This window comes from Branchiibius hedensis, assembly GCF_900108585.1.
Lineage (GTDB): Bacteria > Actinomycetota > Actinomycetes > Actinomycetales > Dermatophilaceae > Branchiibius > Branchiibius hedensis.
This window is the reverse complement of the sequence record NZ_UESZ01000001.1, coordinates 627567-684151: the sequence shown is the minus strand read 5'-3', so window position 1 is coordinate 684151 and position 56585 is coordinate 627567. Positions and strand designations below refer to the sequence as shown.

At 67.1% G+C, this 56585-nt stretch carries 53 protein-coding genes and 4 tRNA genes (2 of these 57 cut by a window edge); 25 read left to right on the top strand and 32 right to left on the bottom strand.

Going from position 1 to position 56585, the window contains the following annotated elements; genetic code table 11:
- On the bottom strand, positions 1-446 hold the 5' portion of the coding sequence (locus DR843_RS03445; RefSeq protein WP_109684116.1) for a ribose-5-phosphate isomerase. 22 nt of this gene lie to the left of the window's left edge; the window shows 446 of its 468 coding nt (coding positions 1-446); the start codon lies at positions 444-446; its stop codon lies off the left edge, out of view.
- Positions 447-469: 23 nt separating this feature from the next.
- The gene (locus DR843_RS03440; protein ID WP_109688381.1) at positions 470-1075 is read right to left on the bottom strand and encodes a mycothiol-dependent nitroreductase Rv2466c family protein; all 606 of its coding nucleotides are present in this window, start codon (positions 1073-1075) and stop codon (positions 470-472) included.
- A gap of 107 nt (positions 1076-1182) precedes the next feature.
- On the opposite strand from DR843_RS03440, the gene pepN reads away from it, so the two are divergent.
- Complete coding sequence (gene pepN, locus DR843_RS03435; protein WP_109688379.1) at positions 1183-3765, top strand: aminopeptidase N; 2583 nt, start codon at positions 1183-1185, stop codon at positions 3763-3765.
- Between the two features lie 27 nt (positions 3766-3792).
- Here pepN and malQ read toward each other — a convergent pair whose 3' ends face one another.
- Positions 3793-5955, bottom strand: a complete 2163-nt coding sequence (gene malQ / locus DR843_RS03430) for a 4-alpha-glucanotransferase (RefSeq protein ID WP_109684115.1) — start codon at positions 5953-5955, stop codon at positions 3793-3795.
- A gap of 40 nt (positions 5956-5995) precedes the next feature.
- On the opposite strand from malQ, the gene DR843_RS03425 reads away from it, so the two are divergent.
- The 3 genes from DR843_RS03425 to DR843_RS03415 are packed head-to-tail and all read left to right on the top strand — an operon-like array spanning position 5996 to position 9044.
- Positions 5996-6934 (top strand): mechanosensitive ion channel family protein, encoded by a 939-nt coding sequence (locus tag DR843_RS03425; RefSeq protein WP_109688377.1) that lies wholly within the window; start codon positions 5996-5998, stop codon positions 6932-6934.
- A gap of 5 nt (positions 6935-6939) precedes the next feature.
- Positions 6940-7359, top strand: coding sequence for a globin (locus tag DR843_RS03420; protein ID WP_109684114.1), 420 nt, complete (start codon positions 6940-6942; stop codon positions 7357-7359).
- Complete coding sequence (locus tag DR843_RS03415; RefSeq protein ID WP_109684113.1) at positions 7356-9044, top strand: glycoside hydrolase family 13 protein; 1689 nt, start codon at positions 7356-7358, stop codon at positions 9042-9044. Before DR843_RS03420 ends, DR843_RS03415 begins: the two co-directional genes overlap by 4 nt.
- Position 9045: 1 nt before the next feature.
- Here DR843_RS03415 and DR843_RS03410 read toward each other — a convergent pair whose 3' ends face one another.
- From DR843_RS03410 to DR843_RS03400, 3 genes are read right to left on the bottom strand one after another with little or no spacing between them, the layout of a single operon-like run.
- Positions 9046-10167 (bottom strand): benzoate/H(+) symporter BenE family transporter, encoded by a 1122-nt coding sequence (locus DR843_RS03410; RefSeq protein WP_245933967.1) that lies wholly within the window; start codon positions 10165-10167, stop codon positions 9046-9048.
- Positions 10168-10223: 56 nt separating this feature from the next.
- On the bottom strand, positions 10224-10859 hold the full coding sequence (locus DR843_RS03405; protein WP_109684111.1) for a DUF8185 domain-containing protein: 636 nt from the start codon (positions 10857-10859) through the stop codon (positions 10224-10226).
- Positions 10856-11299 carry an acyl-CoA thioesterase gene (locus tag DR843_RS03400; RefSeq protein WP_109684110.1) on the bottom strand — a complete coding sequence of 148 codons (444 nt, stop codon included), beginning with the start codon at positions 11297-11299 and terminating at the stop codon, positions 10856-10858. The genes DR843_RS03405 and DR843_RS03400 overlap by 4 nt, the downstream gene beginning before the upstream one ends.
- A gap of 50 nt (positions 11300-11349) precedes the next feature.
- Here DR843_RS03400 and DR843_RS03395 point away from each other — a divergent pair, with 50 nt between their 5' ends.
- A complete protein-coding gene (locus DR843_RS03395; protein WP_109684109.1) occupies positions 11350-12342 on the top strand; it encodes an acyl-CoA thioesterase in 993 nt (330 codons plus the stop codon).
- A 54-nt stretch (positions 12343-12396) separates the two neighbouring features.
- Here DR843_RS03395 and ettA read toward each other — a convergent pair whose 3' ends face one another.
- From ettA to DR843_RS03375, 4 genes are all read right to left on the bottom strand, one after another.
- The gene (gene ettA, locus DR843_RS03390) at positions 12397-14079 is read right to left on the bottom strand and encodes an energy-dependent translational throttle protein EttA (RefSeq protein WP_109684108.1); all 1683 of its coding nucleotides are present in this window, start codon (positions 14077-14079) and stop codon (positions 12397-12399) included.
- 112 nt (positions 14080-14191) lie between these two features.
- Positions 14192-14725, bottom strand: coding sequence for a single-stranded DNA-binding protein (locus tag DR843_RS03385; protein WP_109684107.1), 534 nt, complete (start codon positions 14723-14725; stop codon positions 14192-14194).
- Between the two features lie 132 nt (positions 14726-14857).
- Entirely contained in the window at positions 14858-16510 is a 1653-nt protein-coding gene (locus DR843_RS03380; protein WP_109684106.1) for a GTPase, read from the bottom strand.
- On the bottom strand, positions 16507-18210 hold the full coding sequence (locus tag DR843_RS03375; protein WP_109684105.1) for a dynamin family protein: 1704 nt from the start codon (positions 18208-18210) through the stop codon (positions 16507-16509). Before DR843_RS03375 ends, DR843_RS03380 begins: the two co-directional genes overlap by 4 nt.
- Positions 18211-18350: 140 nt before the next feature.
- On the opposite strand from DR843_RS03375, the gene efeU reads away from it, so the two are divergent.
- From efeU to DR843_RS03355, 4 genes are all read left to right on the top strand, one after another.
- The gene (gene efeU, locus DR843_RS03370) at positions 18351-19889 is read left to right on the top strand and encodes an iron uptake transporter permease EfeU (protein ID WP_109684104.1); all 1539 of its coding nucleotides are present in this window, start codon (positions 18351-18353) and stop codon (positions 19887-19889) included.
- A gap of 45 nt (positions 19890-19934) precedes the next feature.
- On the top strand, positions 19935-21188 hold the full coding sequence (gene efeO / locus DR843_RS03365; RefSeq protein WP_109684103.1) for an iron uptake system protein EfeO: 1254 nt from the start codon (positions 19935-19937) through the stop codon (positions 21186-21188).
- A 41-nt stretch (positions 21189-21229) separates the two neighbouring features.
- The gene (locus DR843_RS03360) at positions 21230-22534 is read left to right on the top strand and encodes a Dyp-type peroxidase (RefSeq protein WP_109684102.1); all 1305 of its coding nucleotides are present in this window, start codon (positions 21230-21232) and stop codon (positions 22532-22534) included.
- A gap of 27 nt (positions 22535-22561) precedes the next feature.
- Positions 22562-22634 (top strand) — tRNA-Arg (locus tag DR843_RS03355).
- A 38-nt stretch (positions 22635-22672) separates the two neighbouring features.
- Here DR843_RS03355 and DR843_RS03350 read toward each other — a convergent pair.
- Genes DR843_RS03350 through DR843_RS03340 form a run of 3 tightly spaced genes read right to left on the bottom strand, consistent with a single transcriptional unit; the run spans position 22673 to position 25261 of the window.
- On the bottom strand, positions 22673-23500 hold the full coding sequence (locus DR843_RS03350) for a PhzF family phenazine biosynthesis protein (RefSeq protein WP_109684101.1): 828 nt from the start codon (positions 23498-23500) through the stop codon (positions 22673-22675).
- A gap of 14 nt (positions 23501-23514) precedes the next feature.
- Positions 23515-24318, bottom strand: a complete 804-nt coding sequence (locus tag DR843_RS03345; protein WP_109684100.1) for an SDR family oxidoreductase — start codon at positions 24316-24318, stop codon at positions 23515-23517.
- Between the two features lies 1 nt (position 24319).
- Positions 24320-25261 carry a TetR-type transcription factor C-terminal domain-containing protein gene (locus tag DR843_RS03340; protein ID WP_109684099.1) on the bottom strand — a complete coding sequence of 314 codons (942 nt, stop codon included), beginning with the start codon at positions 25259-25261 and terminating at the stop codon, positions 24320-24322.
- Between the two features lie 172 nt (positions 25262-25433).
- On the opposite strand from DR843_RS03340, the gene DR843_RS03335 reads away from it, so the two are divergent.
- The 4 genes from DR843_RS03335 to DR843_RS03320 are packed head-to-tail and all read left to right on the top strand — an operon-like array spanning position 25434 to position 30333.
- The gene (locus DR843_RS03335; RefSeq protein ID WP_109684098.1) at positions 25434-26399 is read left to right on the top strand and encodes a cyclase family protein; all 966 of its coding nucleotides are present in this window, start codon (positions 25434-25436) and stop codon (positions 26397-26399) included.
- An 11-nt stretch (positions 26400-26410) separates the two neighbouring features.
- Entirely contained in the window at positions 26411-28075 is a 1665-nt protein-coding gene (locus DR843_RS03330; RefSeq protein WP_109684097.1) for an AMP-binding protein, read from the top strand.
- Positions 28068-29093 (top strand): phosphotransferase family protein, encoded by a 1026-nt coding sequence (locus tag DR843_RS03325; RefSeq protein WP_109684096.1) that lies wholly within the window; start codon positions 28068-28070, stop codon positions 29091-29093. Before DR843_RS03330 ends, DR843_RS03325 begins: the two co-directional genes overlap by 8 nt.
- A 16-nt stretch (positions 29094-29109) precedes the next feature.
- The gene (locus tag DR843_RS03320; RefSeq protein ID WP_109684095.1) at positions 29110-30333 is read left to right on the top strand and encodes an acyl-CoA dehydrogenase family protein; all 1224 of its coding nucleotides are present in this window, start codon (positions 29110-29112) and stop codon (positions 30331-30333) included.
- A 4-nt stretch (positions 30334-30337) separates the two neighbouring features.
- On the opposite strand, the gene DR843_RS03315 is transcribed toward DR843_RS03320, so the two are convergent.
- Positions 30338-31495, bottom strand: coding sequence for a PrsW family intramembrane metalloprotease (locus tag DR843_RS03315; RefSeq protein ID WP_170119730.1), 1158 nt, complete (start codon positions 31493-31495; stop codon positions 30338-30340).
- A gap of 32 nt (positions 31496-31527) precedes the next feature.
- Here DR843_RS03315 and orn point away from each other — a divergent pair, with 32 nt between their 5' ends.
- Both orn and DR843_RS03305 read left to right on the top strand, forming a co-directional pair.
- A complete protein-coding gene (gene orn / locus DR843_RS03310) occupies positions 31528-32193 on the top strand; it encodes an oligoribonuclease (protein ID WP_281268780.1) in 666 nt (221 codons plus the stop codon).
- 32 nt (positions 32194-32225) lie between these two features.
- Positions 32226-32301, top strand: a tRNA-His gene (locus DR843_RS03305).
- Positions 32302-32334: 33 nt separating this feature from the next.
- On the opposite strand, the gene DR843_RS03300 is transcribed toward DR843_RS03305, so the two are convergent.
- The 4 genes from DR843_RS03300 to DR843_RS03285 form a co-directional block, all read right to left on the bottom strand.
- On the bottom strand, positions 32335-34401 hold the full coding sequence (locus tag DR843_RS03300) for a heavy metal translocating P-type ATPase (RefSeq protein ID WP_109684093.1): 2067 nt from the start codon (positions 34399-34401) through the stop codon (positions 32335-32337).
- A 33-nt stretch (positions 34402-34434) separates the two neighbouring features.
- Positions 34435-35484 carry a YhjD/YihY/BrkB family envelope integrity protein gene (locus tag DR843_RS03295; protein WP_109684092.1) on the bottom strand — a complete coding sequence of 350 codons (1050 nt, stop codon included), beginning with the start codon at positions 35482-35484 and terminating at the stop codon, positions 34435-34437.
- A 94-nt stretch (positions 35485-35578) separates the two neighbouring features.
- Positions 35579-35651, bottom strand: a tRNA-Lys gene (locus DR843_RS03290).
- Between the two features lie 58 nt (positions 35652-35709).
- Positions 35710-37122 (bottom strand): DUF2252 domain-containing protein, encoded by a 1413-nt coding sequence (locus DR843_RS03285; RefSeq protein ID WP_109688373.1) that lies wholly within the window; start codon positions 37120-37122, stop codon positions 35710-35712.
- A gap of 50 nt (positions 37123-37172) precedes the next feature.
- Here DR843_RS03285 and tdh point away from each other — a divergent pair, with 50 nt between their 5' ends.
- A complete protein-coding gene (gene tdh, locus DR843_RS03280) occupies positions 37173-38210 on the top strand; it encodes an L-threonine 3-dehydrogenase (RefSeq protein ID WP_109684091.1) in 1038 nt (345 codons plus the stop codon).
- Between the two features lie 10 nt (positions 38211-38220).
- On the top strand, positions 38221-39423 hold the full coding sequence (locus tag DR843_RS03275) for a glycine C-acetyltransferase (RefSeq protein ID WP_109684090.1): 1203 nt from the start codon (positions 38221-38223) through the stop codon (positions 39421-39423).
- Here the strand turns inward: DR843_RS03275 and DR843_RS03270 are convergent.
- Complete coding sequence (locus DR843_RS03270; RefSeq protein WP_109688371.1) at positions 39414-39710, bottom strand: GroES family chaperonin; 297 nt, start codon at positions 39708-39710, stop codon at positions 39414-39416. The two genes, DR843_RS03275 and DR843_RS03270, sit on opposite strands and share 10 nt — an antisense overlap.
- 50 nt (positions 39711-39760) lie before the next feature.
- Positions 39761-40045 carry a DUF3618 domain-containing protein gene (locus DR843_RS03265; RefSeq protein WP_109684089.1) on the bottom strand — a complete coding sequence of 95 codons (285 nt, stop codon included), beginning with the start codon at positions 40043-40045 and terminating at the stop codon, positions 39761-39763.
- A 103-nt stretch (positions 40046-40148) separates the two neighbouring features.
- Between DR843_RS03265 and bcp the strand changes: the two genes are divergently transcribed.
- Together bcp and DR843_RS03255 are read left to right on the top strand one after the other, a co-directional pair.
- Positions 40149-40613, top strand: a complete 465-nt coding sequence (gene bcp / locus DR843_RS03260; protein WP_109684088.1) for a thioredoxin-dependent thiol peroxidase — start codon at positions 40149-40151, stop codon at positions 40611-40613.
- Positions 40614-40647: 34 nt separating this feature from the next.
- Positions 40648-40730 (top strand) — tRNA-Leu (locus DR843_RS03255).
- 476 nt (positions 40731-41206) lie between these two features.
- On the opposite strand, the gene DR843_RS03245 is transcribed toward DR843_RS03255, so the two are convergent.
- Entirely contained in the window at positions 41207-41722 is a 516-nt protein-coding gene (locus DR843_RS03245) for a HicB family protein (protein ID WP_109684087.1), read from the bottom strand.
- Positions 41719-41946 carry a type II toxin-antitoxin system HicA family toxin gene (locus DR843_RS03240; protein WP_109684086.1) on the bottom strand — a complete coding sequence of 76 codons (228 nt, stop codon included), beginning with the start codon at positions 41944-41946 and terminating at the stop codon, positions 41719-41721. The genes DR843_RS03245 and DR843_RS03240 overlap by 4 nt, the downstream gene beginning before the upstream one ends.
- An 85-nt stretch (positions 41947-42031) precedes the next feature.
- Between DR843_RS03240 and DR843_RS03235 the strand changes: the two genes are divergently transcribed.
- The 5 genes from DR843_RS03235 to DR843_RS03215 all read left to right on the top strand — a co-directional run bounded on the left by DR843_RS03235 (position 42032) and on the right by DR843_RS03215 (position 45854).
- A complete protein-coding gene (locus tag DR843_RS03235; RefSeq protein WP_109684085.1) occupies positions 42032-42607 on the top strand; it encodes a hypothetical protein in 576 nt (191 codons plus the stop codon).
- The gene (locus tag DR843_RS03230) at positions 42604-42801 is read left to right on the top strand and encodes a hypothetical protein (protein ID WP_109684084.1); all 198 of its coding nucleotides are present in this window, start codon (positions 42604-42606) and stop codon (positions 42799-42801) included. The genes DR843_RS03235 and DR843_RS03230 overlap by 4 nt, the downstream gene beginning before the upstream one ends.
- A 328-nt stretch (positions 42802-43129) precedes the next feature.
- Positions 43130-44689, top strand: coding sequence for a glycosyltransferase family 2 protein (locus DR843_RS03225; RefSeq protein WP_109684083.1), 1560 nt, complete (start codon positions 43130-43132; stop codon positions 44687-44689).
- 59 nt (positions 44690-44748) lie between these two features.
- Complete coding sequence (locus DR843_RS03220; protein WP_109684082.1) at positions 44749-45114, top strand: helix-turn-helix domain-containing protein; 366 nt, start codon at positions 44749-44751, stop codon at positions 45112-45114.
- Positions 45115-45137: 23 nt separating this feature from the next.
- The gene (locus tag DR843_RS03215; protein ID WP_109684081.1) at positions 45138-45854 is read left to right on the top strand and encodes a hypothetical protein; all 717 of its coding nucleotides are present in this window, start codon (positions 45138-45140) and stop codon (positions 45852-45854) included.
- A 48-nt stretch (positions 45855-45902) separates the two neighbouring features.
- On the opposite strand, the gene DR843_RS03210 is transcribed toward DR843_RS03215, so the two are convergent.
- The 7 genes from DR843_RS03210 to DR843_RS03180 form a co-directional block, all read right to left on the bottom strand.
- On the bottom strand, positions 45903-47474 hold the full coding sequence (locus DR843_RS03210; RefSeq protein ID WP_109684080.1) for a molybdopterin-dependent oxidoreductase: 1572 nt from the start codon (positions 47472-47474) through the stop codon (positions 45903-45905).
- Positions 47471-48079 carry an RdgB/HAM1 family non-canonical purine NTP pyrophosphatase gene (gene rdgB, locus DR843_RS03205; protein ID WP_109684079.1) on the bottom strand — a complete coding sequence of 203 codons (609 nt, stop codon included), beginning with the start codon at positions 48077-48079 and terminating at the stop codon, positions 47471-47473. Before rdgB ends, DR843_RS03210 begins: the two co-directional genes overlap by 4 nt.
- Positions 48076-48831, bottom strand: coding sequence for a ribonuclease PH (gene rph / locus DR843_RS03200; protein ID WP_109684078.1), 756 nt, complete (start codon positions 48829-48831; stop codon positions 48076-48078). Before rph ends, rdgB begins: the two co-directional genes overlap by 4 nt.
- A gap of 28 nt (positions 48832-48859) precedes the next feature.
- Positions 48860-49648 carry an MBL fold metallo-hydrolase gene (locus DR843_RS03195; protein WP_109684077.1) on the bottom strand — a complete coding sequence of 263 codons (789 nt, stop codon included), beginning with the start codon at positions 49646-49648 and terminating at the stop codon, positions 48860-48862.
- Positions 49648-50469, bottom strand: coding sequence for a glutamate racemase (gene murI, locus DR843_RS03190; protein WP_109688369.1), 822 nt, complete (start codon positions 50467-50469; stop codon positions 49648-49650). Before murI ends, DR843_RS03195 begins: the two co-directional genes overlap by 1 nt.
- Before the next feature lie 22 nt (positions 50470-50491).
- Complete coding sequence (locus DR843_RS03185) at positions 50492-51265, bottom strand: fumarylacetoacetate hydrolase family protein (protein ID WP_109684076.1); 774 nt, start codon at positions 51263-51265, stop codon at positions 50492-50494.
- A gap of 70 nt (positions 51266-51335) precedes the next feature.
- Positions 51336-52166, bottom strand: a complete 831-nt coding sequence (locus DR843_RS03180; RefSeq protein WP_146202471.1) for an SGNH/GDSL hydrolase family protein — start codon at positions 52164-52166, stop codon at positions 51336-51338.
- 121 nt (positions 52167-52287) lie between these two features.
- On the opposite strand from DR843_RS03180, the gene DR843_RS03175 reads away from it, so the two are divergent.
- Positions 52288-53163: a 3-methyladenine DNA glycosylase gene (locus DR843_RS03175; RefSeq protein ID WP_109684074.1), complete on the top strand. Its 876-nt coding sequence runs from the start codon at positions 52288-52290 to the stop codon at positions 53161-53163.
- On the opposite strand, the gene cimA is transcribed toward DR843_RS03175, so the two are convergent.
- The 3 genes from cimA to DR843_RS03160 form a co-directional block, all read right to left on the bottom strand.
- Positions 53123-54706: a citramalate synthase gene (gene cimA, locus DR843_RS03170; protein ID WP_109684073.1), complete on the bottom strand. Its 1584-nt coding sequence runs from the start codon at positions 54704-54706 to the stop codon at positions 53123-53125. The two genes, DR843_RS03175 and cimA, sit on opposite strands and share 41 nt — an antisense overlap.
- 335 nt (positions 54707-55041) lie before the next feature.
- Positions 55042-56136 (bottom strand): branched-chain amino acid aminotransferase, encoded by a 1095-nt coding sequence (locus DR843_RS03165; protein ID WP_109684072.1) that lies wholly within the window; start codon positions 56134-56136, stop codon positions 55042-55044.
- A gap of 9 nt (positions 56137-56145) precedes the next feature.
- Positions 56146-56585, bottom strand: partial view of a 3-isopropylmalate dehydrogenase gene (locus DR843_RS03160; RefSeq protein ID WP_109684071.1) — the end only. 619 nt of this gene lie beyond the right edge of the window; the window shows 440 of its 1059 coding nt (coding positions 620-1059); the start codon falls outside the window, past its right edge — the gene reads right to left on this strand; the stop codon is at positions 56146-56148.

The window sequence follows — 56585 nt, the reverse complement described above, 5'->3', positions numbered from 1 at the left end:
CCCGTCTCTTCGTAGGTCGCGACCTCGGCGAGCCGTCGTGCATGTCGCTCGACCCCGGAGAACGGGGTGTCGAGAAAGATCTTCGCCATGGCCTTGGCCTGGTCCAGCGTGGTGAACCGACCGCCGAAGGAGATGATCTGCGCGTCGTTGTGCTCGCGGGCGAGTTGCGCCAGTTCGGTCGTGTAGCACAGCGCCGCTCGGATGCCCTTGACCTTGTTCGCCGCCATCTGCTCACCGTTGCCGGAACCACCGAGCACGATGCCGAGCGACCCAGGGTCGGCGGCCACCGCCTCTGCCGCGCGGAGTACGCACACGGGATAGTCATCCTCCGCGTCGTACTCCACCGGGCCGTGATCAATCACCTCGTAGCCCTCCCCCGGCAGCCAGGCCACCAGCGCCCGTTGCAGTTCGTACGCCGCGTGGTCGCCACCCAGATGAACTCGCATGTCCGCTCCTCGTCAGATCTGTCTCAGGAAAAGTCCGGGCCCTGGGTCCGGGTGCGCTTGAGCTCGTAGAAGCCGGGGGTGCTGGCCACCAGGACGCAACCGTCCCAGAGCTTGCCAGCCGCTTCACCCTTGGGCGCCGGGGTGACCACGGGGCCGAAGAACGACGTACCCGCGACGGTGATGACAGGGGTGCCGACGTCCTCGCCGACCAGCGAGATCGCGCGGTCGTGGGAGGCGCGCAGGGCGGTGTCCACCGCATCGCCGGGAACGTTGTCGTAGGCGTCGATGAGGTCCGCCGGCAGACCGGCTCCGGCCAGTGATTCGACGACGACGGCGTGCAGATCCTGAGCGTCCTTGCCCCGGCCGCCCGGGTGCAGACGGGTGCCGACGGCGTCGTACAACGGCTTCTTGACCTCATCGCCGTTGGCGAGCGCGGCCGCCGTGACCACCCGCACCGGACCCCATCCGCGATCCAGCATCTCCCGGTAGTCCGGCGGCAGGTCCCGGCCCTCGTTGAGTACCGACAGACTCATCACCGACCAGGTGACCTCGATATCGCGGACCTTCTCCACTTCCATCAGCCAGCGCGAAGTCATCCACGCCCATGGGCACAACGGGTCGAACCACATTTCCACGGTCTCGGTAGTCACCGCCCCATCGTGCCCCACCACCTCGGTTGACCGCACCACCGGAGCGGAAGGTCCAGGCAGCCGCACTGCGTGTAAAGATGATCAGCATGCCGGGGACCAACCTGACCCATGCCGAGGCCAACGCTCGATCACTGCTCCTGGACGTCGTGAACTACGACATCCACGTTGACGTCACCCAGAGCGCCGAGGTCTTCTCGACGCAGTCGACGATCGCGTTCCGCTGCTCGCAGCCCGGGGCGACAACCTTCCTGGACTTCATCGGGCAGTCGGTCGAATCCGTGCTACTCAACGGTGAATCCCTATCCCCTGCAGCGGTTTACGACGGATCGCGGATCGAGCTTCCGCAGCTGGGTGTCGACAACGTGGTGGAGGTCCGCGCCACTGGTCGCTTCATGAACACCGGCGAGGGACTGCATCGGTTCGTGGATCCCGCCGACCAGGAGGTTTACCTCTACACCCAGTTCGAGGTCGCCGACGCTCGCCGGATGTTCGCCGTCTTCGAGCAACCGGATCTGAAGGCGACGTTCGCCTTCACCGTCACTGCGCCCGCCCGCTGGGAGGTGCTGTCCAATCAGCCGACCCCGAAGCCCGAGCCCGCCGAGGGCAGCTATCTGAACCCGGCCGGGGAGACCGAACCCGTCGCGGTCTGGCGGTTCGAGCCGACACCGCGCCTGTCGTCGTACGTCACCGCTCTGGTGGCCGGCCCTTACCACCTGGTGCGCTCGACGGCGCAGACCCGCAACGGCGAGCTGCCGTTGGCCGTTGGCTGTCGCAAGTCCCTGGCCCAGTACCTCGACGCCGACAACATCTTCGATGTCACTCGCCGCGGATTCGCTTACTACGAGGACATGTTCGACTATCCCTACCCGTTCGCGAAGTACGACCAGATCCTGGTTCCGGAGTTCAACGCGGGGGCGATGGAGAACGCCGGTTGCGTCACTTTTGCAGAGGCCTACGTCTTCCGCGGAGCAGTCACCGAGGCCATCGTCGAGGCCAGGGCGCAGACGATCCTGCACGAGATGGCACACATGTGGTTCGGCGACCTGGTGACCATGCGCTGGTGGGACGACCTGTGGTTGAACGAGTCTTTCGCCGAGTGGTCTGCGACGACCTGCGCCGCGGAGGCCACCCAGTGGTCGGCGGTCTGGACTTCGTTCGCGGTCGCCGACAAGGCGTGGGCCTACAACCAGGATCAGTTGGCCTCGACCCATCCGATCGTGGCGGAGATCCCCGATCTGGAAGCGGTGGAGAGCAACTTCGACGGCATCACCTACGCCAAGGGCGCCTCGGTGCTCAAACAACTGGTGGCCTACGTCGGGCGGGACAATTTCGTTGCGGGACTGCGCAATTACTTCCGCAAGCATGCCTTCGGCAACACGCGACTGGACGATCTGCTCACCGAGCTCGAGGCCACCTCGGGCCGTGATCTGCGGGCCTGGAGTGCACTGTGGCTGCAGACCGCCGGCGTCAATACGCTCACCCCGATCGTCACGCTCGACGCGGAGGGCCGCTACCAGGAGGTCGTCCTGGAGCAGACCGCGCCGCCGGAGCACCCGACCTTGCGCCCGCAGGCGATCGCGGTGGGCCTCTTCGATCTGATCGACGGCACCCTGCACCAGCGATTCCAGGTGCGCCTTGATGTGGACGGCCCGCGGAGCGTCGTCACCGACCTGGTCGGCCAACCGCAAGCCGACCTGTTGCTGGTCAACGACGAGGACCTGGGTTACACCAAGACACGGCTGGATGAGCGGTCGCTGAAGACTGTGGTCGCAAATCCGTTGTCGCTGAAGGACTCTCTGGCCCAAGCGGTCGTGCTGGGCGCCTGCTGGGACATGACCCGGGATGCCGCCATGTCCGGTCGCGATTTCGTCACCATGGTGCTGGCGAGCATCACCGATCCAATGAGTTCGATGATGCTGCGCACCGTGTTGCGGCAGATGACCCACACCGCCCGGTTCTTCGTCGCGCCCGATCATCGCGCGCAGGTCGACGCCCAGATCGCCCGCGACCTGCGCGCCGCTGCCCAGCAGGCACCCCCCGGTAGCGATGCGCAACTGCAACTGGTCAGCGCGTTTGCGGCCGCGGCAACCGACCCGGATGACGTTTCCTGGCTCCGCGCGCTGCTGGACGGGACCGCGCAGCTGCCGGGCCTGGCGGTCGACACCGAGATGCGGTGGACCCTGCTCACCGGTTTGTGCTCGACCGGAGCCGCCGGCGAGGAGCAGATCGTCGCCGAGCTCGACCGGGACCCGTCCTCGACCGGGCACGAGCGAGCGGCCCGGGCCCGGGCGTCCATCCCCACCTCCGAGGCAAAGCGCGCCGCCTGGGACACGCTGATCAACGACTCCAGTGTTCCCAACCAGACCATCAACGCCATCGCCCTCGGGTTCAGCACGCCGCACGACCCGCAGCTTCTGCGACCGTTTGTCGAGCCGTACTTCGACGAGCTCGAAAACATTTGGAAGGCAAGGACGTTCGCGATCGCTCAAGCGATCACCTCGTTGTCCTTCCCAGCCTCGCTGGCCGATCAGGAGTTGTTGGACGCGACGAACGCTTGGCTCAGTGCGCATCCTCAGGCGTCTGCCGGAGCTCGCCGGGCGGTCGCCGACCACCGTGACGGTCTGGAGCGCGCGCTGACCGCGCAGCGGTACGACGCGTCAGCGCACTGACCGCCCACACGGACCTCGTGAGCCCGCTCAGTCCGGTTCGCCGGCGCGCACGGCGCCGTTGACCTTCTGCAGCAGTTTCTTACCGCGTCGTGATCGCATGATGTCGCCGAGCAGCAACGGCGTGCGATCCGGACCGCTGATCGGCAGCCGCCAGTTCGGGTACTCATCGTTGGTGCCGGGTTGGTTGATCGTGCGCACGTCGCCGACCAGGTCGTTGACCGATACGCCCAGCAACCGGCTCGGGGCCGCGGCCAGGAAGACGTAGAGCGCCTCGACGATGTCCTTGATCGAGGCGTCCTGGCCGAGCAGCCCTGCTTCACGCAGCGCCGTGACCATGGCGTCCCGCTGCGCACTGTCCTCGGCGACCTCCTGCGACCAGTCGCGGGTCAACAGACCCAGCCGGCGGCGCACCTGCAGGTGCTCACCTTGCAGGTAGCCGGCCGTCGGTGGCAGATCGTGCACGGTCACCGTGGCGAGCGCCAGCCGTCGGTACGAAGACGGCGGCCGCGGGGTGCGGCCGTCTTGTTGCCGCTCGAACCAAAGCACCGACGTACCCAACAAGCCTCTGTCGGTGAGGTAGTCGCGCACGTTGGGTGCGACGGTGCCCAGATCCTCCCCCACCACAACGGCCCCCGCCCGGTGCGCTTCGAGGACCAGGACGCTGATCATCGCCTCGTGGTCGTAGCGCACGTAGGTGCCCTCGGTCGGCTTCATCCCCCGCGGAATCCACCACAGTCGGAACAGACCGAGGATGTGGTCGATACGCAAGCCACCGGCCATGGCGAGGGTGGTGCGCAACATGTCACGCAGCGGCCGGTAGGCCTCCTGCTCGAGACGATCTGGGCGCCACGGCGGTTGACTCCAGTCCTGGCCGAGTTGGTTGTAGTCGTCCGGTGGGGCGCCCACGGATACACCGGCGGCGAAGAGCTCCGGACCGGCCCACACCTCCGCGCCGTTGGGATGCACGCCCACCGCGATGTCGTGGACGACCCCGACCCGCATCCCCGCCGCCTTGGCCTCACGGTGCGCACTGGCCAGCTGGTCCTGCACCACCCACTGCAACCAGCAGTGGAAGTCGACCTCTTCGGCCAACTGCGTGCGAGCGTCAGCGACAGCGTCGCTGCGGGGGTCCTGCATCTGCGTGGGCCACTGGTCGGCCGGTAGACCGTACTTCTCGGCGAGCGCGCACCACGTCGCGAAGTCGGTCAGCGGTTGGCCCTCGCGCGCGCAGAACGCCGCGAAGTCCCGGGAGTGCCGCCCGCTGCGCTGGCCGCGATGCAGTGCGCGCAGGGCAGCACGTTTGGCTCCCCAGGCTGCGTCACGGTCCAGGAAGTCGAACTCGTTGAGCCGGCGCGCGTCATCCGCATGCCATTCGATCAGCTGGCGCTCAGCGGCACCGAGGTAGCCGATGTCGGCCACTTCCTCGACCCGGATGTAGATCGGGTTGACGAACCGGCGTGACGTCGGCAGATAGGGCGACGGCTCCATCGGGGCAATCGGTTCCGCAGCGTGCACAGGATTCACCAGCACGAAATCAGCACCGTTACCGGCCGCCCACGTGCCCAACTCCGCCAGGTCCGCTGCGTCGCCGAGACCCCACGAACGCTCCGAACGCACCGAATACACCTGAGCGGCCAGACCCCAGGCTCGTTGCTGGGCCAGGGAATCGGGCAGCTCGAGGGTGTTCGGCGCCACGATCACTTCGGCGGTCTGGGGGCGCCCCCCAGCGATGCTCACCTCCAGCAGGTGATAGCCGATGGGCAGATCGCCGGGCAGAGCCACCGCGGCCTCCCCGGTGAGAACTCCATCGATCGGGCGCGGCTGCACGAGGTGCTCCACCGCGGGTGCCGAGACCGTGGTGCCGTCCTCGAGTCGCACCGCAGCGGTGAACTCCTGCCCGTGCGGCAGATGGATCAGGACAGTCGGCGTCCACCCCTCGCGGGCGACGACCACTGGCGGCAACGTACGACGCCACGCGGCGGTCGCGTGATCCTCCAGTGCCGCTCGGGCGGAGTCATCGTCGTCCACGACGACGCCGAGTGCCGTCAGCACGGCCCGGATGGTGTCGGCGCTGACCTGCACATGGTTGCCGGTCCAATCGTGATACTCGGTCGCAACCCCGAAAACACCGGCCAGTTCCAGCAGCGTCGCAGAAGGTCGCGGGTCAGTGGCGGTGGAATCGGCCGGCATGATGCAAGTTTGTCAGAGCCCAGGGCCCAAGATGGATGCCATGCACGTCTTGGACTGGCTCTGGCACCTCGACGGCGATGAGAACGGTACGCAGTCGGTTCGCGAGTGGCTGCTTGGCACCCCACTGCTCATTGCCATCGTCATCGTCTTCGGGCTCGCCGTCCGCTGGCTGATCTTCCGGGCGATCAATCGCGGGGTGCGGGTGATGCAGCGCAACCAGGAGCGCCGCGGCAGCCCCACCGGCCAGCGGATCATCCGTCCTGCCGATGAGTTGGAGACCGAACGACGCAAACAGCGAGCGCTGACCGTCGGCGCCTTGCTCAAGTCGATCACCACCGTCGTCACGGCCGTGGTGATCGCGCTGACCATCATGGCGATGCTCGGGGTGCCGTTGGCGCCCCTGGTCACGACCGCCGGCGTCGGCGGCGTAGCCCTCGGTTTCGGCGCCCAGAGCCTGGTCAAGGACTACCTGTCCGGCATCAGCATGATCATCGAGGACCAGTACGGCGTGGGTGACGTCATCGACACCGGGCAGGCGATCGGCACCGTCGAGGAGGTCACGCTGCGGATCACCCGGATCCGTGACGCCCAGGGGGTCGTGTGGTACGTCCGCAACGGGGAGATCCTGCGGTTGGGGAACAAGTCCCAGGGCTGGGCCAGCACCCGGGTCGATGTCCCGATCCGATACGACCAGGACGTCGAGAAAGCCCTGGGTGTCCTGCGAACGGTTGCGACGGACTTCGCCGCTGACGACAAATGGAACGCAGTCCTGGTCGACGAACCGGACGTCGTCGGCGTCGACTCGGTCGCCGGTGGGGCGGTCACGCTCACCACGATCCTGTCCTGCCTGCCGGGCCAGCAACTGCCTGCGGCCCGCGAGTTCCGCGCCCGGGTCAAGGTCGCCATGGACAACGCCGGGATCGTGATGGCGGCCACGCCGCCAGCGACCGGTGCAGTCCCACCCCCGGCCGGGACGTGACCCGGATGCCCAAGGAGACTGGAGCTGTGACGGACACGTTCTATGACCAGGTCGGCGGCGCTGAGACCTTCCGGAAGTTGGTCGCCGCCTTCTACCAGGGTGTGCGCTCCGACGAACCGCTGCGTGCGTTGTATCCCGAGGAGGATCTCGAACCGGCGGAGCGTCGGCTGCGAATGTTCCTTGAGCAGTACTGGGGCGGTCCGACGACCTACTCCCAGGAACGCGGGCATCCCCGTCTGCGCATGCGGCACATGCCGTTCGCCGTCACACCGGACATGCGCGATCGGTGGCTGGTGCACATGATGAGCGCGGTCGACAGTCTCGAACTGGACCCCACGCACGACCTGATCCTGCGCGACTATCTCACCCGCGCGGCGTACTCCTTGGTGAACACCCTCGACGACAAGCAGGAGACCCAGCCTTGACCAACCCGACGCCGTGGTGGCGCGACGCAGTCATCTACCAGATCTATCCCCGCTCCTGGGCGGACGGCAACGGTGACGGAGTCGGCGACCTGCCGGGTATCACGGCCCGCCTGCCCTACCTTGCGGAGTTGGGCGTCGACGCGGTGTGGCTCTCGCCGTTCTATGTCTCACCACAGGCGGATGCCGGGTACGACGTCGCCGACTACCGCGATATCGATCCGGTCTTCGGTTCGCTGTCCGACGCCGATGCGCTCATCGCACGGGCCCACCAGTTGGGTCTGCGGGTGATCGTCGACCTGGTGCCCAACCACACCTCCGATGAGCACGCGTGGTTCCAGGCGGCTCTCGCAGCCGGGCCGGGGTCACTCGAGCGTGACCGGTACATCTTCCGCGATGGTGACGGCGCCGACGGGGCCCTGCCGCCGAACGATTGGAGCAGCGTCTTCGGCGGCGGCGCCTGGACCCGGATCCGCGAAGCCGATGGCCGCCCCGGTCAGTGGTACCTGCACCTGTTCGACGTCAAACAACCGGACCTGAACTGGGAAAATCCCCAGGTACGAAGCGAATTCGAAGACATCCTGCGGTTCTGGCTGGACCGCGGAGTGGACGGTTTCCGCGTCGACGTTGCGCACGGGCTCGTCAAGGCGAAGGGACTGCCGGACTGGTCGGGCCCGATGAACATGCTCGACCTGCCCGACCCCACCCAGCGACCACCGATGTGGGACCAGGACGGCGTGCACGAGATCTACCGGTCGTGGCGGGCGGTCCTGGACGGGTACAACCCGCGGGATGCCGAAGGCTACGACTCGGCACGGGACCGGGTGATGTGCGCCGAGGCGTGGGTCGATCCGCCGGAGCGGCTGGCGCGTTATGTTCGCCCCGATGAGTTCCATCAGGCGTTCAACTTCGACTATCTGAACGCGCCGTGGCAGGCCGACTCACTGCGCGCGACCATCGCCGCGTCCCTGGCGGCTGACGACGCCGTGGGCGCGCCCACGACGTGGGTGCTGTCGAACCACGACGTCGTCCGGCACGCCAGCAGACTGGGTCTGCCGGTCGGCACCGCCCGTCCGAACGGGATCGGCGCGGACGACACCCAACCCGATCAAGAGCTCGGGGCACGGCGGGCGCGTGCCGCCTCGACGATCATGCTCGCGTTGCCCGGCGGCGCCTACATCTACCAGGGCGAGGAACTCGGGCTGCCCGAGCACACTGCCCTGCCGGACGAGGTCCGGCAGGATCCCACCTTCGCTCGTACGGCGGGTGCGGAGTTGGGCCGAGATGGCTGCCGGATCCCGATGACCTGGGAAAAGGACTCTCCTGCCTACGGATTCAACGACACCGGCCGCACCTGGCTCCCGCAGCCGACCGAGTTCGCCGACCTTGCCGTCGATCAGCAGGTCGGCGTCGCGGCCTCCTCGCTCGAGCTCTACCGCAGGCTGCTGACCGAGCGTCGCGATCGCGGGATCGGTGGCGGCTCGTTGACCTGGGCGGACGTCGACCCGGACGTGCTGAGCTTCACGATCCGCGGCACGACGGGTGAGCAGACCACGATGCTGGCGAACCTGTCCGCCGCATCGGTGACGATCCCGCCAGGGCACGAGGTGCTGGTGGACTCCGACCCCGATGGGGACGGCACCCAGGTCGCACCGGACACGGCCGTCTGGCTGCGGCGTACGTCCTGAATCAGGCGGCGCTGCTCGGCCGTTGCAGGACTGCCCGGGCGATCAGGCCGACGATCAACGCCCAGAACGCGGCACTCACACCGGCGACAGCGATGCCGGATGCCGCGGTGACGAAGGTGAGCACCGCAGGTAGGTGGTTCTCCGGCGTCGCCATCGCGGCGGTGAGACTGCTGGCCAGGGTCGACATCAACGCCAGGCCGGCAACCGCGGCGATCACTCCCGCCGGCGCCAGCACCACCAGTTGACCGAACGCACCGGCGGCCAGGCCCAGACCGATCACGACCACCCCGGAGGTCACGCTGGCGATCCAGCGACGGAATCGATCGGGTCCGGCCTCCGGTCCGGCGGCGAGTGCGGCGCTGATCGCGGCGAGGTTGATCGCATGGCCGCCGGCGGGTGCACCCAGCACCGTCCCGGCGCCGGTGACGAGCATCGAGCGCCGCCAGGGCACTTGGTAGCCAAGCCCTTTCATCACCGCAACGCCAGGGACGTTCTGGGATGCCATCGTCACCACGTACAGCGGCAAGGCGATCCCGATCACTGCCCCGAAGGTCAGCGTCGGCGTGGTCACGACGACGTGGGGCAGCAACTGGTCGGTGCGGATCGAGGTGCTGCTCCGGGCCAGGTGCACCGCGATCACCACCGCTGCGGCGCAGAACGCCAGCGGGGAGGCCCAGCGCGGCGAGAATCGCAGGGCGAGCAACCACACGACGACGACCGGCGCGACGGCCAGCGGATCCTTGGCCATCCCGGTCACCGGACCAAGGCACAGCTGGAAGAGAATCCCGGCCAGCATCGCCTGGGCGATGGCGGTCGGTATCGCGGCGATCAGCGCACCCAGCCGCGACACCAAACCGGTCAGCACGATCAGCGCGCCGGTGAGCAGGAACGCACCGACGGCTGCCGGCCACCCACCGGCGACGACACCCGTCGCGGCCAGCAGCGCCGCGCCCGGCGTCGACCAGGCGACCGTGATGGGGATGCGTGTCCACGACGCCAGCAGGATCGACCCAGCACCCATCGTGACGCTCACGGAGAGCAGACCGCTGGCAGCCTCACGCGGGCTGGCACCCACCGCGGTCAAACCGGTCAGGATCACCACGAAGGAACTGGTGAATCCCACCAGGGCACAGACAATTCCGGCTGTGATCGGCCGGGAGGCCGAGCCGGTCGACTCCGTCAACGCACCAGGACGTGGCCGGCCGGGGTGGTCAGTCGGTACCACCGGCCGGCCGTGTAGACCGTCGCCTCGTCGCCGACGAGGAAGCCCAGCGCGTGCGCACCGAGTGCGACACTGGCGCTCAAGCCGTCGGCGGCTGCGGGTAGAGGGATGCTCGCGGACCACACGCGCTGGCGTTCCGTCTCCTGGCGTACGGCGCTCAGCGGCTCCCGGGCTGAGACCGCCAACGCCTCAAGACCGTCGGTGGCCGTGCGACGCAGCGTCTCGATGGGGACCTGGGTCACCGGGCGCCATCCGCTGCGCGGCGGCGAAACGGCCGCCCATGTCGTCTGCACCGTCATCGGCGGGATCGGCAATCGGTGATCGTCGCTGTGCCTGGCCAACCGGTCCGCGACTGCCGAAAGGCTCACCACCACATCGAGATTCGCCGGTTCGGCCAGTTCGAGGACACGCAGACCCACGGTCGTCCCCTCACCCAGCAGACCACGCCCCTTGACGACTCCCACCCAGGCTGCGAGCGCCGTACCGGAGGCCAGAAGGCGGATCGCGCCGTCCTCCTCCAGGCGACGGGCGCGGGCGACGTACGTGCTCAGGTCCGCCCAGGTCTCCTGGTCGGCCAGGCGCAGACTGCTCACGAGCCGCGCCGTTTCATCGTCACCGGCGGGGCACTGTGCGCGCTCAGCACGGCCCGCAGGTCATCCGGGATGCGCACCGGTTTCTGATCGGTCATGTCGAAGGCGACCTGGGTCGTCAGCGCGCGGGCACACAAGCGGGCGTCCGGCTCTGGCGAGTCGTACAGCTCATAACTGGTGTCGAAGGACGCACCCGCCACCCGGGAGACCCACAGGTGCACCGCCACCGCCTGACCACGGAAGTGCAGTTGGTCCAGATAGTCGATCGAGGCATGGGCGACCAGCAGACCGTTGGAGCGGCGTACCGGACCGAACCACTCATGGAATCCCTTGATCCGCGCTTCCTCGAGCAATCTGAGGAACTGGACGTTGTTGACGTGCCGCAACGCATCCAGATCCGACCAGCGCAGGTCAACGGTCACGACGGTCGGCGAGTCGGGCATGCCCCCATCCTTGCAAAGCGGCATCCGCGACCTGGATAGAGTCAGCGACTGTGAGTTCGTTACCGCCCTCCGACGACGCCGCCCCGGGCGCGGCGGACACCTTCGGACAGTTGCTCGAGGTGCTCGACCTCCAACCGGCCGGCAGTTGGTCGCTGGAGGTCAGTGATACCACCGGCGCGTTCAGTGATCAGTCACAACGTGACATGGAACTCTTCGTCGGCACCAGCCAGCCCACGCCGCAGCGGCGTGCCTTCGGCGGTCAGGTGCTGGCCCAGACCGTGATGGCTGGTGGGTTGAGTGTGCGCGGTGCCGGACTCCCGGAGCGTCGGATCCACAGCCTGCACGCCTACTTCATCCGACCGGGCGACTCGGCGGCGCCGATCAACTTCGCCGTGGAGAACCTGCGGGACGGAAACTCCTTCTCCCAGCGGCGGGTCCACGCCCTTCAAGGCGGTCAGACCATCCTGTCCGGCACGTTGTCGTTCCAAGAACCGGCGGAGGGTCTGGACCACCAGGCAGCGATGCCGGCGGTGCCTGACCCGGAACGGGTGTGGACCGCCAAGGAGGAGCTCGAGGGTCTGGCCGGTATGCATCCGGCGGTCGACCACTGGATCAACCGGGCCGTGGATGTGCGCACCGTCGAGGGCGCGCTGTACTTCAAACCCGGCCGCCAGCACTACGCCGGTCAGAACGTGTGGATGAAGGCGGTCGCCCCGCTACCCGACGACCCGCTGATCCATGCCGCTGTTCTGGCGTACGCCAGCGACTACACGCTGCTCGAGCCGGTGCTGCGTCGACACGGCCTGGTGTGGGCGGACAAACGACTGCGTCCGGCGAGCCTTGACCACTCGATGTGGTTCCATCGGCCCGCGCGGATCGATGAGTGGGTGCTGTACACCCAGGAGTCGCCGTCCGCCTCCGGTGGCCGGGGCCTCGGGATCGGCAAGATCTTCGCCCAGGACGGCACCCTGGCGTGCACCGTCGCTCAAGAAGGCATGGTCCGGGTCAAGCAGGACACGACCAAGAGCCGTTACGACACCTGAGCCACAGCCGCTAACGCTCCGTCGACAACCTCCCCTTCACGGGGCGTCGCCGCGCTAGTCGCGGGTCAACCTGCGGTGGGTCACCCGATGCGGACGGGCCGCATCAGGACCCAACCGCTCGATCTTGTTCTCCTCGTACGCCGCGAAGTTGCCCTCGAACCAGTACCACTTCGAGGGGTCCTCGTCGGTACCTTCGTAGGCCAGGATGTGCGTGGCCACGCGGTCCAGGAACCACCGGTCGTGGCTGATCACGACCGCACACCCCGGAAACGCCAGCAGCGCGTTCTCCAGCGATCCGAGGGTCTCGACGTCCAGGTCGTTGGTCGGCTCGTCCAGCAGCAACAGGTTGCCGCCCTGCTTCAACGTGAGCGCCAGATTGAGCCGGTTGCGCTCGCCACCGGACAGCACACCCGCCTTCTTCTGCTGGTCCGGGCCTTTGAACCCGAACTGCGAAACGTAGGCGCGAGAGGGGATCTCGACCTTTCCGACAACGATGTGGTCGAGGCCGTCGGACACGACCTCCCACAGCGACTTGTCCGGGTCGATACCGGAGCGGTTCTGGTCGACGTAGCTGATCTGAACCGTCTCACCGACCTTGACGGAGCCGGAATCCGGCTGTTCCAGGCCGACAATCGTCTTGAACAGCGTCGTCTTACCGACACCGTTCGGACCGATCACTCCCACGATGCCGTTACGGGGCAGGGTGAAGGACAACCCCTCGATCAGTTCCCGTTCACCGAAGCCCTTGCTCAGGTCGGAAACCTCGATGACCTGGGCACCCAGCCGCGGGCCCGGCGGGATCTGGATCTCCTCGAAGTCCAACTTGCGGGTCCGGTCGGCTTCAGCGGCCATCTCCTCATACCGGGCCAGCCGGGCCTTGCTCTTGGTCTGGCGGGCCTTGGCGTTGGAGCGCACCCACTCCAACTCATCGCGCAGCCGCTTGGCCAGTTTGGCGTCCTTCTTGCCCTGCACCTGAAGGCGTTCTTCCTTCTTCTGCAGGTACGTCGAGTAGTTGCCTTCGTAGGGGTAAAGGCGCCCGCGGTCGACTTCCGCGATCCACTGCGCCACGTTGTCCAGGAAGTACCGGTCGTGGGTCACCGCCAGGACGGTGCCCGGGTAGGCAGCCAGGTGCTGCTCGAGCCAGTTCACCGACTCTGCGTCGAGGTGGTTGGTCGGTTCGTCCAACAGCAACAGGTCCGGCTTCGACAGCAGCAACTTGGCCAGGGCCACGCGGCGGCGCTCACCACCGGACAGCACCGTCACATCGGCATCCCCCGGCGGGCACTGCAAAGCGTCCATCGCTTGCTCGATCTGCGAGTCCAACTCCCACGCGTCGGCGGCGTCGATCTTCTCCTGCAGGGTGCCCATCTCGGCCAGCAACGCATCGAAGTCGGCGTTCGGATCTTCCATCAGAGTGGAGATCTCGTTGAAGCGGTCCAGGTCGTCCTTGATCTGACCCAGGCCCTCCTCCACGTTGCCGCGAACGTCCTTCTCCTCGTTCAACGGCGGCTCCTGCAGCAGGATGCCCACCGAGTATCCGGGGCTGAGTCGCGCTTCTCCGTTGGACGGCTGGTCCAGACCCGCCATGATCTTCAGGATCGTGGACTTACCGGCACCGTTCGGCCCCACGACGCCGATCTTGGCGCCCGGGTAGAACGACATGCTGACGTCGTCAAGGATCAGCTTGTCGCCAACGGCCTTACGCGCCTTGGTCATGGTGTAGATGAACTCGGCCATGCCGCAAAGGTTATCGGGCGCCCAACCGGACTCCCAATCGAGAATCGGCCGCGACCCCAGATCGCGTATCGGGATCCCCCGGGCGGCGCACGGCCGCCCGGAGGCCCCCTCTTCAGGCGCCGATGCTCTCCGGTTCCAGCGTCTCCGTCCGCTCCGCGGAGTCGTCGACCACGTCGTACGGGCCGGTGTATTCCTCCTCTTGGGTCGGCGGCGCGCTGGGCTGCCGACCGGTCCAGGACCCCGGACCGGCCTCGACCGACGACGGCGCAGCGTGGTCGGTGCCACGGCTACCCCGCGGACGGGGCCGGTAGTACGCCGTACCGAACCGCAGGTCCGGCCCGATGTTCTCCGCGGTCACTTCGACCCGCTCGAGATTGCGGCCGTCGGACTGATAACCGTTCACCCGCAAAATGCCGTGAACCACCACGCGATTGCCCTTGCTCAGGCAGTCCATGACCTCACCGCCCAGTTCACCCCAGGCGGACACCGAGTAGAAGCTGGACTTCCCGTCCGAGTAACCTCCACCGGACTCCCGCTTGCGCTCGTTGACGGCAACCCGCATGGTCGCGAGGTTGCCCTTGCTGGTTTGGCGCAGTTCCGGGTCGGCGACCAGGCGGCCACACAGCGTCACTGTTGTCTCATACATTGCAGACTCCCCTCTGATGCGCGCCGGTGCGCGCGATGGGAACCAGCCTGCGGGTGCGCGCTTCGCCGAACCAGAGCGATGCCGCGTTGTGTGGATAACGCGCGGCAGCCTGTGGAAAAGCCCGCGGCGGGGCTATTCGTGCGCGGCCCGGGCCAGGTTCTCGCGCACCGTGCGATGGGTATCGAGGACCTCGCGTACCGGGGCCAGGACCTGCTCCTGCGCGACCTGGTCGATCGCCGCACCGAGGCGACGGTTGATCGTCGCGGCCCGGCGCCGGGCTCCGAGACCGGCCAACCAGCGCGACAGCGCAGCCGTGAGAACCCCGACGAGCGCTCCCCCACCGGCCAACCAGAACGGCGCCGGCACCCCGAACCATCGAGGTACGCCGATGCTCAGGTTGAGCAGGCCAAGGACTCCCGCCGCGAGCAGCCACAGCGCACCGGCGACCAGAGCCGCGAAGGCCACCCACTGAATCGCCGACACCACACTCCACCAGCGCGGCCGCCGTGCGCTGATGTCGGTCGCCAGTACCGCTTGGTCCAGTGCGTCACGCAGATCGGCGGAACGGGGATCTGCGACGTCGGCGATTCGCTCCGCCCACACCGCAGGCAGACCCGCACTCGCCTCATCGACCAGGTGACGGGCCGCCAGATCGACCTCGGCTTTGGCGGCCGCGGTCGGTTCCGGCAGGGAGGTACGCCCCAACAGACGCTTGGCTTCGGAGCGACCGATCCGTTCGGAGACGACATCCTGCAGGTGCAGCCGGTCCAACGGCGAGCGCCGCACCCGCGCAGCCCAGCGGGTCAGCGGCCAACCGCCGGACTTGCTGGCCTCACGTCGGTAGTCTCGACGAACCGCGTCCACCACCGCGGGTACGCCCGCCGCTTTGGACAAGGCCGCCACCAACTCCGAACTGCCCCGGGACAGTTCGGGTTCTGCCGATCCGACCAACGGCTGCAGCCGCGTCGCCGCACTGGCCAGATCCCCGACCAACCGGCGCTCGGCCGCATTGTGCTCTTGGACCACCGCCCCGATCCGGGCAGCCAGGTCATCGACACCCCGGCCGTCGACGGCCGAGGTCTGCACAACCTCGACGGAGCCGATACCGTCCGCGGCCAACAACCGGCTGAGGTCTTCGGCGCACGCGGCGGCGTTATCGATGTCGAGGCGGTCAACCTGGTTCAGCACGGCCAACGTGCGCGCCCGTCGCGCCGCCAGCGTGCGCACGTATTCGTCGTGCAACAGCGCATCGGCGTACTTCTGCGGGTCGGTCACCCACACGAAGACGTCCGCCCGCTCGAGCACCCTGTCGGCTTCGCGGCGGTGGGCCGGCACCCGCGAGTCGAAGTCCGGTAGGTCCAGCAGCACGAGGCCGTCGAGCAGTTCTGCGAAGCGGTCGTCAGCCGGCACCTGATGGCGCGCAGCGACGCCCAGCCAGTCCAGCAACGGCCCGGCAGGATCTTGGCCCCACACGGCGGCGGTGGGCCGGGACGTTGTCGGGCGTCGGGCACCGATCCGCGAAACCGGCTCTGCCGCAAGGGCGTTGAACAGCGACGACTTGCCGCTCCCGGTCGCTCCGGCGAGCGCGACGACGGTGTGGGAGCCGCCGATCGCCGTACGTTGTCCGACTTTGTCGAGCGCTTTGCGCGCGGCCTCGAGATCGGCGTCGGGCAGAATGCCCGCGCTCGCGGTGACTGCCGTGCGCAGCGCGTCACCCCGTCCGCGAAGCTCGCTGTCGTCGATCGCGGCAACACCGGACCGGTTCAGTTGTGTAGTGGTACTCATCGGCTTGCTTGCACCGCCTTGGTCGCTGCGGTGAGGTCGTGTCGCACGGTCGTGATGTCCTCGTCCTGGACGACGGCGTTGAGCCGGGCCGCCTCGCTGTCGTAAAGAGCCTCCACGCGCTCCAGCAGATCCCGTCGCGCCATCTCCGACAGGTTGCGGACCGCTTGGTCGCCGAAGACCGCTTCCAACAACCGCTGGGCGACCACGGCGGAACCACCGGCGATTCCCACCTCGGCGCCGGTCAGCCCGGCGGTGGCCGAGAACGTGACCAACATCAACAGGACAGCGATGCCGTTGACACCGAAGGCCAGGAACCGGGCGGTCATGCGCTTGTTGCCGGCCTGCGATCGCACCAGTTCCAGCAGGCCGTGCTGCCAGTCGCGCACCAACCGCTGCGCCGCAGGGCTGAACTGCTCGGAAGGTCGTGCCAGGGCAGGGTTGGCGTCAGCCAGGGCCGAGCCGCCAGGGATCAGCCGCCACGCACGGACGGCGGTGGCGGGAGCGGTGCTTCCGCCCGCAAGGATCAAGGCAGCCACCCCGTCCTGCAATGCCTCGCCCAACTGCTCGGTGGTAGCTGGAGTCGACTCCCCCCGCAGGAATCCACCGATCCGGTCACGCATCCGACCGACTCCAGCATCGAGTTGCCGCAGCAACTCACCGGTGCCGACGAACTCCTGCCAGCGCGCGAGCACCTCGCCACGCAGCAGCGTGCCGTCCCGCATCCCCTCACCGACCTGCGTCAAGGCCGCGTCGTACGCCGTGTCGACCGCCCCGCGCAAACTCGCCGTGGCTGCCTCCTGGGCGCCGAGGGCTGCATCCAGCCGGTCGACCCGGCCGCTGAGTGAGTCCAGTGCGCCGTCCAGGGTTCGTCGGATCACCACGTTGCGGGCGAAGGCGTCCGCTGCCAGCGACTGCAGCCAACTCTGGATCCGGGAGATCTCGGTGACGGGCAGCAGGCCATCGACCAACGGCACTTCTCCGACCGCGAAGATCGGCGACTGACCCAGCCCGTTGTCACGCAACATTCCGGCCAGATCGGCGCGCACCTCTGCCATCGCTCCGTGCGGGACCCGGTTGAGCACGACCGCAACCGACGTGCCACGTGCGACGGCCTGATGCAGCAACTGCCACGGCACTGCGTCGGCGTAGCGGGCAGCGGTGGTCACGAAGATCCACAAATCCGCTGCACCCAGCAATTGCCGAGCCAGATCACGGTTGGCCTCGACCACCGAGTCGATGTCCGGCGCGTCCAGGATCGCCAGTCCTTGCGGCAGCGAATCGTCAGCAACCAGGCGCACGGTCCGCGGATCGGCCGATTCGGGCGATCCCCCGGTCATGCGCGCCAGGCCCGGGAGCACCCGGGTCCCGGCAAACCACTCGACGTCACCGGGGTGATGGATCAGCGTCGACGCCCTGGTCGTGGGCCGAAGCACCCCGGCCGCGGCGACCTGGTGCCCAAGGATCGAGTTGACCAGCGTCGACTTACCGGCACCGGTGGAGCCGCCGACGACGGCCAGCAGCGGCGCATCCAGCGCACTCGCGCGGGGAATCAAGTAATCGTCGAGTTGAGCGGTGAGTTCCTCGGTCTCGCGACGCGCCTCCTGGACCCCGTCGATCTGCAACGGCAGGCGGGCCTCTGCGATGGTGCGACGCAGGCCGACCAACGACTCCAGCAACGTGGAGGGGGCCGCGTCATTCACGGCCCCAGCATCCCTCGTCCGATGCCTTCGGACCAACTCCGCCGCGCTCGCGACCCCTATTGGACGTCGTAGTCAGGTACGGCTAACCTCAGATCGGTTAGGTAACCCTCAGAAGAAGAACGGGTAGGAGTCGGGTCGTCGTGCTGGCAACGTTCATCATCGGGCTCCGCGAGGGGCTCGAGGCGGCGCTCATCGTCAGCATCGTGGCCACCTTCCTCAAGCGCAACGGCCAGCCGTTGCGGCCCATGTGGATCGGGGTCGGCGCCGCGGTCGCCCTCAGCATCCTGGTCGGCGTCGTCCTCAGTGTGATCGAAAGCAGCCTTCCCCAAGCCGCGCAGGAGGGCATGGAGTCGATCATCAACGCGATCGCCGTGGTCCTGGTCACCACGATGATCCTGTGGATGGCCAAACACGCTCGCGGGATGAAACGGGAGTTGGAAACCGCCGCCAGCACCGCCCTGGCCTCGGGGACCTCTCGGGCGCTGGTGTTGATGGCCTTCCTCGCGGTCCTCAAGGAGGGGTTCGAAACCTCCGTTTTCCTGCTGGCGACGTTCTCCGCCGCGAGCAGCACCTGGTTCGCCGCCGCCGGTGCCGTGCTCGGGATCGCGGCGGCCGTCGTCCTGGGCTACGGGCTCTACACCGGCGGCGTGAAGCTGAACCTGGCCAAGTTCTTCAAGTACACCAGCGTGTTCCTGGTACTCGTCGCGGCCGGCCTGCTCGTGTCGGCACTACGCACCGCCCACGAGGCCGGGTGGCTGAACGCCGGACAACAGCGCACTCTCGACCTCGCCTGGCTGGCACCGACCGGGTCGGTGCGGGGCGCCGTACTCACCGGGGTGCTCGGGATCCCGGCCGACCCGCGGTTGGTGGAGTTGCTCGCATGGCTGGCGTACGTCGTACCCATGCTGCTGATCATCTTCTGGCCGCAGGCCTACCGCCCGGGTGCCGCTGCGAGCCGCCGGATCAAGGCGGCGGCCGCTGCCGGCTGTGCCCTGGTCGCCGCCGCGCTGATGATCGGGGTGCGTACGCCGAGCGTCAGCCTGCCTGCATCGGCACCGATCGTTGGCTCGTCCGGGAGCCGGCTGGGTACCGCCGAACTGCTCGGAACCACCGTGCGCATGGTGATCGACGGCCACCCGTCCGAGGTCACGGTCATGGACGCGGGCACCACCGTGCACAACGGCGTCACCGCGAAGGTCCTGCGCAGTGACGCCACGCCTTCGGACATCAAACGCACCGCCAGTCTCAGCGAACTGGCCCTGCTGAACGGTGGGCGCCTGCCCGTCGGTGTCGTGGCCGAACGCAACCCCGGGCCGTTCGCGCTGACTGAATCGCTGCGCGGGCAGGTGACCGCCTACGCCGTCGACGGTCGGCTGATCGATGCCACCGACGATCGTCGCGTCGTCGACACGATTTCCGGGGGTGGACTGGACACCGTTCGGACGTTCACCCTGCCGGGCAACACCTGGACGGTGGACCCGGCGTACGTCGCGTCCACCGCCAGCACTCTGGGCGACTACACGTCGGCCCAGGCCGAGCATCGGTTCTGGCGCTGGGTCGTTCCCGGCGTTCTCCTCCTCGCGGCAGCAGCGCTGCTCGCCGCCGCCTGGCGGTCGCGCCGGGCCGAAGCCGTCGTTCCCTCGCAGTCCCCCGTAGGCGTGCCGATCAGCACACCCTGACGCACACCCGACGGCACCCTGTCACCATCACCAAGGAGCAAACCCATGTCCTCGTTCCCCCGTTCAACGACTACTGCCGTAGTCGGGGCCGCGCTGTGCACCGCGCTGGCTGCCTGCGGTTCCGGCAGTTCCACCGGGAGTGGCTCCAGCGCGACCAACTCGGCGGCGACCTCCGGCGGCGCTGCAACCGGTGCCCCCGTCAAGAACGGCGCGGCCCAGGTCGCCATCACCCTGACGGACAACGACTGCTCGGTCGACCACGCGACCGCTGCCGCCGGACCGATCACCTTCACGGTCAAGAACGAGAGTGCCCCGGGCATCAGCGAGGTCGAGTTGCTGAGCCAGGAGCGGATCCTCGGCGAGAAGGAGAACCTGGCTCCCGGCCTGCCGGCGACCACGTTCACGGTGACCCTCACCGGTGGGCAGTACCAGATCTACTGCCCCGGGGCCACGACCGAGAACCGCACCTTCACGGTGACCGGAACTGCCGCCAGCACTGGCGCGAGCAGCACTCAGCAGCTCCTGGCCGACGGCACCAAGGGGTACGGAACCTACGTCGCCAACACCCTCGCGGACATGGTCGTTGCCGTCGGCAACCTCAAGACCGCTGTCGATTCGGGCGACGTCGCGAAGGCCAAAGAGGCCTACGCCAAGGCCCGGCCGTTCTACGAGAAGATCGAGTCCGACGTCGAAGGTTTCGTCCTGCCGGGCAAGGACGCCACCGACAACAAGTTCAACCTCGACTACCTGATCGACATGCGGGCCTCCAACCTCGACCCCGCGGTCGGCTGGTCCGGCTTCCACGCGATCGAACGCGACCTGTGGCAGAACGGCAAGATCACCGACCAGACCAAGACCTACGCCGCGGACCTGCAGAAGAACGTCGGCACCCTCGCGCAGTTGGCGAAGTCGCTGACCTACAAACCCGAGGACCTGGCCAACGGTGCCGCCAGCCTGCTGGAAGAGGTGCAGAGCAACAAGATCAAGGGTGAGGAAGAGTCGTTCAGCCACCTCGACCTGGTCGACTTCGCGGCCAACGTCGAGGGTGCACAGCAGGCGTTCGCCTACCTCAAGCCGGGTCTGGACAAGATCGACCCGACCCTCTCGACGCAGGTGGCCACCCAGTTCAAGAACGTTCTGGCTGCACTGGAGAAGTACCGCGACGACAGTGCGCTGGGTGGTTACAAGGCCTGGACGCCGCAGCTGCGGGCAACCGACGCCGCGGCCCTGAGCAAGGCCGTGCAGGCGCTGCAGGACCCGCTGTCCCGGATCGCCGAGAAGGTCGCCACCGCGCAGTAGATGCGTTCGCAGCAGTGGTCGCGCAGTAGGACAATGGAGTCATGAGCAGTAGCGCCCCCGACCCGCACCCAACCTCGGGTGAGGACCGCGGTCTGTCGCGCCGCCGGCTGGTGCAAGGTGCCGCCGGTGGTGCGGCTGTCGGTGCCCTCGCCGTCGGCGGCAGCGCCTGGGCCATGACCGACCGGGGCAGCACCGCCGGGCAGTCCGACCAGGAAGCCGACCGCGACACCGTCGACCTGTCGCAGTCGCATCCGTTCTACGGCTCTGGCGCCCAGGCCGGGGTGTTCACACCGCCGCAGCGGCACGCGCTCTTCATGACGTTCACGATGGTCGCGGGGACCACGGCCAGTGACCTGCAGTCACTCCTGGCCCGGTGGTCGGCGGCGATCGCGCAACTGACGCAGGGCAAATCGATCGGGGCGGTCGAGCCCACCCGCGCGGGAGCAGTGGCACCGGACACCGGTGAAGCGTTCAACCTCGATCCGGCCAGCCTGACCGTGACCATCGGCCTCGGGCCGTCGCTGTTCGACGACCGGTTCGGCCTGAAAGACAAGCGGCCGGCCCTCCTGACCGACCTACCGGATCTGCCCTCGGACTCCCTGCAACCGGGCCTCACCGGCGGTGACCTGTCGTTGCAGGCGTGCGCCGACGACCCCCAGGTCGCCTACCACGCGATCCGCAACCTGGCCCGCATGGTCCGGGGAACCGCCGACACCCATTGGACCGTCATGGGATTCGGTCGCGCTTCTGCCGGAGCGGGTCAGTACACGCCGCGCAACCTGATGGGTTTCAAGGACGGCACCCGCAACATCACCGAGGAAGCCGACCGCACGAAATTCGTGACGATCGCGGACGCCGACCAGAAGTGGCTGGAGGGCGGCACCTACCAAGTCGTGCGCAAGATCGAGATGGACATCGAGATCTGGGACGCCGATCCGGTCAGCGACCAACAACACGTCTTCGGTCGCACCAAAGATGAAGGTGCACCGCTGTCAGGCACCAAGGAGTTCGACACCCCGGACTTCCACAAGGCCGGCGCGGTCAACGGCTTGGCCATCCCGGCGACCTCGCACGTCGCGCTTGCCGCACCCGAGAACAACGGCGGCGTGAAGATCCTGCGCCGGGGGTACAACTACACCGACGGGATCAACCAGTACGGCCAGTTGGACGCCGGACTGCTGTTCATCGCCTACCTGAACGACCCAGCCCACTTCATCACCCTGCAGAAGAAGTTGGGCTCCTCCGACCGGTTGAACGAGTACATCTCACACATCGGGTCCGGTCTGTTCGCCGTACCCCCAGCGCCCGCAACCGGGCACTACGTGGGCGAGGCCCTGTTCGCCTGACCGCGCCTTCTACACTGAACCCGCCCAGCCCCGTAGCTCAGCTGGATAGAGCAAGGGCCTTCTAATCCCTAGGTCGCAGGTTCGAGTCCTGCCGGGGGCGCCTTCGAAACGCACCACATGAGAGTTGTGGCGGCTGATCTATAACAACGAGGCGCTACCTGTCACGATGATGCCGCCTTCCTCCGGTACGCAGATCGTGAGCAGACTCGGTCGACCGACATGGCTGCCTTGGTGAATGGTGATGGCCGACGCTGGCGATGCGTAGCCGATGCTACGTAGATACGCGCCGACGGACGCCGCTGCCGACCCCGTTGCGGGGTCCTCGGTGATACGACCAACCGGGAATAGGTTTCGCGCCGCGAAGTCGTCGCGACCAACTTCGCGCAAGACGGTGACGGTGCCGGTCCAGCCCTGCCGCTTCATCAACTCGGCCACTGCTTTCGGGGCGAAGCGGAACTGGTTGAAGATCTCGCGATCAGCCAGGACCAGCACCGGGTGCCAGTTGCCGGCGAAGGACTCTCGCGGCGGAAACCGCGGATCAAGGTCGGTGGGGACCAGCCCCAACAGGTCCAGCAACGAGTCCAGGATCACCGGGTCGAGGTCCCGGACTTCGGGCGCCACGCTGGTCATCGCAACCTGGATGGCGCCGTGGTCGTTCCGCTCGGTGTCGATCGCCACGTCCCCCGCTCGAGTGGCCAGCGTCAGGCCACCGACCCCGTCGCGCTCGGCCAGAGCGACCGCGGTCGCAACCGACGCGTGCCCGCAGAAGGGCACCTCGGCCGCGGGCGACCAGTACCGCACCTGGTAACGACGCCCGGTCGCATCGGTCTCGGACCCGACGAATGCGGTCTCTGAGTAGCCGACCTCTTGGGCGATCCGCAGCATTTGGTCGTCGCTCAAGTTAGCAGCGTCGAGGACGACGCCTGCCGGGTTACCGCCGCCGTCGCCATCGGCAAAGGCGCTCATCCGCAGAATATTCGTCACGACCCGGCTTCCAGACCGCGTCGGAAGCGCTGCATGCCGGCAATCCAACGGTCGATGTCGGCCGCCTTGCGCTCGCGATACGTCGCAACCTCCGGATGCGGCAACACCAGGAACCCTCCTTCGATGACACCCCGGATCGCTTCTCGCGCAACGACTTCCGGGCTCAGAACCTCTCCCGCGGACGTCACCGACGCCGTTCCAGCCTGCACGACCGGGTCGTCGGATGCCAGACCGTCGCGCACCATCGCGGTGTCCACCCCCATCGGGCACAGGCAGGTGACCCCGACGCCCCGATCGCCGTACGTCGCGGCCAGCCACTCGGCGTACCCCACCGCTGCGTGTTTGGTCACTGAGTACGTCGGGCTGCCCAGTTGGGTGAGCAACCCCGCCGCGGAGGCGGTCGACAGGAAGTGCCCACTGCCCCGCTCGAGCCAACCCGGCAGGAGCAGTTCCGCGGCCTTGACGTGCGCCATCACGTTGACCCGCCAGGACAGGTCCCAGTCGGTCGACGTCACATCGGGCTCGAATCCGCGCAGCACCCCGGCGTTCGCGGCGTACAGATCGACCGGCCCGAACTCGCGTTCGGCGATGTCGATCGATGCGCGAATGTCGTTGGTGCTGGCGGCATCACCCGGCAGCGTGCGAACCGTGTCCGAGGTGGGGACGGCGGTGGCGAGAGCGTCACCATCGAGGTCGGTCGCAACCACCCGGGCGCCGTGAGCCACCAGCTCCTTGACCAGGGCAGCACCAATACCGCCGCCGGCTCCGGTGACAATGGCCACCGATCCATCGATCTGCACGTCAATCTCCCTGTTTCTGAACGGCTTTCGCGCGGTACGCCGAGTGCGCCGCCGCGTCGTACTGCATCATCCCGAGGGCGAACCGGGTGTACTCCTGGGCGATCTGCTCGGGGCTCGAGGCTCCCCCGAGCTTGAACCACTGCGGCAACGAGGTACACATCGTGGAGATCGCCCGGCCGGCGTCGTGCCAATCCTGGGCCTTCAACAGGCCCAGTTTCCTTGCCTGCTGGACCTGTTCGTCCATCAGGTACTGAATCTCGTTGCGCAGCGTGGCGATCCGCGTCCGCTGCACCGGGTCGAGGCTACGCATCTCACTGGCCCCGATCAACGCCAGGTCGCCGTAGTAGGTGTGGAACAGCGCCAGCGCTTCGACGATGTTGCTGAACTTCTCCACCGGGTCAGCACCGCTGTCGCGCGCCGCCTCGACCCGGGGCCGCAGTTCGCCCATCGTGCGATCGAGCCCGGTCACCAGGAGCGCGTACTTGCTGTCGTAGTGGTGATAGACCCCCGCCACACTCATCCCGGCTTCCAACGCAATCATCCGCATCGTCGCTCCGTGGTACCCGGTGCGCACGAATACCCGGATGGCTGCAGCCAGCACCGGATCCACCGCCAGCGGTCCGAAATGTCGCCAGTCAGCGAACCCGCGACCCGGCGCGACCACGGAGAAGGTGGGATCCGCAGTCTCGATCGTGTCCGGTCCGGCATCGGCGACGATCCCCGCGGGGTCGACCCCCAGCGCGTCGGCGATGGCGATGAGCCGCTGGACGGTCACCGGAGTCAGGTCGTTCTCCAACGCGCTCATGGTGGCCGGGCTGACCCCCAGTTGCGCCGCTAGCGAGCGCAACGAAAGGCCCGCGCTGCGCCGCGCACGACGAATAGCCGGGCCCACGCCGGACGGGCCCGTCGGGGCCTCGGCGAGAGATCCGTTGTGTTCAGCCATGATGAACAATCTATGGCCATTCTGAGATCATTCGCCACCCCCGTTGACAACTGACGGACCATCTCGTGACACTGATCACACCTGAACAAACCGAACGATCACTCACCTTGTTCATCCGGCCGTGGTTGACTGGTCGAGTGAGACGTTCACGACTTGCCATCGGAGGCACGCAATGACGCAGGCACCCCAGACAGTCCCCGAGCTCACCGAACTTCTCGCCAACGCACCGACCAACTGGGGGAAGTGGGGCGCGGACGACGAGGTCGGAGCGCTGAACTACTTGACCGCCGCCGAGGTCCTGCGCGGTGTCGCGGAGGTCAAGGACGGCAAGGTCTTCACCCTGCAGCGGATCATCGGTGACCCGAAGGGTGACCCGGTCTGGCCGGGGCGCACCCCGGCCGAGCGCACCCAGATCCTGGACGAGTCGAGCTGGGACGGCGACGGCGCACCGGACTACCCCGGTGGCCTGCACTACGCCGACGACAAGATCAACGCCTTCCTGCAAGGCTCCACGCAGTACGACGCCCTCGGCCACCTCTGGTACGACGGCAAGATCTGGAACGGCTACGACGCTCGCACCACGGTCGGCGGCCTGGACAAGGCCAGTGTGCAACCGATCGCCGAGCGTGGCGTCGTCGGCCGCGGCATCCTGCTGGACATGGCCCGGTTCCGGGGCAAGAAGACCCTGGACAAGGGTGAGACCTTCACCCACGAGGACCTCATCGCCTGTGCCACCGCGCAGGGCACCGAGATCAAGCCGCGCGACATCCTGATCATCCGGACCAACTTCCTGCAGTTGTTCTTCGACGAGGGCGAGTCCTTCTACGAGGGCTTCAACGAGCCGGGCCTGGTCTACTCCCCCGAGTTGGTGCAGTGGTTCCAGGACATGGAGATCCCCAACCTGGTCACCGACACCATTGCCAACGAAGTCACCACCGACCCCAACAACGGTGTGGCGCTGGTGCTGCACAGCGCGCTGATGCGCAACCTGGGCGTGACCCTGACCGAGATCGCCGACCTCGAGGGCTTGGCCGACGACTGCGCCGACGACAAGCGCTACACCTTCCTGTACGCCGCGGCGCCGCTCAACGTCGCCAAGGCCGCCGGATCGCCGGTCAACCCGCTGGCCATCAAGTAGGTCCCCGACCGATGACCAGTTACGCCGATCGTCCCTGGCTGGCCCGCTACGAAGCGGGCCAGCCGGGGGACATCACCCCCGATTACGCCACCGGCCTGGACATCTTCCGGGCCGCCGTGGCGGCCCAGCCGCAGATGGACGCCATCCGCTACTTCGACCAGTCCATCTCGTTCACCGAACTCGACGCTGCCAGTACGTCGTTCGCGGCCGCGCTGCTCGAGCATGACCTCCAGCGTGGCGACCGGGTCGGCCTGTACCTACAGAACGACCCGGCCTTCCTCATCGCGCTGATCGGGACCTGGAAGGCCGGCTGCGCCGCAGTCGCCATCAACCCGATGAACAAACAACGGGAACTGTCCTACCTGCTGGGCGACTCCGGAGCCGTCGCCCTGGTGTGCCTGGACGACCTGTACGACCAGGTGGCCAAGGAGGTGATCAGCGCACCGGACAGCGCGGTGCGTCTGGTGGTCACCTGCTCCGCACTGGATCACCAGAGCCGGAGTGACGAGCGGGTTCTGGGCGGCACGGTCAAACACACGCCGGAAGGCACCCTCGACCTGGACACACTGGTCGCGCAGTTCGCCGACCGCAGCGTCGCCGATCCCGGGCTCACCCCCGACGACCTGGCGGTGCTGACCTACACCTCAGGCACCACCGGCCAGCCCAAGGGCGCGATCAACACGCATGCGAATCTGGCCTTCAACGCCCAGACCTACCGTGACTGGATCCACCTGAAGGCTGGTGACCCCGTCATCGCCATCGCCCCGTTGTTCCACATCACGGGCCTGGTCGCCGGTGTCATGACCGCCTTGCTGTTGCCTGCTCCCCTGGTGCTGTTCCATCGCTTCGAGCCGGGGGTTGCGCTGGATGCGATCCGGGAGCATCAGCCGGTCTTCACGGTGGCTGCCATCACCGCCTTCCTGGCGTTGTCCAACGCGCCGGGCGCCACACCCGAGGACTTCGCCTCCTTGCGGACGCTGTACTCCGGGGGTGCCCCGATCGCGCCGGCAATGGCCGACCGGCTGGAGAAAATCTTCGGTGCCTACATCCACAACGTCTACGGGTTGACCGAGACGACCTCACCCTCGCACGCGGTCCCGCTAGGAGTTCGAGCACCGGTGGACCCGGTGTCCGGCGCCCTGTCCGTCGGCGTACCCGTCTACAACACGGTGGTGCGGGTCATCGACGACGAGGGCAACGACGTACCGCCGGGTGAGGTCGGCGAGTTCGCGACCAGCGGCCCACAGGTCGTCGCTGGCTACTGGCAGAAGCCGGAAGCCACGGCGTCCTCGCTGCCGAACGGTGAATTGCGCACGGGTGACGTGGGTTTCATGAACGAGGACGGCTGGTACTTCGTCGTCGACCGCAAGAAGGACATGATCAACGCCTCGGGTTACAAGGTGTGGCCACGCGAGGTCGAGGACGTGCTCTACACCCACCCGGCGGTCCGCGAGGCGGCCGTGGTGGGGGTGCCGGACGAGTACCGCGGCGAGACCGTGCGTGCGTTCGTCTCCCTTACCGACGGGCAGACGGTCACGCCGGAGGAACTCGTGCAGTTCGCCAAGGAGCAGATGGCGGCCTACAAGTACCCCCGCGAGGTGCGCATCCTGGAGGAACTCCCGAAGACCGTGACCGGCAAGATCCTGCGACGGGAGTTGCGCGACACCAATGGTTGACCAACTTGTTGATGTCGACACGCTGGGTCCGGCGCTGGTCACTGCCACCGGTGACGAGCGTTGGGCCCAGCCGTCGCCCTCGCTGATCTCCGGCGGCAAGTCGAATCTGACCTACCTGTTGACCAGCCCGGCGGGTGAGCTCGTCTTCCGTCGGCCGCCATCGGGAAATGTGCTGGCGACCGCGCACGACATGGGCCGTGAGGTCCGGGTGCAGCGGGCACTGGCCGACACGCCGATCCCGGTGCCGACGATCGTGCTCGACGACGCGGGCGACCTGCTCGGCTACCCGTTCTATGTGATGAATCGCGTTGCGGGACAAGTGATCCGCGACCAGTTGCCGGACGGTTACGCTTCGACCGAGGCCGAGCGGCACCGGATGGGGATCGCGCTGGTCGACACGCTTGCGGCGTTGCATGCGGTGGACTACCAAGCGGTGGGTCTGGACAAGCACGGGCGACCGGACGGCTACATGCAGCGTCAGTTGGCGCGGTGGGGCAAGCAGTGGGAGGCCACCCGCTCCAGCGCTGACCACCCCGTCGAGGAACTACGCGCCCGGCTGGCCGAATCCCTTCCCCCGCAGAGCGATACGACGATCGTGCATGGCGACTTCCGCCTGGACAACTGCGTGATGGACGCGGGCGATCCGGGTCGGGTGGCTGCGGTGCTGGACTGGGAGATGTCCACCATCGGCGACCCGCTGAGCGACCTTGGCTTGCTGCTCTTCTACTGGGTCGAGCCGGGCGAGGGCCAGTCGGATCTGACCCCCACCGTGGTCGACCTGCCCGGCTTCCCCACTCGCGCCGAACTACGCGAGCGGTACGCCGAGGTGAGCGGCCGCGACATCAGTCACCTGCCGTTCTACGAGGCGTTCGCCCACTTCAAATCGGCCGCGATCGCGCAAGGGATCGACGTCCGGGTCAAAGCCGGCGTGATGGGTGGCCAGGACTTCGGGGATCTCTCCGAGACGGTGCTCATGGTCGCCGAACGCGGCCTGGACCGTTTGCGCAACAGCCAATGAAACACTAGGAGTAGCAATGGATTTCGCGTTATCCCCGAAGGCACAGGAACTGTGCGATTCGATGTGGGAGTTCATGCGCGAGGACGTCATCCCGGCCGAGCCGGTCTACGACCAGTACCGGGTCGAGCACGGCCCGCACGCCCACCCGCCGGTCGTGGAGGAGTTGAAGAAGAAGGCCCGGGAACGTGGTTTGTGGAACCTCTTCCTGCCCAGCGTGTCTGGTATCACCAACCTCGAATACGCCTCAATCGCAGAGATTTCCGGCTGGTCGCCGGTCATCGCACCCGAGGCCATCAACTGCCAGGCACCGGACACCGGCAACATGGAGGTGCTGGAGCTCTTCGGCACCGATGAGCAGAAGAAGCAGTGGCTGGAGCCGTTGCTCGACGGCACGATCCGCTCGGCCTTCGCGATGACCGAGCCCGACGTCGCCAGCTCGGATGCCACCAACATCGAGACGTCGATCGTGCGCGATGGCGACGAGTACGTCATCAACGGCCGCAAGTGGTGGATCTCCGGTGCCGCGGACGAACGCTGCCAGATCTTCATCACGATGGGCAAGACCGACCCGAGTGCTGCAGCACATCGTCAGCAGTCGATGGTGCTGGTCCCCCGTGACGCTCCGGGCCTGAAGATCGTGCGGCATCTGCCCGTTTTCGGATTCCAGGATCAGCACGGGCATTCGCTGATGGAGTTCAACGACGTCCGCGTCCCGGTCAGCAACATCATCGCCGGCGAGGGCGAGGGCTTCGCCATCGCCCAGGCGCGCCTCGGCCCGGGCCGGATCCACCACGCCATGCGCGCCATCGGAATGGCCGAGCGGGCCCTTGCGCTGATGGTGGAGCGCGCCAAGAACCGGGTCGCGTTCGGCAAGCCGCTGATCGAGCAGGGCGTCGTGCGCGAGCACATCGCCAACTCGCGGATCGAGATCGACTCCGCTCGTCTGCTGGTCTACAAATGCGCGTGGCTGATCGACCAGGGCGGCGCCCGCAACGCCCGCAGTGAGGTCGCCCAGATCAAGGTCGCCGCACCCGCCGTCGCCAAGGCCGTCACCGACCGGGCCATCGAGATCTTCGGCGGCGCCGGCGTCAGCGACGTGACACCGCTGGCCTACTTCTACTCGTGGGCCCGTGTTTTGCAGATCGCCGACGGCCCGGACGCTGTGCACCGCGAGACGATCGCCCGCCAGGAGATCCGCAAGGAGAGCCCTATCCCCGCCGCCACGAGCGTCGTCCAGTGACGGCTCAGGCGACCAGATCCGGCCAGCGGTAGAGCGCCGTACCCAGGAACTGCTGGCGGCGCTGGGTGACCAGGTCCAGCAGGGCGCGCTCCTCACGGACCGTCCGAGTATCGGCGGCACCGCGCTCGATCCGAGCGCGGTGCATCGCCAGTTCGCTTGCGGCGTCCTGGAATTCGCGCATCTCCCGCTCCGCACCGTGTGACTTGGCCCACGCACGGGCGTACTGCCGCTCACGCACCGAGCTGAGCATGCGCACCTCCGGGGTGGACAGCCAGCCCTGATCGACGTACGGCGTGAGGTTGACCCGGATGGCATGGCCCTCTGAGTGCCGCGCGGCGATCAGAATCCCGATGAAGCCGGCGAAGAGCGGCACCTGCAGGAAGATGTAGAACGCCAGCCAGCCGCTCTCGGCCAGGACGGCTCCGGCGTTCCAGAGCGCATGCAGTCCGATGGCGCACAGCCAGCCGAGCAGCGGGGCGAAGATCCGCGGTCCCCAGCTACGCGCGGTCGCGGCGATACCGATGCCGACACCGGTGCAGATGGTGAACATCGGATGCACGAACGGGCTCATGGTCACCCGCACGAAGAAGGTGTGGAAGAGTCCGGCGTCGCCCTGCTCGGCGTACCCGTTGGACAGGTAGATGACGTCCTCGATCATCGCAAACCCGGCCGCGGACAGGCCCGCATAGACGATGCCGTCGACGATGCCATCCAACTCGCGGCGGGCCACCAACCAGATCAGCAACACCGGAAGGCCTTTGAGAGTCTCCTCGACCACCGGCGCGACGAAGACCGCAACGACACTGTTGTTGTCACTCGTGGCCCCCAGCAGGTACCCGCCGGCGTCGTTGAGGAAGGCCGCTCCCAGGGTCGCGACGCAGGCACCCCAGCCGAAGGCGAACAGCAGCAAGTGGGTCGGCTCCCGCTCGAGACGGTCGACCCACAGGAAGGCCGGCACCACGATACCGACCACGACCGCCGACAGCAGAATGCCCAAACCGGTTGCCGTAGCGCCTGATTGGGCGTTGATCAGCGACAGGATGGTGACGCCGCAGGCACCGATGAGGATCGCGACGACCGACCACAGCAGGATCCGGCGCACGAGCGTGTTGCGGCGCACCGATGCGGGCACGGGCAGGACGTTCGAGAGGTGATGATCCACGGCCGCCACCTTAGGGGCCCTATCGTGGAGATGTGCCCAATGACCGCGCTGCGACCGACCGGATCGTCTGGATCGACTGCGAGATGACCGGCCTGGACCTGGTGGCGGATGCGTTGATCGAGATCGCCGTCCAGGTCACCGACTTCTATCTGGAGCCGGTCGGCCCGGGTATCGACATCGTCATCCGACCCTCGGCGGACGCGCTGGCGCAGATGGGCGAGTTCGTGCGCGCCATGCACACCGATAGCGGCCTGCTGGATGAGCTCGACGAGGGTGTCGCCCTCGCCGAGGCCGAGGAGCAGGTCATGGAGCATCTGCGGCAGTACGCGCCCGAGCCGGGCAAATGGCCGTTGGCCGGCAACACCATCGGCACCGATCGCGCCTTCCTCGCCCGTGACATGCCACAGGTGATCCGGCAGCTGCACTACCGCGTGATCGACGTCTCCTCGATCAAGGAACTGTCGCGCCGATGGTACCCGCGCAGTTACTTCGCGGCTCCGGCCAAACACGGTGGGCACCGCGCTCTTGCAGACATCACCGAATCGATCGCCGAGCTGCGCTACTACCGCGAGGCCGTCTTCGTGGCGCCGCCCGGCCCCGACACCAACCAGGCGCGCGCGCTGGCCCAGCAGTTCGGCGTACCGGCTGCCACAGAGCGGGACGGTGGTCAGAAGCACTCCGGCGGGCAGGTACGATAGTCCGCGCTGCCTGGTTCACGACCAGGCACATGGTGGGTGTAGCTCAGCTGGTAGAGCGTCGCGTTGTGGTCGCGGATGTCGCGGGTTCGAGCCCCGTCACTCACCCCACCGGCGCCGCCCTCGGCAGAGGGCGGCGCTTCGTCATCTGACGGCCAACCGGGCCGGATCCAGATCTGTCCGGCGTAGCAGTTGGGCGTTCAGCGCGACGATCACCGTCGAGGCCGACATCAGGATCGCCCCGACGCTCATCGGCAGGACGAAACCGATCGGTGCCAGGACTCCGGCGGCCAGCGGCACCGCGATCAGGTTGTATCCCGCCGCCCACCAGAGGTTCTGCTGCATCTTGCGGTACGTCGCGTGCGACAGTTCGATGACCGACAGCACCGAGCGCGGATCGGACGAGGCGAGGATCACCCCCGCGGACGCGATCGCGACATCGGTCCCGGCACCGATCGCGATACCGACGTCGGCCTGCGCCAGCGCGGGCGCGTCGTTGACCCCGTCACCGACCATCGCAACCCTGCGACCCTCCTGCTGCAACTCGGCAACCCGGTGGGCCTTGTCCTGCGGACGCACCTGCGCGTAGACCCGGTCGACACCCAACGCATCACCGACCGAGTTGGCGACGGCAGCCGCATCACCGGTGATCATGACGACCTCGATTCCCCTGGCGTGCAGAGCATCCACCGCTTGGCGAGACTCGGGTCGGATCTCATCGGCCAGCCGCAGCGCGGCGATGACACCACCGTCGACCAGCACGTGCAGAACGATTGCTCCGTCGGCCTGCCACTGCTGCACGATCGGCAGCTCGCTCGCGCCACGCGCGTCCAACAGTGCCGGTCCACCGACTTCGACGACCCGCTCCCCCACCTGCGCGCGGACCCCGGTCGCCGGCTGCGAGCGGAAGTCGGTGGCGTGCGGGATCGACAGCTGTCGACTGTGGGCGGCACGCACAATCGCCGTGGCCAGCGGATGCTCGCTGTCGGTCTCTGCTGCCGCCGCGAGCGCCACGGCATCGTCGGCCGACCAGCCCGCGATCGGTTCGACTGCTGTGACCGCCGGCTCGCCGCGGGTCAGTGTGCCGGTCTTGTCGAAGAGCACCGTGTCGACCGTCCGCATGGTCTCCAATGCGAGGCGGTCTTTGATCAAAACCCCTGCGCGGGCGGCACGTTCGGTAGCGATCGAGACCACGAGCGGGATCGCAAGGCCCAGCGCGTGCGGGCAGGCGATGACCAGCACCGTGATCGTGCGCACGACCGCCTCATCCGGGTGACCGAGCAGCGTCCACACCACCGCTGTGATGACCCCGGCTCCCACGGCGTACCAGAACAACCAGCCCGCGGCCCGGTCCGCGAGCCGCTGGGCACGCGAGGAGGATGCCTGCGCGTCGGCGACCAGTTGCTGGATGCCGGCCAGCGCGGTGTCGCTTCCGGTGGCGGTGACGCGCACCCGAAGTCCCGAGTCGGTTGCCACGGTCCCGGCCACGACCCGGTCACCTGCCGATCGACGTACGGCGGCCGACTCTCCCGTCACCATCGACTCGTCCACGTGGGCCGAGCCATCGACGACTTCACCATCGGCGGGTATCGACGCGCCGGGTCGCACGACCACGACGTCGCCGACCCGCAGGTCGGCGGGCGGGACGGTGACGATGCGGTCGCCGTCCACCTTCTCGGCTTCATCGGGCAGCAACGCGGCCAGGGAGTCCAGCGCGGAACTGGTCTGCGCCAGGGAACGCATCTCGATCCAGTGTCCCAGCAGCATGATCACGACCAGGAGCGCCAGCTCCCACCAGAAGTCGAGCTCATGGTTGAGCAGATGCAGCGTCGAGCCCCAGGACGAGACCAGTGCCATCGTCAGGGCGAGCGCGATGAGCAGCATCATGCCCGGTTTGCGAGAGCGGATCTCCTCCAGCGCACCGGTCAGGAAGGGTCTGCCACCCCAGAAATACATCACCGTGCCCAGCACGGGTGACACCCAGCGAACCCACCCGGCGTCGGGCAACGAGTAACCGAGCAGATCGGCAAACATGTTGCTGCACAAGACCGTTGGGACGGCCAGCAGCAGCATGATCCAGAAGAGTCGGCGGAACATCGCCACGTGATCGCCATGTCCACCGTGACCGGCGTGGCCCATGTGATCCATCTGGTTCATCGACGCCATGTCGTCGGCGTGGTGACCGGCGTGCGAGTGCTCGTCCGTGTCCATGCCGTTCACCCTATACCCCCTAGGGGTATTCGATCAGGTGTCGTCCTGACTGATCGACGAGGCCTCGGCCCGCGCCTCGTCACGGATCCGCGCCGCCTCGGCATCGAGCTTCGACTGCTTTTCCTCAGCCTTCTTCAGTTGCTTGTCGGAACGCAGCGTCACCGGCAACTCCGACTCCGCCGCGACCCCGGCCCGCAACTGCCGGTCCCGTGCGATCTCGGCATCGATCTCCGCGCCGAGCAGCAGGCCAACGTTCATCAGCCACAGCCACAACAGGAAGATGATCGACGTCGCGAATGCGCCGTACGTCTTGTAGTAGCTCGCGCCCGCGGTCAGGGCCAGGTAGATGAGCAGTGCGCCAGTGGCGATCAGGCAGATCAACAGCGCGCAACCGGCGCCCCAGGAGATGACCCGCCGCGCAGGCTGCACGACGTTGGGCGTACCCCAGTACAGCAGGCCGATCACCACGATGATCAGGATCAGCACGACCGGCCACTTGGCGATGTTCCACACGGTCACCGTCGCCTCGGAGATCCCGAGTTCCTCCCCGATCGATCGCGCGATGCTGCCCGAGGTGACCAACGCGACCACGATCAGCAACAGCATGACGGTGATCGCGATCGTGATGAGCAACATCACCGGGCGCAGCACCCAGACTGGGCGGCCTTCCTGCACACCCCACACCCGGTTCATCGACCGGGAGAACGCGTTGACGTACCCACTGGCTGACCACAGGGCCAGCACGATGCCGATGATCAGCGCGATCCCCGCGCCGCCGGTGGTGTTGATGTTGTTCAGGAAGGACCGCACGCCATCCAGCGACGGATCGTTGCTGGACTTTCCGGCCACTCCGGCGACGATGTTGATCAGCGAGTTCACCGTCGACTCGCGATTGGCGAACAAGCCGATCAACGACAGCAGCGCGATCAGGGCGGGGAAGATCGCGAGCACGGCGTAGTAGGTCAGTCCGGCCGCGACATCGGTGCCGGCGTCCTTGGTGAATTTCGCGAACGCCCGCTTGGCGGTCGCCAGGATCGACGTGGAGGAGGGACCGACGTACGTCGTCGGCGATTCTGAACTCATCGCAACTCTCCGCTCGCTGGGGCTTGGGCCCACCCTAGAGTGGGCGACCACCCGAACGGCCGGGTCGGCAGGCCGTCCCGAGGCAAAGAAAAAGTGCGCCGTCAGGGACTCGAACCCCGAACCCGCTGATTAAGAGTCAGCTGCTCTGCCAATTGAGCTAACGGCGCAACGTCTGAGGACTCTAGCAAAGCAAACCCCCAGACCCGAAATCGGCGGGCCCGCGGGTCAGACTCCGGTCTGCGCCCGCACCCGACCGCTGCTCACGGCCTCCTCCAACGCGTGGTAGTCGCTGTCGTTCAGGTCGGCGTACGCCGTCGCAAAGTCGGTGATCGCGTGATCAAAGGCCTCACTCTTGCCGAGGTAACCGGCGATCGCGAAGCGGTCCCCGGTGCGCGCGTGGGCACGGGCCAGCGTCCACGCGCACGCCTTGGCGTAGATGCCCAGACCCGTAGGCGTCATCTCGTCGATCGGCAGCGAACCCTTCCAATCCCGCAACTGCCGCAGGTAGTAGTCGACGCTCGTCTCGTTCCCGAGGATGGCCGGCATCCGCTTCCAACCCAGGAACGGGTCACCGGCGACCTGCATGAGCCGCTGACCGAGCACCACCCGCTCGCCATGCTCGTCCTGCGTCGCCGGCCCGAGGACCGTCTCCAGCACCGAGGACTGAGCCTGCTTGACCTGCAACAGGAACGCATCGTCGCGGGCGGCACCTTCCATCAGGACGATCCACGCTCGGGTGCCGACGCTGCCGACCCCGACCACCTTGTGCGCCGCGTCGATGGCATGGAATTGGCCCAGCACCTGGCGCCGCTCGGGCGTCAGCGTCGCCAGGTAGGACTTCAGTTGACTGTTGATCTGCTCGAGAACCGCCTGCGGGTCAGCCACCTCGGGCAGTTCCGAAATGGGTACGACGAGCGGCGGGTCGTGCACGATGCGCACCTCGCCGTCCTGCTCGGTCGTGAACTTCCGCAACGCCTGGGTGCGGTCACGCCCTCGCGCCTTGTTGGCCTGTTCCGTGGCGGTGCGGCGCGCCCGCTTGGTCTTCAGTCCGTCGCCGGACGCAAGTATCTCGTCGACGTCGAGGCGGGCGTACCAGACGTTCAGGGTGCTGTCCTTGGCGAACGCCCGCATCGTCTCGCGGTAGTTCTTCACGCATGCGCGGACGATCTCGGCACGGCGCTTGTCGCTCACCCCGTTGTCGCGACCGGCGAGTTCGACACTGGCCGCCAGTCGCTTGACGTCCCACTCGAACGGACCGGGCAACGTCTCGTCGAAATCGTTGAGGTCGAAAACGAGTCGCCGCTCGGTCGAGGCGAACAGCCCGAAGTTGGAGACGTGGGCGTCGCCGCACAGTTGCGCGGTCAGCTCCGTTCGACGTACGGCGCCCAGGTCGGTGGCCATGATGAGCGCCGCCCCGCGGTAGAACGTGAACGGCGACACCAGCATCCGCCCGTATCGGATCGGCACCAGTGAGGGCACCCGCTCCGTGGCTTGTTGTTCGAGCAGGTCGACCGGATCGGCCCGTTCTGCGGGCGCAGGCACCGCGGCGTGCGATTCCAGCGGAACCTCCCGTCGGTAGCTCTTGCCGTAGGCGGTGCGCTCGGTGCGCTGGTCTGCTTGCGTCTCCGAAGCGGTCATGGCAACACTCAACCACTCGTTGTCGATCCGCATCAGGCAGACTGAGCCGTGTGCGGGCGTTGGTGAAGTCGACATCGGGACCGGGGCTGGAGCTACAAGAGGTTGCCGAGCCGGTGCCTGGCCCCGACGACGTCAAGGTCCGGGTCCTGCGGGCCGGTCTGTGTGGCACTGATCTGCATCTGGAGCAGTGGGACGACTGGGCCGCTGCGACCGTGCATCCACCGCTGATCATCGGCCACGAGTTCAGTGGCGAAGTCGTCGAGGTGGGCGCCAACGTGAGCAATGTCGCTGTGGGGCAACGTGTTTCGGGCGAGGGGCACGTGATCTGCGGCGAATGCCGCAACTGTCGGGCGGGGCGGCGACAGTTGTGCATCCGCACCAGCAGCCTCGGGGTCAATCGCAACGGGGCCTTCGCGGACTACGTGGTGCTCCCGGCGACGAACATCTGGGTGCAGCCGGACGATCTGGACCTGTCGGTGTGCGCCGTCTTCGATCCGCTGGGCAACGCCACTCACACGACGCTGGCCTTCCCGATGCCGGGCGAGGACGTCCTGATCACTGGAGCAGGGCCCATCGGTGTCATGTCGGCTGCGATCGCCCAACACATCGGTGCGCGGTACGTCGTGGTGACCGACGTCAGCGACTACCGGCTGGAGCTGGCCCGCCGGGCCGGCGCCGACGCTGTGCTCAACGTGTCCACCCGCCGGGTGGCCGACATCCAACGCGAACTCGGGATGCGCGAGGGCTTCGACATCGGCCTGGAGATGTCCGGCAACCCCAGTGCGGTGCGGGAGATGATCGCCAACATGAACCACGGCGGCCGCATCGCCATGCTCGGCCTACCCAGCGGCGAGTACGCGATCGACTGGGGCCCGGTCATCACCCGCATGCTGACCATCCGCGGCATCTACGGCCGCGAGATGTACGACACCTGGTACGCGATGAGCGCCCTGCTGCAGTCCTCCAGCACGCTGCTGGACGCCGTACGTTCGGTCATCACCCACACCTTCCCCGCGCAGGACTGGCAGGCGGCGTTCGACACCGCCCGCTCTGGTCGGTGCGGCAAGGTGCTCATGGACTGGTCCTGAAGGAGGAGCCATGTACCTGATCAAGGATGAACTCGCCGCCACCCTGCGCGAGATCGACGACGCCGGTCTCACCAAGCACGAGCGCGAGTTGTCCACACCTCAATCCGCCCACATTGCAACGCGATCCGGGCCGGCCTTGAACTTCTGCGCGAACAACTATCTCGGCCTGGCCGACCACCCCGACGTCGTCGCATCGGCCCGCGCCGCGCTGGACCAGTGGGGCTTCGGAATGGCCAGTGTGCGGTTCATCTGCGGCACCCAGGAACAGCATCGCGACCTCGAGCGCGCGATCGCGGCGCTGGTCGGCACGCAGGACGCCATCCTCTTCTCGTCCTGCTTCGATGCGAACGGCGGTGTCTTCGAGGTCCTCTTCGGTGCCGGCGACGCGATCATCTCCGATGAGTTGAACCACGCCTCGCTGATCGACGGCATCCGGCTGAGCAAAGCGGCGCGCTACCGCTACAAGAACGCCGACATGGCCGACCTCCGCGCCCAACTGGTGGCCGCGAAAGAGGCTGGCGCGCACCGCACGGTCGTCGTCACCGACGGGGTCTTCTCGATGGACGGCTACTACGCACCGCTGGGCGAGATCTGCGACCTGGCCGATGAGTTCGGCGCCATGGTCCTGGTCGACGACTCGCACGCCGTGGGCTTCGTCGGCGAGAACGGACGGGGCACGCCGGAACTCTTCGACGTCATCGACCGCGTCGACATCGTCACCGGCACGCTCGGCAAGGCGCTGGGTGGAGCTTCCGGCGGGTACGTCGCGGCGCACCAGGAGATCGTCGACCTCCTGCGGCAGCGGGCCAGGCCCTACCTGTTCTCCAACGCGGTGGCACCCAGCGTGGTCGCCGGATCGCTGACCGCGCTGCTGACCGCGACGCGGGCTCCCCAGCAGCGCGCGAAGCTGGCGAACAACACTCAGCTGTTCCGCGAGTTGATGACGGAGGCGGGGTTCGACCTACTGCCTGGCAGCCACCCGATCACGCCGGTGATGTTCCCCGGCCCGGACGGCGCGCGGCAGGCGGCGCAGATTGCCGACGCGATGCTCGCGCACGGTGTCTACGTGATCGCGTTCTCGTATCCCGTTGTGCCGCAGGGCAAAGCGCGGATCCGGGTGCAGTTGTCGGCGGCACACTCCGAGGAAGACATCCGCACCTGCGTCGCAGCCTTTGTCGCTGCGCGTGACGAAGTGCTCGGCACTCAGAGGTAGAGGCCGGTCGGGTCGGAACCCTCCGGCTCGCTGGCCACGGCATGCAGATCGCGCTCGCGCAGCAGCAAGTAGGTGCGCGAGCCCATCTCCACCTCGGCGCGATCCTCGGGATCGAACAGCACCCGGTCACCGAGCGCGACCTGTCGGACATGGCTGCCGATCGCCACGACACTGCCCCACGCTAGGCGCTTGCCGACACTCGCGGTGGCCGGGATCAGGATGCCGCCACCGGAGGTGCGCTCCCCCGGTTCGTTCTCGGTGCTGATCAGCAGCCGGTCGTGCAGCATCCGGATCGGCAGGCCGGTGCTGGCTCCAGCCGACACGACAGGGGCCGCGATCAGCGGAAGATGCGGCGCAGGACGCCGAGCGCCAACACGCCGGCGGAGACGCCACCGACGATCTTGCCGACCTTCTCCAGGTCGAGGCTGCCACTGTCATCACTCACGGTGGCGAAGGCGCGCGCCTTGGCCGCGTCCGTCGTACTGGCCAGGAGCGCCTTGGGCTGCAGGCGGTTGGTGAGCTGATCGACGTTGCCCGCCAACCGAGCACGCGACGCGGCGATCTCCGCCTCGAGGTCGGCCTGGGTCGGCGCGCTGCGGCGCGGGGCTGCCTTGCTGGCCATCAGTTCTCCTTTGAGGACGGCATCCCGGGGACGGGCCTACCTGCTGTCGGGCTCGCCTGAGACGATAACGCAGGACCTCACCCCTGCATCCGGAAGGACAGCGATGACCCGTCTCGAAGTTGGCGACAAAGCACCCGATTTCCAGTTGTCGGACCAGAACGACGCACCGGTTTCGCTGTCGGACTTCCGTGGTCGCAAGCTGATCGTGTTCTGCTACCCGGCCGCCATGACCCCCGGCTGCACCAAGGAGGCCTGCGACTTCCGTGACTCGATCGCTCCGCTGCAGGCCGCCGGATACGCCGTGGTGGGCCTGTCGCCCGACCCGGTGGCCAAGCTGGCGAAATTCGCCGAGAAGGAGTCGCTGACCTATCCCCTGCTGTCCGACACCGACAAAGCGGTGCTGACCGCCTACGGCGCGTACGGCGAGAAGAAGCTGTACGGCAAGGTCGTCACCGGGGTCATCCGCTCGACCTTCGTGATCGATGAGCACGGCACGGTCGAGATCGCGCGGTACAACGTCAAGGCCACCGGCCACGTCGCGTCGTTGCGCAAGCTGCTCGAGGTCTGATGCACGCCTCGCGGCCCTTAGGATGGGCCGCGACGCGGAAGTGGTGGAATTGGCAGACACGCTGGTTTTAGGTACCAGTGCTCCGGCGTGCGGGTTCGAGTCCCGCCTTCCGCACCAAGCCCCTACGACACCCTGGGAAGTCACCCACAACCAACCCGACGTTACGGGAATCCACTACGGCAGGAACCACCCCATGTTCTTCGCCGCTCCTATGCGGGTTGCAGCTGTCGGTGGAGGGTCTCGTAGTGGGCTGCTCGAACTCCACGGGGGTCATCATGCGGCCTCACCCAACGCCTGGGCCAGCTCCGTGACCTCCGCTTCGACTTGCTCCTCCCGCGAGGACGGGCCGGTCTTACCCGCCGCCAAAGCCGTCTTGCCCGCTTCGAGGAACTCTGTTCCACCGTCCGATCGACTGCTCGGACACCTTCTCCCGCCGTACCGCCTCGGCCACCAATACCTCGCCAGCGAACACGCTTAACACGATCCGGGTCTTCCTCTCCGCCGAGATCGCAGGTGGTCTACCCATGGTCGACGACGGGCCACCGGCGGCCCTGGAATCGTGACCGGGCCCGAGTGGGCGATCCGGTGTCGTGTCAGACCTTGTCCTGCGCCCTGGAAGCAGCCGACGGGGTCACCCTGCCCGCCTGCACCCGGATCGCCCTGGGCGCGGCACGCTTCGGGACCTTGCCGGCCCTGGCGCTCTTGCGGGGTGTTCGGGTAGTGGTCGCTGTTGCCTGGGTGATCTGCGAAACGCGACCGGGTGTGATTCCGACGATCGCGGCAACGTCCCGCACGGAGTATCCGTCACCGACCAACCGGTGCACGACTCCGCTGGTGCGCTCAGCGAGCTCATCCGCTTCCCGTGCGTGTTGGCGGCGGGCTTGGCCAACGGCGGCGGCGGCGGCGAGGTCGGGGAGCGCGTCGTCGAACCGTAGGTCGATGACGACGTCGGCGTCGTCGGGAAGGTCCGCGGCGAGGATCGCGACTTCGTGCAGGTACTCAACTAGCCGGGGCAGCGTCGCCGCGTAGGTGGATGCCCCTTCCAACTCGGGGATGTCTCCGAGCCAGTCGTCGCCTTCGCGGGTGACGTTGGCGGTGTAGGTGGTCATAGCAACCAGCCCTTTCCGAACGCGGGTTCCATCTGTTTCTGTATTGAGCGGAGCGTCCCTGGCGGGATGTCTTTGCCCTTGTGTATCTGCACCGTGGTGAACGCACTACGGCTCGTGCCGTCGTCGTCGACGTACGAGGCTTTGAATCGGCGGTGGGAGCCGACCTGCCGCGTCTCGATGCCGCCGAGGGCTTCGATCCTGGCGATCACTTCCTGGTACCTCATACCATATAGTTTAGCCGTTAAACAGTCTAGCGTCAAGTCGCTAAACACATTTTAACCAGGGGCAATGCGTCTAGCCCCGACGCCCATGACAGCACCAGCAGCACCACCACGACCGCTATTAAGCCGATCTGGAAATGGTGGTGGGCATGGCTCCTCGCGTTCATCGTCGTCGCCGGCGGAATCGGCGCCGCACGCGACGACGGCAAGGAAACATCCACCCCAGCGCCTGCGACCATCAGCGCCTGCGACCATCAGCGCCAGCAGCCCCGCGACCACGACCAGCGCCCCCACGGCAACCAACACCCCGAGCGCCACCGCTACCAGCACACTGGCACCGACTACCACCAGCAGCGCCACGAGCTCGAGCTCGAACCCGACGTCCACCACCACGAGCACGGCACCCAAGGAGGACTACGCCACCAGCTTCAAACTCAACTTCGGCGAAACCTCCTGGGGGCAAACCGTCACCGACATCAGCATCCGCAACGGCGTCGCATTCATCACTGCCCAAATCTCCCCCGACGACAAGGCCACCGCTGAACAGATCCTGCGCGGCGGGGTGAACCTGGCCACCAACTCCTACCCCGACATCAACTTCGTCGATGTCCTGGACGGCACCGGGGTTCACATGGTTCAGAAGATGGTGAAGCACACCACATGAGCACCACCGAAGCCGACGTGCGCGCCGTCGCCGCCACGTTCCACCACGCCCGCGCCCACCACACCGAACGCAAAGAACACCTGGCGGCCACGGTCCGCAACGCCTACGCCGACGGCGCGACCGAAGTGGACCTCGCCGCGTGGGCCGGGGTGGACCGGATGACGATCCGCCGCTGGCTCGGCAAGAAGAAGTGACCCGCCGCACCCGCGCAATATCAACGCCCACGCACGCAAGGCATAAACCCCGGAATAACGCCACAAACCGCGCCACAACAAGCCTCACCAAACCCACCCGTGCGGGTTCGAGTCCCGCCTTCCGCACCAAGATCTCCTTGGTCGAACCCGCGCGACGCGGTCGAAAAGAGTGGGGCAGATCACACGTCGATAATCCCCATTCCCGGGCTAGCCGTGCTCAGCCACCGTAGCGTTTTGGGCGCTGCAGTGCTTCGACGAGGCGGCACTGGACGTAGCGAGCTGGGTTCTACGAATCCCTCGCCTTGACCCCACTTCGAGGCCAACGCCCATGACTGCTGTCGAATCCGTCGCTCCCCCCACCCTCTCGACCGCCAGGCCGCAGACCCGCGACCGCGGACCCAAGAGCACCGTTCTCTACGGACTCATCATCGCCCTCGCCATGGTCCTGACCGCTGCCATGCTCTGGACCTGCGCACCCGTCATCGCCGCACAGTTCCACCACGGCGTGCTGTTCGGCCTTCTCACCTGCGCGGTCCTGCTCTTCATCGCCTACTTCTGGCTCAACGGGAGCAAGGACCTGATCTACCCGATCGCGTATCACGCGTACCTCAAGGATCGGTTGTTCAACCCGCCGCCGTCGCGCCAGCTGAACCTGCCGCGAGTCATGCTGCTGTACTGCACGTGCAACGACTTCAACGCCGACAGCCTCGCCAGGTCGATCGACCAGGACTACCTCAATTTCGGCGTGGCCATCCTGGATGACAGCAACGATCCGACGTTCCAACGCCAGATCGATGACTTCGCAGCCACCTACCGAGGCGACCAACAGATCCGCGTGGTGCGACGCGCGGATCGCGCCGGCTTCAAGGCCGGCAACCTGAACAACTTCCTTGCTGCGCAGGCTGATTGGGACTATTTCGTCATCCTCGACAGCGACGAGATCATCCCGCGTAACTTCATCAACCGAGCCCTCGACTACTTTGTCGCTGCTCCGGGCGCGGGCATCGTCCAGGCGAACCACGTGGCCACACGCAATCGAAACAAGTTCATGGCGTTGTTCGCCCACGGTGTCGATAGTCACTGGCCGGTCTATCAGAGCATCAAGCGCCGGTTCGGCTTCATGTCGCTGCTGGGCCACGGCGCCATGGTCAGCCGGGAGTGCTACGAGGCAGCTGGCGGCTTCCCGCACGTCGTCGCCGAGGACATCTGCTTCTCGATCGCAGCCCGCGATGCCGGCTTCTATACCGAGTTCGCCCAGGACATCGTCTGCGAGGAGGAGTTCCCGCCGGACTATCTCGCGTTCAAGAAGCGGCACGGCAAGTGGACCGAGGGCAACATGGAGTTCATCAAGAACTACACGCGCATCATCCTGCGGTCCAACATGCGCTGGTTCGAGAAACTCGACATCGTCCTGTTCACCTATGCCCTCCCCCTGACCTCGGTCTTCTCCGTCTACATCCTGATCAACGTGGTGTTCCTGCCGGTGAGCGACAGTTCCATCCGGTTCCCGGTGTGGATGCTGGTGCCGACCGTGCTGTTCCTGCTCGCTCCGCTGATGAACGACGTCATCTGGCACTGGCCGCACATGCGCAAACGACGCCTGGCGAAGTATCTGGGCATGAGCACCCTGCTGTTCGGGTCGATGTACCTGATCAGCTTGAAAGCGTCGATCAAATCCATGGTCGGCGGCTCGTTCTTCACCGTGACCCCCAAGGTGGGTGAGCGGGTGGGTCCGGTTGAATTGGTCCGACACTCCAGTGGCTTCTGGGCATTCGCCTTCACCATCGCCGCCATCAGCTGGCTCACCACCGGCAGTGTCCTGCCGGTCACCCTGTTGATGATCCCCGCACTCGCAGCGCCCTACCTCATCCGGTACCACCAGGGCTGATCCGACGCCTGCGCTTGCTTCAGTTTGCATTTGCTAACTAGAGCAAGCATAATGAAGTCATGGCCCCCAACCCGCTGCAGCTACCAGGGACTCTCGGTGAGTTCCTGAAAGAGCAGCGCCAGTCCGCTCAGATGTCGCTGCGGCAACTGTCCGAGCTGGCGGGCGTCTCCAATCCCTATCTGTCGCAGATAGAACGCGGGGTCAAGAAGCCGAGTGCCGAAATCCTGCAACAGATCGCCAAAGCCCTCCAGGTTTCGGCGGAGACCCTTTATGTGCACGCCGGGATCCTCGACGAGGAGCGATCCATCACGACCGCGCACGAGATGGACGTACGAGCTGCGATCGCCGCCGACCCGGCGCTGACCGCCAAACAGCGCAAGACCTTGATTGATGTGTACGAGTCGTTCCTCGACGACTCCGTCTGACAAACCACCCAAAGGAGAACACCATGCCCGTTCTGGACACCCTGAAGATTTCCGTTGACCCCAGCCCGCTGTACGCCGTTGTCGGTGCCGGTGACCTGGCCGCCGCCAAGGTCCGCGAGGTCGCTGACGACCTGACCGCCCGCGCTGACAAGGCCCGTGCCGACCTCGCGCCGGCCAAGCTGCAGACCAAGGTCGAAGAGTTTGCCGACCAGGCCAGCGACCTGCCGGTCAAGCTGCTCGGTTTCGTCAAGGCCCTGCCGGCAGGTGTTGCCGACCAGGCCGCGACCGTCACCGGTGCTGTGGCCGAGGGCTACGAGGACCTCACCGCCCGCGGCGAGAAGCTGATCGAGCGTGTGCGCACCCAGCGTGCGACCCAGGAGCTCATCGACCAGGCCGGCACCACGCTGTCGCAGGCCAAGGGCGCGGTGACCACCGCCAAGACCGCCGCAGAGCAGATCGAGCGCTCCGCGAAGGCCACGGTGACCACCGGTCGCCACCAGGCCGAGAAGCTGGTCGACGTCGTTCGCTCCGTGAACGAGGAGGAGGCTGAGGTCATCAAGGCCGAGGCCGAGACCGCGGTCAAGAAGACCCGCACCGCTGCCAAGCGCACCGCGACCACGACCAAGCGCGCCACGAAGCGGACCGCGACCGCCACCAAGGGCGCGACCACCAGTGCTCGCAAGACCGCGGCCAGCGCTCGCAAGGCCGCTGCCGCGACCGCCGAGAAGGTCGGCGACTGACCCTCATCGCGCGAGAACGCCCTGCCACCCGACGGTGGCAGGGCGTTTTCACGTCACCGTGACGTTGATCGTGTGCCAGCCGGTCGCACCGTCCGGCGCCGGTGCGACCAGGGCACTGGTCTGCACTGCGCCGGTGTGATCGATCGCCCGGACCGCAATCGAGTGCGAACCCGCTGGGGCCTGCCATTCGTACACCCACTGCCGCCACGCATCCACGGTCACGTCGGCACCCAGCCTGGCGTCCTCCCACGGCCCTTCGTCGATGCGCACCTGAACGCCGTTGATGCCGACGTGCTGGCGCCAGGCGATCCCGGCGACCGCGACCTTGCCAGCGGAAACCGTTGCCCCATCAGCGGGTACGTCGATCCGCGAGCCCGTCTTGACCGGACCCTTTGCCGACCAACCGCGAGGCGTCCAGTAACCCTGGTCATCGGCGTACGTCGTCACCTTCAGTTCCGTGACCCACTTCGTGGCGCTCACGTAGCCGTACAACCCGGGCACCACCAGTCGCACCGGGAAGCCGTGTTCGACCGGCAACGGCTCACCGTTCATCCCGAGCGCGAGCAGCGCGTTGCGCGAGTCAGTCAGCGCCGTCAGCGGCGTGCCCGCGGTCCAGCCGTCGGCGCTGGTGGACAGCACCATGTCGGCGCCCGCCTTGGGTCCCGCGAGCTCGAGCAACTCGCGCACCGGCCAACCGGTCCACACCGCGTTCCCTGTCAGGTCACCACCGACCTCGTTGGAGACGCACATCAACGTCACGACCGCTTCCTGCAACGGTTTGGCGATCAATTCCGCCCAGCTGAGCGTGACCTCCCGCTCCACCATCCCGGTCACCTTCAGCGACCAGGTCGCCGGGTCGATCTCGGGTGGGCTGAGGGCCGTGTCGATCCGGTAGAACTGATCCGCAGGTACGACGAACGGCACCACCCCGGCGACCCGCACCGAGGCGTCGCTCGGGATCCGCACCTTTGACGCCGGTGTCGGCACGCGGAAGGCCGACCGCGCGGCAGCCACGGCACGAGTGGTCCCACTGACCGCTTGCCCGGCCAGAGCCGCGATCCCCGCCCCCACCAGCGACAAGGCACTGAGTTGCAACACCGCTCGTCGGTCCGGTGCCGCCCACTGCGCCGCCGGTTGCAACCGCGAGCGGCCTGCGTTCAGCAGCGCCAGCCCGAGCCCACCGCCCAGCACCGTCGGCACGGCATCGGTCGCGGAGGCGCCCGGTCGGGTCAGGACCGCCGCCAGCGCAATCGCCAGGAGCAGCACGAAGGCGAGGTAGGCCACCGTCGCCCGCCGGGCCAGCAGGATTCCGATTGCGGCGGCGAGCGCCGTGAGCACGACCGCCATGCCCGTCAGCAGCGCCGCTTTGTCCCCGGTGCCGAACACGTTGACCGCGAACGTCTTCAACCACGCCGGCGTGTGGTCGATGAACGTCTCACCCACTGCGAGCACCGGCGAACCAGTCCCGCCGATCCAACCGAAGCGGATCATGACCCCGGCGACGAGTTCGGCGACGCCGAGGGTGAGCGCGCCTGACGCCACGCCGACCAACGCCCAACCCAGCCAGCCGCGGTCGCGGCGGGTCTGCGCGCTGGGTTGTGGGTCGGCGTGGGTGGTCATGACAGCAGTGTCACCAGATCGGGCAGCACCGCGCGGAAGGCGTTGCCTCGATGGGAGATGGCGTTCTTCTCCGCATCGGTGACCTGCGCCAACGTCCGACCGTCGGGCAGTTCGAAGATCGGGTCATAGCCGAACCCGTTGGTGCCCCGCTGATCGCGGGTCAGGTGCCCGCGCACCTCACCGAAGTGCACCCGTTGCGTGCCGTCGGGAAGCGCCAGCACCACACAGCTGACGAATCGTGCGGTGAGTTGCTCGATGGGTACGTCGATCGTCTGTGCGAGCAGCAGGTCGATGTTGGCCTGGTCGGCACCGTGCGTGCCGGACCACAACGCCGAGAACACCCCCGGGCAGTCGCCGAGAATGTCGACACACAATCCCGAATCATCAGCAATGGCAGGTAGATTCGTCGCCCTGGCGACAGCGTGAGCCTTCAGCGACGCGTTCTGTTCGAAGGTCACGCCGCTCTCGACGGTCTCCTCCACCTGCGGGAAGTCCTCCCCCACGCTGAGGATCTCCAGATCGGCCAACTGCGGCACCTGGGACACCAGTTGCCGTAGCTCGCGCACCTTGCCGACGTTGCGCGTGGCGAGTACCAGCTGGGTCATACCCGGCGCGCTCGCGCCTCGCCGGCAAGCGCCTCCTGCTGCAATGCGGTCAGGGTCTTGATCCCGCCGGCGGCCAGATCGAGGAGGGCATTGAGCTCGTCCCGGTCGAACGGGGCACCCTCGGCGGTGCCCTGCACCTCCACGAAACCACCCGAACCGGTCATCACCACGTTCATGTCGGTCTCGGCGGTGGAGTCCTCGGGGTAGTCCAGGTCCAGGACCGGGACTCCGCCCACGATGCCGACGCTGATGGCCGCGACGGAGTCCGTCAGCGGGTTCGCGTTCTTGGCGATCAGGCCACGGGAACGGGCGTCCGCCACGGCGTCGGCCAGCGCGACGTACGCACCGGTGATGGACGCCGTACGCGTCCCGCCATCAGCCTGCAGGACGTCGCAGTCGACCACGATGGTGTTCTCGCCCAATGCGCTGGTGTCGATGATGGCGCGCAGGCTGCGCCCGATGAGTCGGGAGATCTCGTGCGTGCGGCCACCCACTTTGCCCTTGCGGGACTCACGGTCGCTGCGGGTGTTGGTCGATCGCGGCAGCATCTCGTACTCGCTGGTCACCCAGCCGGTGCCCTGCCCCTTCAGCCACCGCGGCACGCCTTCGGTGAAGCTGGCGGCGACCAGCACCCGGGTGCGGCCGAACTCGATCAGGGCGCTGCCTTCGGCGTGGTCCAGCCAGTTGCGGGTGATGCGGATGTCGCGCAGCTGATCAGCAGCGCGACCGTCATGTCGTGGGGTAACCGTCATGGCTCCCAGCGTAGGTCGGCCGGATCGCTCAGATTTCGTAGGTCTGACCCGCGCGGGCGAGTTCGACGTCACCGGGCCACACCTCGGTGGCCTCGGCGACGCACTCGGCGGGGTCGTTCCACACCGGAATGTGCGTCAGCATCAGCCGTTTCACGTCACCAGCGCGTACGGCGGCCGTCGCCGCCCGCCGCCCCGACAAGTGGATCCCGGAGATGGCGTCGCGCTCTTCCTGGTAGGCCGAATCGGTGAGCGCGAGGTCGGCACCGGTCAACAGCTCATCGAGCACCGGGGTGTCGTCGGTGTCCCCGGTGTAGACCAGCACCGTGTCGTCGGCTTCGACGCGCACGCCGTACGCCTCCACCGGGTGGTTCACCCGGAACGGCGTGACACGGAAGGGTCCGACGGTGAACGGCTCCTTGTGCGTGAGCACCCGGAAATCGAACTCCGGATCCATCCCGTGCGGGTCCTTGGATTCCGACAGGGTGACCGCGTTGGCTCGCACCAGGCGCGCTGCGGTGTCCTGGGGACCGTAGACCGGCAACCGGCGCGTGTCCTCCGGCGCGCGGGACGGGTGGTACTTCTGCACGACGAACAGGCCGGTCACGTCCATGCAGTGGTCCGGATGCAGATGTGAGAGAACGAGCGCGTCGATGTCGTGCAGGTCGATCAGCGCCTGCAACGGTCCGAGCGCACCGTTTCCGAGGTCGAGCACGAGGTTCCACGTGCGGCCCTTGTGCTGGGCCTGCACCAGGTAACAGGAAGCGGGTGAGTCGGGTCCGGCGAACGAGCCGGCACAGCCCACGACAGTCAGGCGCATCAGGAAACAACCACCTGGTGGAAGGCGCCCCGGTAGACCTCGTCGGGAGCGCCACCGAAGCCCAGGAACCGTGTGGACAACCGGCGGAACACCTCCGGGTCGCCCGTGGTGGTGAACGAATGACTCGGCGCCGGAAGAGCATCGGGTCGCAACATGTGGGCGTCGGCCAGCACTCGGTACAACTCCTTGGCTGTTTCGTCGGCAGATGAGACCAACGTGACACCGTCCCCCATCACATAAGAGATCACGCCGGTGAGCAGAGGGTAATGCGTACAGCCCAGGATCAGGGTGTCGATGCCCGATTCCCGCAACGGCTCCAGATAGGTGTGGGCATGCTCCAAGAGGTCCGGACCGCTGGTGACACCGGCCTCCACGAACTCCACGAATCGCGGGCAGGGCCGCGATTGCACGTCCAGGTGTGGGGCCGCCGCGAACGCATCCAGGTAGGCGCCCGACTGGTGGGTTCCCGTGGTGGAAATCACACCGATCGAGCCGTTGCGGGTGGCCCGGACGGCTCGGCGTACGGCGGGCCGGATCACCTCGACGACCGGTACGTCATAGCGCTCGCGGGCATCGTGCAACATCGCCGCCGATGCGGTGTTGCAGGCGATCACCAGGGCTTTGACGCCGTGGTCGACCAATCGGTCGAGACAGCCAAGGGCCAACTCCCGGGTCTGCGCGATCGGTCGAGGACCGTACGGCGCGTGAGCGGTGTCGCCGAGGTAGACGATCGACTCGTGCGGCATCTGGTCAAGGACACCGCGCGCGACGGTCAACCCGCCGTACCCGCTGTCGAAAATGCCGATGGGTGCAGTTGCCAGCTCCTGCTCCTGCTCCATCGGCTCAGTCGTGCTGGACAAACGGGTTGCCCAGGGTGCCGATGCCCTCGATCTCGACCTCCACCCGCTGGCCGGGCTGAACCGGGCCGATTCCGGACGGGGTACCGGTGAGGATCACATCGCCCGGCAGCAGCGTGAACGCCTTGGACGCGTACGAGATCAGGGCGGGGATGTCGTGGATCATGTCGGCGGTGGTGCCGTCCTGGACCACCGCACCGTCCAGACGGGTGACCAAGCGCAGATCGCTGGCGTCGAGGTCGGTCTCGATCCACGGCCCGAGTGGGCAGAACGTGTCGAACCCCTTGGCGCGGGACCATTGACCGTCGGACTTCTGCAGATCGCGCGCGGTGACGTCGTTGCTGCAGGTGTAGCCGTAGATGACCTTCGCGGCCTCGTCGGGCTCGATGTCCTTGCACAGCCGGCCGATCACCACGGCGAGCTCGCCCTCGTAGTCGACCCGTTCGCTGGCCGGGGGCATGACGACCGGGTCATCCGGGCCGATCACGGCGGTGTTCGGGATCAGGAACATCAGCGGTTGGGCCGGTGCCTCACCGCCCATCTCCCGGGCGTGCTCGGCGTAGTTCTTACCGATCCCGATCACTTTGGAGCGCGGGATGACCGGTGCCAGCAGCCGAACCTCGTCAACGGTCGTGGTGACCCCGGTGAGTTCGATCTTGGTGTAGAGCGGGTCACCGCTGATCTGGGCGATCTTCTGCCCTGCACCATCGACCAAGCCGTACGTCGGGTCGCCGCCATCGGTGTACCGCGCAATTCGCATATCAGCAGGGTACGAGGCCCCGACCCGGACCACGCAGTCCGGCCGGTGCACACCGGCCGGACGGCGAGGCTCAACCCAGTTGCTGTTGCACCGCCTGGGCCAACGTGGCGTAGCCGGTGTCGTTGGCGTGAATGTCCCCGCGCACGCACATCCAGGTCCAGGAGCAGATCCGGGCGACGTTGGTCGGCACGCTGCCGATGCCGGGCACGGTCGTGCGGGTCCAGATGTTGTTGCTGTCGAACGCCCCGGCGACGTTGGCGGTGCGACCGCCGACGCTGGCCGATGAGACACCGATGATGGTGTTCAGCACGCTGGCCAGCGGCATCGACAAGATGGCGACCGTCTTCGTGGACGGCTGCAGGTACGCCGCCAGGAACGGGTTGTAGTAGTTCAGCACCACGATCCGGGAGGTGGGCGCGTGCTGGCGCAGCGTGGCCAGGATCGCCGGCAGATTGGTGCCCACGGTGCCCAGGCCGTTGCCGACGCACGTGAGGTCCAGTTGGCCACCGGGCACACAGGAGTCGATGTCGTTGGCGCCGACGTCGATCGTGATGACACCGGCCGTGCCGGCGTGAGCGTCGAGGAACGCAACGGCGGCGGCGTCCTGGCTGCTGCCCGGGTAGCAACGGTTCGCCGTCTTACCCAGGTAACTGCTGGTCGTCTCGCCCGAGCACGCGAGGTTGGTCAGCGGTGCGTTGAGCGCGGCCGCCACCCGACCCACGTAGCCACCGGTTTTGTTGTCGCCCAGTCCGGGTTGGTAGCCAGCGGCAAGGGAGTCACCAAGCGCGAGGTACCAGCCCGGCTTCGGTGTCGAGGCATGGGCAGCACCGGGATTCACCAGTGCCGCACCGAAAACGAGAGCCAGGATGCTCATGAAGATCAACGTCACGCGAGTACGCACAGAACCAGCGATCCTTCCGGTCGGCGGCCACCCGAAATGTGGCCTACCTCACAGTAGGTTACGGCCAGCGATCGCGCGCCCGTTCCGCGCGTCGACACTCGTAGAATCAACGCTGATCACCATGGACATCTGGCAGCAGCGACAGGCAGCGCATCATGCGCGGGTCGACGCCTTGGTCGACCAGCATCTGAGTCGGCGTGAGGAGGGTGTGAAACACCCCGTCGCCGACTTCCTGTTCACCTACTACTCCTTCCGGCCGGCCCAATTGCGCCGCTGGCATCCGGGGGCCGGGGCGAAGGTACCGCTGACCGCACCCCACGGGGACTGGCGCTTCTACACCAGAGGCGAGCACTCGGCGTACGTCGACCTTCCGGACTTCCTGGCCCACCGCGGCTCGAGCGTGGCGTTCGTGCGGGACCTGCTCGTGCGGACGGCGGATCGGCCGGCGCAGTTCGGTTGTTTCGGGTTGCACGAGTGGGCGATGGTCTACCGCGCCGGCCGCGACGGTATCCGGCACACCGACTGGCCGCTGCGCCTCGGAGCCGCCGGCACCGACGACGTCGTGCGCGCTCATCACCTCAAGTGCACCCACTACGATGCGTACCGGTTCTTCACCAAGCCCGCCAGATCGCTGAACCTGACCGTGCTGCAACGCGATTCGCAGGTCAGCATGGAGCAGCCGGGGTGTTTGCACGCGACCATGGATCTATACAAGTGGGCCTACAAGCTGACGCCGTTGCTGCCCAGCGAGCTGGTCGTAGACTGCTTCGAACTGGCCACGGAGGTGCGGGTGCTCGACATGGAAGCCTCGCCCTACGATCTGCGCGACCTGGGCTATGACCCGGTGCGAATCGAGACTCCGACCGGGAAGGCTGAATACACCCGTCGCCAAAGGGCGTTCGCCGAGCGCGGGACCCAGTTGCGCCATGCACTGATCGCCGCGATCGACCACGCGCTCAGCGCGGCTGGACCCCTGCCTTCAGCAGTCCATAACTGAACGAGTCGACCAGCGCCACCCAACTCGCATGCACGATGTTCGGGGCGACGCCAACCGTGGTCCAGGTGTTCTGCGCGTCGCTGGTGGTGATCAGCACGCGGGTCGTGGCGTCGGTGCCCCGGTCGGCGTCCAGGATGCGCACCCGGAAGTCGGTCAGTTCGAACTTCGCCAACTCCGGGTAGGCGTCGGCCAGCGCCTCGCGCAGCGCGTGGTCGAGAGCATTGACCGGACCGTTCCCCTCACCGGTTGCCACCCGGCGCCGACCCGCAGCCTGCAGCTTCACGGTGGCCTCCGACAAGGCGTCCTGGCCGCCCGAAGCTGAGTCGATCAGGATCCGCCAGGACTCTTCTTCGAAGTAGTGCAGCACCTCACCGGTCGCTTCGGTGCGCAGCAACAACTCGAACGACGCGTCGGCCGCATCGAAGGTCCAGCCCTGCTGCTCAAGCTCTTTCACCCGCGCAACCACTCGACCCAGCAGTTGCGGGTCGTCGCTGAGGTCGTATCCGAGTTCGCGGCCCTTGAGTTCGATACTGGCCCGGCCCGCCATATCGGACACGAGCGTGCGCATCGAGTTGCCGACCAGCGCCGGGTCGATGTGCTGGTAGAGGTCAGGATCGACCTTCAGGGCGCTGGCGTGCAGACCGGCCTTGTGCGCGAACGCGCTTGCGCCGACGTAGGGTTGGCGACCCATCGGCGCGATGTTGGTGACCTCGGCGATGGCGTGCGACAGGTGCAGCGCCTGGGCGAGCGCCTCAGGCGCGATCAGGTCGTAGCCCAGTTTGAGTTGCAGGTCCGCCGCGGTGGTGAGCAGATCGGCGTTACCCGTCCGCTCGCCGTACCCGTTGACGGTCCCCTGCACGTGGGTGGCACCGGCCCGTACGGCGGCCACCGAGTTCGCGACGGCGCAACCGGTGTCGTTGTGCGCGTGGATCCCCAGGCGCGCTCCGGTTTCGGCCAGGACGTCGGCGACGACCGCCTCGACCTGGTGCGGCAGCATGCCGCCGTTGGTGTCGCACAAGGCGACCACCTCGGCGCCGGCCGCAGCAGCTGTCCGCACAACCGTGAGGGCGTAGTCGCGGTCCATGTGGTAACCATCGAAGAAGTGCTCGGCATCCAGGAACACTCGACGGCCCTGGGAGACAAGGAAGCTCACGGTGTCCTGGATCATGGCCAGGTTCTCATCGAGGGTGGTCCGCAACGCGTCGGTGACATGTCGTGCGTGAGACTTGGCCACCAGCGTGACCACAGGCGTCTGCGCATCCAACAGCGCCAGAACCTGTGGGTCCTCGCTGGCCCGGCCGCCCGCACGGCGGGTCGCACCGAAGGCGGCCAGCACGGCACCGCGCAACGTCAGTTCATCGTGAGCGCGCGCGAAGAATTCGGTGTCGGTCGGGTTCGCACCCGGCCAGCCGCCTTCGATGAACCCGAAGCCCATGGCATCGAGGTGTGCCGCGATGGCCAGCTTGTCGCTAGCGGTGAGGTTCAGGCCCTCTTGCTGGGCGCCGTCGCGCAGCGTCGTGTCATATACGTGCAGGTCGCTCATCGTCTTCTTCGTCGCTCGGTCGTTCGCGGGTAGTGCTCACGTATCGCCGGATCCCTCCGATCGCCTCACGCCACCCGGGGTGTCGGTGGACATGAAAAAACCTCCCGGGGTAACGGGAGGTTGCGCGTCGGAGGAGATCCGACGCGCTACGCGATAATGACGGTGGTCGTCAACACGTTGATCAGCGTCTCACCGGGATCAATCCGGCGTCCACGCATTGAAGCGGCCATCTCATCATCTGATACATGGCTTCTGGATCTGCGCAGGTTATCGACAGATGCGCGGGTAACAACCCGCGCATCTGTGGCTAAACCGCGCGGATCCGGGCCGCGGCGTCAGACCAGCCGGAACAGCCAGTCGTGGGAATCCTCCAGCTGGCCCTTCTGGATGCCGAGCAGCGTGCTGCGGATCTTGTCAGCCACCGGTCCGGCGGTGCCTTCCGGACCCATGGCGAGTTCGCCGCCCTCCCAGACCAGACGGCCGACCGGAGTGACGACCGCAGCGGTCCCGCAGGCGAACGCCTCGGTGATCTGCCCGGACTCGACACCTTCTCGCCATTCGTCGATGCTCACCCGGCGCTCCTCGGGCTGCAGATCGAGGTCCTTGGCCAATTCCAGGATGGAGTCCCTCGTGACGCCCTCCAGGATCGAACCCGTCAACGCTGGGGTGACCAGGCGGCCGTCGGCATAGACGAGGAAGAGGTTCATCCCGCCCAGTTCCTCGATCCACTTCTGCTCGACCGAGTCCAGGAAAACGCTCTGGTCACAACCGTGCTCGCTGGCCTCGATCTGAGCGGCCAGGGAGGCGGCGTAGTTGCCCCCGCATTTGGCGGCCCCGGTGCCACCGACACCGGCACGCGAGTAGTGCTGGGAGATCCACAGCGACACCGGCTTCACCCCGCCGGAGAAGTAGGCACCAGCCGGCGAGGCGATCACCGAGTAGGTGACGCCGAGCGCCGGTCGAACGCCAAGGAACGACTCCGAGGCGAACATGAACGGCCGCAGGTACAGGCTGGACTCCCCCGCCTCGGCGCCTGGGACCCACGCCTCATCGATGGCCACCAGTTGCTTGAGCGACTCGAGGAAGGCTTCCTCGGGGAGGGCCGGCAGAGCCAACCGGGCCGCGCTGCGGGCGAATCGCGCCGCGTTGGACCGGGGCCGGAAGGTCCACACCGAACCGTCTTCGTGGCGGTAGGCCTTGAGCCCCTCGAAGATCTCCTGGGCGTAGTGCAGCACGGCCGCACTCGGATCCAATTCCAGCGGCCCGTACGGCTTGACCTGCCAGTCGTGCCAGCCCTCTTCGGGGTTCCAGGTCGCGACCACCATGTGGTCGGTGAAGGTCTTGCCGAAACCGGGGTCGGCCAGAACTGCAAGCCGTTCGGCCTCGGCAAGGCGGTCGGGTCGTTCCGTCACGGTGAACTGCTGAGCCATGCCGAAAGCCTAGCCCTGTGCCGCCGCGGCGGCGATGGCGTCACCGACCTGGCTGGTGCTGCGGACCGCGTCACCCCGGCCCGCCAGGTCCGCGGCCACAGCCTGCTCGATCCGCTGCGCTTCATCGGCCCGGCCAAGGTGCTCCAGCAGCATCGCGACGGACAGGATGGTCGCGGTCGGGTCAGCCTTGCCCTGACCGGCGATGTCGGGTGCGGAGCCGTGCACTGGCTCGAACATGCTCGGCGTCGTGCGGTCGGGGTTGATGTTGCCCGAAGCCGCCAGACCGATGCCCCCGGTGACAGCAGCCGCGAGGTCGGTGACGATGTCGCCGAAGAGATTGTCGGTGACGATCACGTCGAAGCGGCCCGGGTCGGTTGCCAGGTAGATCGTCGCCGCATCGACATGGGCGTAGGCGGTGCTGACGTCGGGGAATTCCTGTCCGACCTCTT

Coding starts and splice junctions, on each gene's coding strand:
- DR843_RS03340 (WP_109684099.1), bottom strand. CDS start 25,261: ATGGCTGAACACAACGGATCTCTCGCCGAGGCCCCGACGGGCCCGTCC.
- DR843_RS03175 (WP_109684074.1), top strand. CDS start 52,288: ATGGACATCTGGCAGCAGCGACAGGCAGCGCATCATGCGCGGGTCGAC.
- DR843_RS03440 (WP_109688381.1), bottom strand. CDS start 1,075: ATGTGGTTCGACCCGTTGTGCCCATGGGCGTGGATGACTTCGCGCTGG.
- bcp (WP_109684088.1), top strand. CDS start 40,149: ATGACCCGTCTCGAAGTTGGCGACAAAGCACCCGATTTCCAGTTGTCG.
- DR843_RS03325 (WP_109684096.1), top strand. CDS start 28,068: ATGGTTGACCAACTTGTTGATGTCGACACGCTGGGTCCGGCGCTGGTC.
- DR843_RS03335 (WP_109684098.1), top strand. CDS start 25,434: ATGACGCAGGCACCCCAGACAGTCCCCGAGCTCACCGAACTTCTCGCC.
- DR843_RS03265 (WP_109684089.1), bottom strand. CDS start 40,045: ATGGCCAGCAAGGCAGCCCCGCGCCGCAGCGCGCCGACCCAGGCCGAC.
- DR843_RS03420 (WP_109684114.1), top strand. CDS start 6,940: ATGCCCAAGGAGACTGGAGCTGTGACGGACACGTTCTATGACCAGGTC.
- DR843_RS03230 (WP_109684084.1), top strand. CDS start 42,604: ATGAGCACCACCGAAGCCGACGTGCGCGCCGTCGCCGCCACGTTCCAC.
- DR843_RS03425 (WP_109688377.1), top strand. CDS start 5,996: ATGCACGTCTTGGACTGGCTCTGGCACCTCGACGGCGATGAGAACGGT.
- DR843_RS03210 (WP_109684080.1), bottom strand. CDS start 47,474: ATGACCACCCACGCCGACCCACAACCCAGCGCGCAGACCCGCCGCGAC.
- DR843_RS03385 (WP_109684107.1), bottom strand. CDS start 14,725: ATGTATGAGACAACAGTGACGCTGTGTGGCCGCCTGGTCGCCGACCCG.
- DR843_RS03300 (WP_109684093.1), bottom strand. CDS start 34,401: ATGGACACGGACGAGCACTCGCACGCCGGTCACCACGCCGACGACATG.
- DR843_RS03185 (WP_109684076.1), bottom strand. CDS start 51,265: ATGCGAATTGCGCGGTACACCGATGGCGGCGACCCGACGTACGGCTTG.
- DR843_RS03165 (WP_109684072.1), bottom strand. CDS start 56,136: ATGGCTCAGCAGTTCACCGTGACGGAACGACCCGACCGCCTTGCCGAG.
- cimA (WP_109684073.1), bottom strand. CDS start 54,706: ATGAGCGACCTGCACGTATATGACACGACGCTGCGCGACGGCGCCCAG.
- DR843_RS03225 (WP_109684083.1), top strand. CDS start 43,130: ATGACTGCTGTCGAATCCGTCGCTCCCCCCACCCTCTCGACCGCCAGG.
- pepN (WP_109688379.1), top strand. CDS start 1,183: ATGCCGGGGACCAACCTGACCCATGCCGAGGCCAACGCTCGATCACTG.
- DR843_RS03360 (WP_109684102.1), top strand. CDS start 21,230: ATGAGCAGTAGCGCCCCCGACCCGCACCCAACCTCGGGTGAGGACCGC.
- DR843_RS03240 (WP_109684086.1), bottom strand. CDS start 41,946: ATGAGGTACCAGGAAGTGATCGCCAGGATCGAAGCCCTCGGCGGCATC.
- DR843_RS03220 (WP_109684082.1), top strand. CDS start 44,749: ATGGCCCCCAACCCGCTGCAGCTACCAGGGACTCTCGGTGAGTTCCTG.
- DR843_RS03380 (WP_109684106.1), bottom strand. CDS start 16,510: ATGAGTACCACTACACAACTGAACCGGTCCGGTGTTGCCGCGATCGAC.
- DR843_RS03350 (WP_109684101.1), bottom strand. CDS start 23,500: ATGAGCGCCTTTGCCGATGGCGACGGCGGCGGTAACCCGGCAGGCGTC.
- DR843_RS03285 (WP_109688373.1), bottom strand. CDS start 37,122: ATGACCGCTTCGGAGACGCAAGCAGACCAGCGCACCGAGCGCACCGCC.
- DR843_RS03320 (WP_109684095.1), top strand. CDS start 29,110: ATGGATTTCGCGTTATCCCCGAAGGCACAGGAACTGTGCGATTCGATG.
- rdgB (WP_109684079.1), bottom strand. CDS start 48,079: ATGACCCAGCTGGTACTCGCCACGCGCAACGTCGGCAAGGTGCGCGAG.
- DR843_RS03245 (WP_109684087.1), bottom strand. CDS start 41,722: ATGACCACCTACACCGCCAACGTCACCCGCGAAGGCGACGACTGGCTC.
- DR843_RS03270 (WP_109688371.1), bottom strand. CDS start 39,710: ATGCTGCACGACCGGCTGCTGATCAGCACCGAGAACGAACCGGGGGAG.
- DR843_RS03400 (WP_109684110.1), bottom strand. CDS start 11,299: ATGCCCGACTCGCCGACCGTCGTGACCGTTGACCTGCGCTGGTCGGAT.
- DR843_RS03235 (WP_109684085.1), top strand. CDS start 42,032: ATGACAGCACCAGCAGCACCACCACGACCGCTATTAAGCCGATCTGGA.
- rph (WP_109684078.1), bottom strand. CDS start 48,831: ATGACGGTTACCCCACGACATGACGGTCGCGCTGCTGATCAGCTGCGC.
- ettA (WP_109684108.1), bottom strand. CDS start 14,079: ATGGCCGAGTTCATCTACACCATGACCAAGGCGCGTAAGGCCGTTGGC.
- DR843_RS03195 (WP_109684077.1), bottom strand. CDS start 49,648: ATGCGCCTGACTGTCGTGGGCTGTGCCGGCTCGTTCGCCGGACCCGAC.
- DR843_RS03275 (WP_109684090.1), top strand. CDS start 38,221: ATGTACCTGATCAAGGATGAACTCGCCGCCACCCTGCGCGAGATCGAC.
- malQ (WP_109684115.1), bottom strand. CDS start 5,955: ATGCCGGCCGATTCCACCGCCACTGACCCGCGACCTTCTGCGACGCTG.
- DR843_RS03215 (WP_109684081.1), top strand. CDS start 45,138: ATGCCCGTTCTGGACACCCTGAAGATTTCCGTTGACCCCAGCCCGCTG.
- DR843_RS03295 (WP_109684092.1), bottom strand. CDS start 35,484: ATGAGTTCAGAATCGCCGACGACGTACGTCGGTCCCTCCTCCACGTCG.
- DR843_RS03330 (WP_109684097.1), top strand. CDS start 26,411: ATGACCAGTTACGCCGATCGTCCCTGGCTGGCCCGCTACGAAGCGGGC.
- efeO (WP_109684103.1), top strand. CDS start 19,935: ATGTCCTCGTTCCCCCGTTCAACGACTACTGCCGTAGTCGGGGCCGCG.